We start from the raw sequence: 44,546 nt of genomic DNA on the forward strand, positions 1-44,546 counted from the left end.
CCGACGGCTCAGTCATGACAGCCATACCCGAAACCCCCGGGTCCTCCGATCCTACGAACGACCAGATCAAACCCGTACTCGAAAGGTAGGACAGTGATGAAGGTCTTCCTCACCGGTGGTTCGGGTTACATCGGCCGGGCGACGATCGGCGAACTGGTGCGGGCCGGGCACACCGTCGAGGCGCTCGCCCGCAGCGACCGAGCCGAGGCGACAGTGGCGGCCGCCGGCGCGAGCGCGGTCCGCGGCGGCCTGACCGACCTCGACGTGCTCAACCACGCCGCAGCGCGGGCGGAAGCCGTGATCCACCTCGCGCAGGCCACCAGCGGCGAGGAGGACCTGGCGGCCGCCACCGCGATGCAGGACGGCGTCGGCGGCGGCACCTACGTGCACACCGGCGGCAGCTGGGTCTACGGCGACACTGACGGGGTCCAGGACGAGACCGCGCCGTGGAACCCGCCTGCCATCGTGGCCTGGCGGCGGGCGGTCGAAGACGCGGTGCTGGCTCGGGTCGCCGACGGCGGGCGGCCGGTCGTCGTCCAGCCGGGACTGCTCTACGGCGGCGACAACCGCCTGATCGACATCTTCTTCGTCCAGCCGGGCAAGCGAAGCGGCGCGATCCCGTACCTCGGCGACGGCGGTAACCACTGGGCGCTGATCCACCTCGACGACCTCGCCCGGCTGTACGTGGCGGCGCTGTCGGCTCCGGCGGGTTCGGTGTACCTCGGCGTGGGCGGGGTCAACCCGACGGCCAAGGAGGTCGCCGAGGCGTGCGCCCACGCCGCCGGGCTTGGCGGGAAGACCGTCTCCCTCTCCCCGGACGAGGCCCGCGAGCAGATGGGCCCGATCGCCGACGCGTTCGCCCTCGACCAGCGCCTCACCTCGGCCAAAGCACAACGCGAGCTGAGCTGGACACCCGTGCACACCGACCCGCTGACCGAGCTTGCCGCAGAATGAACGGGAAACCGGGAATGGACCGCGGGGCGGTGCTGTGGTCCAAAGAGGAGCGTGCCCGCGGGGCGCGGCCGCTGCTGGTGATGCTGCACGGCTGGAGTTACGACGAAACACACTTGCACCAGCTGATCACGCCGCACTTGCCGGACGAGGTCGTGGTCGCCTCGGTGCGGGCGCGGATCCCCGAAGCCGGTGGCTATGCGTGGTTTCCCAGCGCGGGCAACCCGATCGGTGATCCGCGGCCGCAGGTGGCGAACGCGGCGGCGCTGGACGTGCTGTCGTGGCTGGAGATCGTCGAGGCGCCGTCGATCGGGCTGCTCGGCTTTTCGCAAGGTGCGGCGATGGCGCACCAGCTCATGCGGTTGGCGCCGCACCGGTTCGCCTACTGCGTGAACCTGGCCGGGTTCGTCGTGCGGGACGAGCAGCCCGGCGACGCGGCGCTGAGCGTCACGCGACCACCCGTCTACTGGGGACGCGGGCGCGAAGACCGGGTCATCCCGGCCGGCGCGCTCATGCGAACCGAACGGTGGCTCGCGCGCCACGCCACCGCCGAGGTTCACGTCTATCCCGGACTGGGTCACGACGTCCGCGGTCGGGAGATCGACGACGTGGCCGATTTTGTCGGCAAGCAGATCCGCCGTCCGGTTCTCGAGGAGGAATGATGCGTCACGACATTGAGTTCGATGCCGAAGGGGCGTTGCTGCGAGGCTGGTTCTACGAGGCCGAGGGGGCCGGCGGACCGGCGCCGTGTGTCGTGATGGCGCACGGCTGGAGTTCGACGAGGCGGATGTACCTCGACCGGTTCGCGGAGGTGTTCGCCGCGGCCGGGCTGGCCGTGCTGGTGTACGACAACCGAGGCTGGGGCGATTCCGAAGTGGCACCGGGACAGCCGCGGCACGAGATCGATCCGTGGGTTCAGGTCGGCGACTACCGGCACGCCATCACCTACGCACAGAACCGGTCCGAGGTGGACCCCGACCGCGTCGGTGTGTGGGGGACGAGTTTCTCGGGTGCGCACGCCTACGTCGTCGCGGCGATGGACCGGCGGGTGAAGGCCGTGGTCACGCAGGCGCCGTTCGTCAGCGGCCGCGCGACCTACGCGAACCTGGCGCGGGTGGACAACCAGGTCGTGGGCCCAGACCCGTTCACTGCCGACCGTCGGGCCCGGGCACGCGGTGAGGCCGCCGCGACCATCCCGGTCGTCGGGACCGACCCCGGCCGGCTGGTCGGCCTGCCGACGCGGGATTCCCACGAGTGGTTCACCCATGTGCAGACTGAGCTCGATCCGAGCTGGCCCAACGAGGTCACCCTGCGCAGCCTGGACAATTACTACTGCTACGAGCCGGCGAAGTACCTGCCGGAGGTCACGCCGACGCCCCTGTTGATGATCGTCGGCAGCGAAGACGGCCTGACCGGTGGCAACCTCGCGGCCGTCGCCTACTCCAGCGCGGCGGAACCGAAGGACATCGTCTTCCTGCCGGGTGGTCATTTCGACGCCTACACGGGTCAGGGCTTCGCCGTGGCCTCGCGGGCGGCGCGTGACTGGTTCGTGCGGCACCTGCTGACTCCGCTATTCGCGGACGATCGCCGCTGACTGGAGGCGGAGTGCGTCCTGTCCCGGTGGGGCGCCGAACATCCGCCGGTACTCCCGACTGAACTGCGACGAACTGTCGTAACCGACCGCGTGGCCGATCGCCGCGACGTCGTGCGGCGCCGCGATGAGCTCCATCCGGGCCTTCTGCAGCCGGAGGTGCTTCTGGTACTGGAGCGGGCTCATCGCGGTAACCGCGCGGAAGTGCCGGTTGAGGGACGAGGTGCTGGTGCCGATGTCGGCAGCGAGGTCGTCGATGTGGATCACGCGGTCGTAGCGCGCTCGCACCCATTCGATGGCGCGCGCGACGAGCGCGAGACGGCTGTCGGCCAGGCCGGCCTGCCTCATCAGCGCGGCGTGCGGACCGTTCAGCAGCCGCCAGTGGATTTCGCGCCGCACGCCGGCACCCAGGACCTTGAGGTCGCGAGGGTCGTCGAACAGCCGTAGGAGCCGGACCAGCGAGTCGAGCAGCTCGTCGTCGGCGTCGCTGATCGCCATCCCCGGCCCGTCGTGCGGGCCTGCCGTCACGGGTCCGCCGTCGAGGAGCAGCTGCGCGATCGTCGCGGGCCGCAGGCGCAGGCCGAGCGTGAGGAACGGCTTGCGCGGGCTTGCGTCGATGATCTGGGAGATCAGCGGCAGGTCGACGGTGAAGACCGCAGCCTGGCCGGGGTGGTGTTCGAAGACGCGATCGCCGAGAGCCGACCGCTTCGCCCCCTGCACGACGAGGACGAGCATCGGTTCGGTCACCGAGCTCATCGGTTCGGTGACGGTCGCGGCGGCGAACACCAGCACGTCGCCGTACCAGGCCGGACGCAAGTCGTCGCCCGCCAGCCGCGTGATGCGGCGCCCGAGCTCCGCGAGGTGGCTCACCGTTCGAGTGAAGCACAGCCGCCGCTCACCGGTCCATCCCCACTATCGGGCAGAACTTGAGCGGATCGTGCATCAAGTCGGGCGCATCGATCTAGGTGATCGACATCGGCGGGGGTTCACTGGCGGTGCAGCGAGATGGCCTCGCCGGTGTCTCACCGTCTTGCAACGCGGAGGTCTGCAGTGTCTCTCGACGACTACATCACGCTCGGCCGATCCGGTCTGCGGGTCAGCCCGTTCACCCTCGGCACGATGACGTTCGGGGAAGATTGGGGCTGGGGCGCGAGTTCCGAAGAGTCGAAGAAGATCCTCGAGGCCTATGTGGACCGTGGCGGCAACTCGATCGACACCGCGAACCTCTACAGCAACGGCCACGCCGAACACATCATCGGAGAATTTCTCGCCGAGCGGCCGGGGCTGCGTGATCGGCTCGTGCTCGCCACCAAATTCTTCGGCAACCTCTACGAGAACGACCCGAACGGCGGCGGACCCAGCCGCAAGGCGATTGTGCAACAGCTCGAAAACTCGTTGCGGCGCCTCCGCACGGACTACGTCGACCTGTACTGGCTGCACAACTTCGACCCCGCCACGCCGGTCGAGGAAACCCTACGCACGCTCGACGACCTCGTCAGCGCGGGCAAGGTCCGTTACGTCGGGTTCTCGGACGTCCCGGCCTGGGCCACCGCCGAAGCGGCCACGATCGCGCGGTTGCGTGGATGGGTTCCGGTGATCGCCTTGCAGCTGGAGTATTCCCTGCTGGAGCGGACCTCGGAGGGTGAGCTGATCCCGATGGCCCAGGCGATGGGCATGGGCGTGCTGCCGTGGTCACCGCTGCGGGGTGGGTTCCTGTCCGGCAAGTACTCGAGCGCCACCAAGGCCGACGTCGACACCACCCGGGGGGCGATGCCCGACGATGCCGAGCTGGTCGTGATCGACGCGCTCAACGCCGTGGCCGCGGAAGCCGGTGCCCCGGCCGCGCAGGTCGCGCTGGCCTGGGCGCTGGGGCGGCCCGGGGTCAGCTCCGTCGTGATCGGTGCGCGCCGGCTAGACCAGTTCGAGACGAACCTCGGCGCCTTGGCAGTCACGCTGAGCGAAACCCACCGCGCGGCGCTGGACGAGGTGTCGGCTCCGAAGCTGAACTTCCCCGCCGAAAACAACGCGGTGCTGGCACCGACCCTGCAGTTCGCCGGAGCCACGGTCGACGGCCGCCCATCGACGGTGTCCCCGTTGCTCCGCGCCGACGAGACCCGTTACTGACCGCCGTTCCCGTGGGGAAAGGGCCGAGATGGCAGCACAATTCGCGGGCAGGACAGCCCTCGTCACCGGTGGCGGTTCGCGCGACCGCGCTCGCACTGGCCGCCGAAGGCACGGTGGTGACCGTCGCCGGTCGTACCCGGGAGACGCGTCCGCCGTCGAGGCGGCGGTCGCGGCCGCGATCGCGGACACCGGCCGGCTGGACATCGCCGTGAACAACGGGAGTACCACCTCACCGCCGACTACCCGACCGACATGCTGGACACGATGATCGCGATCAACATCCGCGGTGTCTTCCTGTCGATGAAGCAGATGGCGGCGCAGGGCTTCGGCTCGGTGGTGAACATGTCCTCCGGAGCGGGCCTGGTCGGCGTAGCCGGCTTCTCCGGCTACACCGCGACGAAGGCCGCGGAGATCAGCATGACCAAAAGCTCGGCGCTCGAAGTCGCGCCGCTGGGCATCCGGGTTCAACGCGCTGTGCCCCGGGCTCGTCGAAACGCCGATGATCGCAACCATGGACCCGGCGGCCGAGCCGATGAAGTCGCTCCTCGCGGCGCACCCGGCCGGCCGGATCGCCCAAGCCACCGAAATCGCCGACGCCGTCGTCTGGCTCTCGTCCGACAAAGAAGTGGTGCGCGGCTGCCTGATGCACAACGCCGCCGTGGAATCGGCTGGGACACTGCCGGAGGCCTCGGCGGCGGTCGAGCGGCACAAGCGGGAGTTCGCCGCGCGGCTGGTCGAAACCGCCGCCGAAGCGGGCGCGCCCGGCCCGAAGTCCTGGGCCGACAGCTCGCCGTGCTGTTCGAGGGCGCCAGGGCGCTGGCCACCTCGCTCAACGACATGGGGCCGTTCGAAGACGCCGAAAAGCTGGCGAAGGCGCTCATCGAGGGCGGGGCCCGGCCCGCCTGACCGAGACGGTGACCTCGACCACAGGCCACAGCGAGAAATAGGCTAATGAGTCATGCTTCTTTCATGACTTGGCTCGCGACCGCCCGCTACGGCCTCTTGCCTGCCCCAGGCGCGCTGGGGTTCGTCCATGACCTGCTCAACACCCGGTCCGTCGGCCGGCCGCGGCAGCCGGACCTGCTCGCCGAGGTGACCTCGGCGCAGGAATGGGCCGACGGCGCGCTCGCGGCCTGGACCGGGGAAACCGGTCAGGACGTCCCCGCCGTCGTTCTCGGCGAAGCCGACCTCGACCCGCTTCGCGACCTTCGCGTCGATCTCCACGCGCGGGTCGCCGGATCCGGTACACGCGCACCGGAACACCAGGCCGGAGTGGTGCTCCGCCTCGGCCCGGACGGCCTGGTCCGGCCGGAACCCCGCGGCTCCGGCTGGCGGGCACTGGCGGCGGTCGCGCTGGTCGCAATCGCCCAGGCGCAGTCCACCGACACGTGGCGCCGCCTCAAGACCTGCCGCAACCCCCGGTGCGAAGCAGCATTCTTCGACCGCTCACGCAACAACAGCGGCACCTGGCACGACGTGCGCGTCTGCGGCAACCCGGCCAACCTGCGCGCCTACCGCGCCCGACAGCGCACCGAAAACAACTGACCGAAGCACACCTATTTCGGAGAACGTCACCATGCGAGCGATCCAGTACGACCAGTTCGGCAGCTACGACGTCCTCCGGGCCGTCGACGTCCCCGTCCCGGCGCCTGCCGAAGGCCAAGCCCTCGTGCGGCTCACCTTCGCCGGCGTGAACCCGCTGGACGACACCATGCGCAGCGGCAAGCTCCCCGCGGCGGCCGTCAAACCGCTGCCGATCCGCCCCGGCGGGTTCGGCGTCGGCGTCCTCACCGAGCCGGGCGCGAGCGGGCTCCCGGCCGGCACCCGGGTCATCCTCAGCGGCGGCCGGTACGGCGTGGGCGCCGACGGCGCGTGGGCCGAGTACATCGCCGTCGACCCGCGGCACGTCGTGGCCGTACCGGACGGTGTCGACGACACCGCCGCGGCCGCGCTCACCGCCGCGACCGGACACCTCACCGCCCACCTGGCGCTCACCGAGCTCGCCGGGTTCCGCCCCGGGCAGTCCGTGCTCGCACCCGGCGTCGGCGGCGGAGTCGGCCAGGGCGGCGTGGACGTCGCCCGGGTCCTCGGCGCGAGCGCAGCGATCACCACCGCCACCAGCACCGCGAAGGCCGAGCGCGGCCGCGCGCTCGGGTTCGAGGTGATCGACCTGTCCACCGAATCCCTGCGCGACGGCGTGCACCGCCTCACCGGCGGCAACGGCGTCGACGTCGTCCTCGACGGCATCGGCGGGGCGGTGACCGGTGCGGCGCTGGGCGCGCTGGCCGTGGACGGCACGCTGGTCAGCATCGGGTACGCGGCGAGCACCCGCGCCGAAATCGACGTCACCGACCTCATCTGGAAGAACGCCCACATCCACGGCTTCCGGTTCGCCCTGTTCACCCCGGAACAGATCAACGCCGCGAACACGCGCCTGCTCGATCTGCTCGCCCGCAAGGAGATCACACCCCTGGTCGACCGCGTGTTCCCGCTCGAGCAAGCCGCGCAGGCACAACGCCACCTCGCGGAGGGCGGCCCATTCGGCCGCGTCCTCCTGGCGATGTAGCCGTCAAGGAGTGCCAGTGGCCGTTCTGCTGCCAGCTCTCATGCCCCCGGCCAAGGCTGGGCCGGCGCTGCTGTGGCGCCCAGTGACGCCGCTAACCCGAGATGCTCGCTAAGCCGAACGGATGATCAGTACGGCTCGAATAACGCACCCTTGAATATGTGCTTCACCCCGGCAGTCGATGCACGACGGCCGCTGTACAACCGCCAACGCGCGCATATCGGACAGCGCCTTGGTGGTGGGCGTTGCGCGCGCAACCGCCCGGTGCGTCCGCCTCGGACAAGCTCGCCGGCGTCGGCAGCCCCCGTCTGGTTCACTGCGCCCCGCGACGTCGTGGCTCGGCCCAGACTCCGTTGTTGCCGGGCGGAGCTGCACTGTCATTCGCACCAGCAAATAGCTCGGTGTCGTTTCAGCGGGTCCGAGCTTAGCTTCGAGCGATGGCGAACGAACTGACCATTCCGCTCCTGCCCTGTCCCTCCATCGACGAGATCGCGTCGTTCTACGAGATGCTCGGCTTCGAGATCACCTATCGGCAGACGCGGCCGAACCCGCACATCGCGGTGCGACGGGAAGACCTCAACCTTCACTTCTTCGGGATGGACGACTACGACCCGGCGCAGTCGTACAGCACGTGCCTGGTCATCGTTGCGGACACCAGCGAGCTGTTCGAGGCGTTCGCGGCGGGGATGCGGTCCGTGCACGGAAAGCTGCTCCTCTCCGGCATCCCGCGCATGACTCGGCCGCGGCTGCGCAACGACCGGTACACCGGGTTCACCGTCGTCGATCCGGGCGGCAACTGGATCCGGATCCACCAGGCCGCCAAGGAACCCGAGGCGCAGACCAAGCTCGCCAAAGCCATGGAGAACGCCACGCGGCAGGCGGATGCCCGCGGCGACGAACGCCAGGGGCTGAAGATCCTGGAAGGCGCGTTGAAGCGGGCGACCGGCGACGAACCGGAGTTTCAGGCGGTGCGGGAGTACCGCGACGAGCTCGTCGAACGGATCAAGGGATCTGAATCGGCTCCAGGCGTGTCAGCGCGACCCTGACCAGTGTGGCGGTCGCCGGCATCCACAACGATCTTGGTGACAGATAGCGCTCACACGTGACAACTCACGCTCACAGGCACGGTGACGACGAGCATGTTGCGATCAGTGCACGTCAGAGGCGCACTCTAGAACACGTGTTCGATGAGAGATGCCTGCCGGCTTCCCCCTGGTGACGAAGTGCGGGGAGCTGTGCATGGCCGCGTTCAACAACCCTGCGGTGCCGTGGCGGGAGATCGAGCGCCTGGCCTCGGGCCGGGCCGCGCCGCCGGTGCACGGTGATGGCGGGGACTCGCCGGCGTGGTCGCGCAAGCGCGACGGCTATCGCCCGCCGTCGGGTCTGCTGCGCCGACCTGCCGGGAAGTTGATGCCGCTCGCGTCCCGTACGCCGAGCTGCACACGCACTCGTACTGCTCCTTCCTCGACGGGGTCTCCTCCCCGGAGGCGCTGGTGGAGGAGGCGGTGCGGCTGGACCTGGACGCCGTCGTGCTGACCGACCACGACGGCATGTCCGGCGCGGTCCGTTTCGCCGAGGCCGGACGGGACCTCGGCATCCGCACCGGGCACGGCGCCGAGCTCTCCCTCGGCCTGCCCGAGCCGCAGGGCGGCACGGCGGATCCGGTCGGCACGCACCTGCTTGCTCTGGCCCGCGGCCGCACCGGCTACCAGCGGCTGTGCAAGGTGATCTCTCACGCGCAGCTGGCCGGTGGGGAGAAGGGCCGCCCGGTTTACGACATTGAGGAGGTGGTGGAGGAGCTGCGCGGGCACGTGCTGGTGCTGACCGGCTGCCGCAAAGGCGCGGCGGTAGCCGCGGTCGAGCTGCGGAAACTGGTCGGCCACTTCGGGCGGGAGCACGTGGCGGTGGAGCTGATCGACCACGGCCAGCCGCTGGATTCGGTGCACAACGACCTGCTGGCCGCGATGGCGGACGAGCTGTCGTTGCCGACGGTGGGTGTCGAACAATGTCCACTTCGCCCGCCCGGAGCAGGAGCGGCACGCCGCGGCGGCGGCGGTGCGGGCGCGCCGCTCGGTGGACGAGCTCGAGGGCTGGCTCCCGGTGGCCGGCACCGCGTTCCTGCGCGGCGGCGCCGAGCAGCACCAGATCTTCGCCCGCTACCCGGGCGCGGTGCAGCGGGCGGCGCTGTTGGGCACGGAGGTGGCGTTCGACCTCGCGCTGGTCGCGCCGAAGCTGCCGCCGTTCCCGGTGCCGGATGGGTTCGCCGACGAGACCGCCTACCTGCGCCACCTCACCTACGAGGGCGCCCGGATGCGCTACGGGACGCGCGCGGAGAACCCGAAGGCATACGCCCAGCTCGACCACGAACTGGCCGTGATCGAGCAGCTCGGGTTCCCCGGTTACTTCCTGTGGTGTGGGACATCGTGCGGTTCTGCCGCGAGGCCAACATCCTGGCTCAAGGCCGCGGGTCGGCGGCGAAATCGGCGGTGTGCTTCGCGTTGTTCATCTGCCACGCCGACCCCGTGCAGGGGGCTGCTGTACGAGCGCTTCCTGGCGCCCGAGCGGGACGGGCCGCCGGACATCGACGTGGACATCGAGTCCGACCGCCGCGAGGAAGTGATCCAGTACGTCTACGCCACCCACGGCCGCTTCCACGCCGCCCAGGTCGCCAACGTGATCAATTACCGGGCCCGCTCGGCCGTGCGCGACGCCGCCAAGGCCCTGGGCTACTCGCCGGGCCAGCAGGATGTGTTCGGCAAGGCGGTCGACCGCTGGTCCAGCGTCGCGTCGGCCGGCACCGCGGGCGAGCAGGGCCACGGGATCCCCGACGACGTCCTCGAGGCCGCCGCGTGGCTGGAAGACACGCCCCGCCACCTCGGCGTGCACTCCGGCGGCATGGTCATCGCCAAAACGCCCGTGTCCGAGATCGTGCCGGTCGAGTGGGCCACCGCCGCCGACCGGTCGGTACTGCAGTGGGACAAGGACGACTGCGCCGCGATCGGCCTGACGAAGTTCGACCTGCTCGACCTCGGGATGCTCTCCGCGCTGCACTACATGATCGACCTCGTCGCGGCCCATCACGACGTCCACATCGGCCTGCATGACCTCGACCTGGCCGATCCGAAGGTCTACGACATGTTGTGCGAGGCGGACGCGGTCGGGGTGTTCCAGGTCGAGTCCCGCGCCCAGCTCGCCACCCTGCCCCGCCTGCGGCCGCGCCGGTTTTACGACCTCGTCGTCGAGGTCGCGCTGATCCGGCCGGGCCCGATCCAGGGCAGCTCGGTCCACCCCTACATCCGCCGCCGCCGCGGCGAAGAACAGTGGGAACACGCGCACCCGCTGCTCGCCCCGGCGCTGGAACGGACGTTGGGGGTGCCGCTGTTTCAGGAGCAGGTCATGCAGATGGCCCGCGACGTCGCCTCGTTTTCACCTCCGCCGAGGCCGACCAGCTGCGCCGCGCCATGGGCGCCAAACGCTCCAGCGCCAAGATGCGCCGCCTGGCCGGCCGTTTTTTCGAGGGTGCCGCCGCGAACGGGGTGCCGCCGGAACTGGCGGCGCGGATCTTCGAACAGATCCGCGCCTTCTCCGGATACGGCTTCCCCGAAGCCCACTCGATGTCCTTCGCGCTGCTGGTCTACGCCAGCGCCTGGTTCAAGCGCTACTACCCCGCGGCGTTCTGCGCCGGGCTGCTGCGCGCGCAGCCGATGGGCTTCTACTCCCCGCAGTCCCAGGTCGCCGACGCCCGCCGACACGGGGTGCACGCCCATACCCCGGACCTCAACCTGTCCCTACCGCACGCCACGCTCGAACCGGACCCGGAGTCCCAGGGGTAAGGTGGCAATCCGGCTCGGGCTCGCCGGGATCCGCCAGGTCGGGCAGGACGTTGCCGAGCAGATCGTCGCCGAACGCGACACCGCCGGCCCCTACACCTCGATCGGGAACCTAACCGAGCGCGTGCAGCTGGACCGGCCCGTCGTCGAAGCCCTGGCCACTGCCGGGGTGTTCACCGGCCTCGGCCCCGACCGCCGGGCCGCGCTGTGGGCCGCGAGCGCGGCCGCGACCACCCGCGCCGAGCACCTGCCCGGCCTCGCCCTCGGCCACGACGCGCCGGCGCTGCCCGGCATGACCGCGTTCAAGCTCTCCTCCGCCGACCTGTGGTCCACCGGCATCACCGCCGACCGCCACCCCGTCCAATTCCTGCGCGGCCACCTCGACCGGCTCGGCGCCATCCCCACCGGACAGCTGCTCGACGTCGCCGACGGGACCCGGATCAAGGTCGGTGGCGCCGTCACCCACAAACAACGCCCCGCCACCTCCGGCGGCATCACCTTCCTCAACCTCGAGGACGAGACGGGCATGTGCAACGTCGTGGTGTCCGTGGGGCTCTGGCGAAAATGCCGGCACACGTGGCTCAACAACTCGGCGCTGCTCGTGCGCGGCATCGCCCAAGTCGGCCAGGGCAGCGTGTCCCTGGTCGCCGATCAGGTCACCCCGCTCGACCTGAAGAGTCTCGCGGGGACGTCGCGGGACTTCCGGTAACGACGCCAACTCGGACGACGTGTCCAAGCGGCGCGTCCCCCGTGGCCGGCGTGAAGCCGGCGGCACGCGATCCGGCTCAACGCTCCGGGGATGCGTGTGACCGCGCTGATGCATTTGGACTACGTCAGGCGTAGGGACTAGCCGGGCATACGGGTCGTATCGAGTGGTTGCTGTCACGAAGCAACATTCGGTGGCGATGGACCCTTCGCCGCGTGGCTGGGGTTCGGGGGTGCTCGTTGGCCTGGGGATGCCGGTGGGTTCGGGGAGCGCGGTTGAGGCTGCACTCACTTCGTTCGAGGGGAAGAATGTTGAGATACAGATCTGCGTTAGCCGTTACCGCTGTGACGTTGGGGGCGCTGGTGGTCGCTGTACCGCAGGTGGCGTCCGCCGAGGCGCGTACGGTGGCGCCGCCGTCGACGGTGTGGACGCCGCCGGTCACGGTGAACCACACGCCCACGGGTGAGCAGCCGCCGACCGCGGCCTGGCGCCCGGGTTACAAGCCCGGCTTCGCCACGGCGGCGGTGTCGTCCTGCGGGACAAACGAAACCGGCCTGCTGCCGCAGTACCCGCTGGAGCGGTTCCCGATCTCGGATCGGATGGAGGCGCTGGTCAACACCCATGACGGGAACCTGACCATCACCCAGCGCCAGCTCACGATCAAGGGCACGGGCGAGAACCTGTCGCTGTCGCAGGTCTACAACAACCAGCGCGCCGGCACCGGCAGCTTCGGCGCCGGCTGGACGCTCAGCCACGGCCAGGACATCGGGCTGACCTTGAACGGCAGCGACGTGGTCCTGCACGGCGACTCCGGATACTGCGCCACCTTCACCCACCAGGCCGACGGCAGCTACACCGAAGCGCCCGGAACCCACGCGTCGCTGTCGAAGGGCTCGGACGGGAAGTACAGCCTGATCTTCAACGGCTCCAACGAGCGCTGGACGTTCAGCCCGGCCGGATGGCTGCTGTCGCAGGCCGACCGCAACGGCAACACCGTCACGCCCCGCTACAACATCGACGGCACCACCGCCTCGATCACCGATTCTCAGGGCCGGGTCACGAGCTTCGCCTACACCAACGGCCTGGTCTCGAAGATCACGGACCCGACCGGCACGACGGCGGCGACCTACACCTACAACACCACCGGTCAGCTGACCGACTTCACCGACCGCTCCGGCACGTCGATGCACCTGACCTGGTGGCCCTCCGGTGACCTGAACACGATCCAGGACCCGAACGGCAAGACCTACACCTTCACCTACGACACCTCCCACCGCGTGAGCAAGGTCAGCGTGCCCCGCCAGGCCGGCGCCGCGGACACGACATTCGGCTACGGCAGCGGACAGACCACCGAAACCGACCCGAATTCGCACTCGGCGACCTACCACTACGACTCCCAGGGCCGCCAGACCAGCGCGGTGGACGCGCTCGGACACGAGCAGAAGGCCACCTGGAACGCCAACGGCGACGTGGAAACCACAGCTGACGGCCTGAACAACTCGACGACCAACAGCTACGACCCGCTCAACAATCTCATCGGCACCCAGCTGCCGACCGGGGCGAAGACGTCTGTCGGTTACACCGACGCCACACATCCGCACCTGCCGACCACGGTCACCGATCCGGCCGGGGACAAGATCTCCCGCACCTACGACGACGCCGGCAACGTCAAGACCATCCACTCCGACGGCCTCAACGCCGGCCTGCAGACCCTGACCTACTTTCAACCCTCGGGTCTGGTCGATACCAGCACCGACGGCAACGGTCACGTCACCAGCTACGACTACGACAACGTCGGCAACCTCACCACCGTCACCCCGCCCACCCCGCTCGGACCCACGACCTACACCTACGACTCGCTCTCCCGGGTCGCCTCCGTCACCGACGGACGCGGGGTCCGGCTGGACTACGGCTACGACAAACTCGACCGCGTGGTCTCGGTGACCAAGCACAGCACCAGTGTCGTGCTGGAGGCCAACACCTACGACAACAACGGCAGCCTCATCCGCCGCGAGACGGCGACCGCTGTGCATACGTTCACCTATGACACCGGCGGCCTGCTGCGCACCGACACCCGCAGCGACGGCACCACCCCGAACGAGGTGTTGTCCTACACCTACGACCCGGCGACCAACCTCAAGACCATGACCGACCCGGGTGGCACCACCACCTACGGCTACGACGCCGCCAACCGGCTCACCTCGCTGGCCGATCCGTTCGGGCAGACCACGACGTTCGGCTACGACAACGCCGACCGCCGCACCAGCACCACCTGGCCCGGCGCCGGCAGCCAGACCAACGGCTACGACAACTCCGGCCGCCAGACCAGCCTCACCGTCAAAAACAGCGCCGGTACGCAGCTGCTGCAAACCACCTACAGCTACACCAAGGCCGGCGGGGTCGACTCCGACCAGATGCAATCCAAAACCGACGCCACCGGCACCACGAACTACGCCTACGACACCCTGCAACGGCTCAAGACCGCCGGCGGAACCAGCTTCGGCTACGACAACGCCGGCAATGTCACCACCTTCGGCGCGACCACGTTGACCTACAACGCCGCCGATGAACTGGTCAACGACGGGCGCACCCGCAGCTACGACACCGCGGGCAACCTGACCGGCGCCACGAACCCGACCGAGACCTACAACTACAACGACACCGGCCAGTACACCTCGTCCACCGATGCCGCGGGCAGCAGCTTCACCGCCACCTACGACACCCTCGACCAGACCCAGCCCCGCACCCTGACGTTCCACACCGCCGGGGCCGGCACGATTACGGATCAGTTCACCACCACCGCCCTCGGGTTGACCCAGGCCGTGCACAACGGGGCCCGCACCAGCATCACCCGCGACCCCAAGGGCACCATCGTCACCGAAAAAGCCCCGGCCAGCCGCTACAACGTGGTCACCGACTACCAAGGCAGCGTCGTCGCCCTCGTCTCCACCACCGGGACGCTGGCGGCCAGCTACCGCTACGACCCCTACGGCGGCAACACCAGCACCGGCACCTCCGCCGGGGACAACCCGTTCCACTACCTCGGCCAATACCAATACGGCAGCGAAATGCTGCTCGGCTACCGCTGGTACTTCCCCGGCTGGGGCCGCTTCCTCACCCCCGACCCCACCGGCCAAGAAACCAACCACTACGCCTACGCCAACAACGACCCCATTAACAACGCCGACCCCACCGGTGGAAGCACTACATCAAGCGTGGGCGCATTTGTTGGCGGCGTAATCGGGACCGCCATCGGCGCCGCGGCCGTGCTTGGCTGTCCTGCAACCGCGGGCCTGTCGTGCGCGGTCGCCGCCGGCGTGGTCGGGGCGTTGACCTCCAGTGCCGGTGCCGGACTGGGGTCGAAGCTGGGAGGCGGCTCGCCTTCAGAAGTGCGAGACGATGGTCTACTTGGCCTCGCAGGTGGAGCACTCAAGGGTGTGAGCAAGGTCGGCGGCCTGCTCGGAGAGCTGTTCTAATGTCAGTAAGGAGCTGAATGCGACGATATTTGCTAATACTCTTTCCCATTGCAATTGTGGGAATCGTGCTTGGGTTCATATTTATCGCCGATGCTGCTTGGCTTCTAATCATATCAGGATGCCTTTTTGGCGGACTTGTCGTAGATGCGATTGTGGAATGGAATCGCGCACGTCGGATCAATAAGTAAATCAGAGCGCAGCACCTATTTCGATTTGCAGCCAGCGTGCTGCGTCCGCAAGTTGCCAGACACTGCGGACGCAGCACACCCAAGTCAACGAAGTATCGAAAGATGGTTGACCGATTCAACGTGGCCACGGCAGTGATCAGGAGTGCGCTGATAGGTAAGAGGATGGCTCACGGCAGCGCCAAACTTGCCCCTCGGGGCGCCAGTTTGGCGCTGCTCGTGGGTGCCATCATTGGTGTCGTAACGTGGCGCGGGCGGCGTTGGCCCTGGCAGGATGCAGCGTCACGGCCCGTTCCTTTCGATTCCCGGCCGGCGGAAAATCGGCCGACCGCCAACAATTTTTTTCCGACGATAGCGAGTCACATAATAAAATTGGCCGGGGAGTTCAATGGGTAGACGACAGGTACTCCTCTTTGTGGTGACCCTCGTCTCCATCCTTTTGGTATTTGCTGGCGTTTTCCTTCTGCTTCGGGCTAGCCCGGGTAGCTCGACATGGATCGACGTCACTGGAGACATCGTCATCGTCGCCGGAGTCTTGGCCATGCTGGCGGCTGCACTCATCTTCATGCGCACCCGTCGGTAGCTCGAGCCTCTAGGGGCGGTGGTGGAATGGGTGGCAGCGCTGTCAACCGACCCGACTGCCTCCGTGGCGATCGACCTTGACCGGACGCTCTAGTCCGCGACCATCATCCGCCCGGGGGCACCCAGCTCTGCCCTGCAACACTGAGGTGATCTCGACGAGGGGAGGTGTGATGGCGTTCGGTGTCACCCCATTAGGTCCGCTCGGAGGCGCCATTATCGGCGGGTGCGCAACTGGCCTCGTTACCGCAGCACTGGATCATTCCAATCTGGCTCTGGGATGCGGCATCGGGGCCGCAACGGGTGCGGTTGGTCGAGGATTCTCAGTGCTAACCAAGAAAGTGGAATCACCGTTCAACTCGTAAATCTTCGGTAGGACCGATGTCGGGCAGGCACGGAAGTGGCGCCCGACCCAGGGGATGAAAACGCAGACCAGGAGATAGCCAATCGTGACAAAGAGAGTAAAACCCGTTTGGTGGCCCGTGGCAGTGCTCCTTGCGGCGGCCATCGTTTGCTTCATAATTGCATTTTCGGTGAAGGGCGCCGAATTCATGCAATATGTCGCCGGCGGTCTCTTTGTTGCCGCGGTCGCCGCGTCGGCGGAATTCATCCGTAAAAAGAATTGACTGTAGACGAGGCCGTGCCTCGCTCTCTTACCGGGGAGCGAGGCACGGTGTTGGTTGGATTTCCGAGCGTGTCATCGTCATTGGTCACCGACTATCAAGGCAGCATCGTCGTCCTGCTCTCCACCACCGGAAGCCTGGCTGCGAGCTACCGCTACGACCCCTAAGGCAGATCATGTTGTTGCGGGCCTGCTCGGCCGAGACGGCCTTCGCCCTGTTGCGTGAGCTGTCGCAGCACACGAACGTCAAGGTGCACGATGTGGCCGCGGTGGTGGTGGCGGGCAGCCGGAGACCGAGCCGGCCGACGTTGATGCCAAGGTCAAGCGCGTGGTGATGCGCCAGCTGCGGCTACGTGTCCTCGGTGACGCGTTCGGCTGACACGCCCGCGCCTCCCCGCGGATCAGGTTCGGGCGCGACGTCGCCGGGGCTGAGGTCCAGGCGCAGGCGGTGCACGTGCGGGCGTTGCCGGTTGGTGAACGCAAGGACCGAGGTCTCGGCGCGGACCTCGACGACCAGCGTGGGGTGCACGCGACGGGCCGAAGCCCTGGCCACCGTCGGCGCGCTCGCCCCGGTCAGCACCGACCGCCGCGCCGCGCTCTGGCACGCCGGCGCGGCCGCGACCACCCGCGCCGAGCACCTGCCCGGCCTCGCCATCGGGCACGACGCGCCGGCGCTGCCCGGCATGACCGCGTTCGAGCTCTCCTCCGCCGACCTGTGGGCCACCGGCGTCACCGCCGACCGCCACCCCGTCGACTTCCTCCGCGGCCATCTTGACCAGCTCGGCGCCATCCCCACCGGACAGCTGCTCGACGTGCCCGACGGCACCCGGATCAAGGTCGGCGGCGCCGTCACCCACAAACAACGCCCCGCCACCTCCGGCGGCATCACCTTCCTGAATCTGGAGGACGAGACCGGCATGTGCAACGTGGTCGTGTCCGTCGGGCTGTTTGACCGGAGTAGGCAAATTCTGATGAGCCACGCTGCCGTCGTCGTACGCGGCATCGCCAAGTCGGACAGGGGACGGTCTCGATCGTGGCCGACCAGTTCGCCCCGCTGGACCTCAAAAGCTTGGCGTCGAAGTCCCGAGACTTCCGGTAGGTGCCAGCTGCTCGATCAACGCGCTGACGCGGATGCGGATCTCGTGGCGGATCGGGCGGATCTCGGCGGCGGTTTGCCGGCGGTTCGTCGAGGTGCCAGTCGAGGTAGGTCTTGCCGGGGAAGACGGGGCAGGTGTCGCCGCAGCCCATGGTGATGACGACGTCGGGGGCCTGGAAGGCGTCGGTGGTGAGGACCAGCCTGACCAGCGTGGACACCCCCGGCAGCAGCACCCGATGCAGGTCGCCTCCGTGGTCAGCTCCCGCAGGCCCCGCCGGTCAGTTCCCCAGCCAGGCAGCTCACGAGACGGGGGCCGGGACCGGAACGCCAAACGAGACTGGCACAGCTACCTCGCAGCCCGTCCGTCGGCTGAGGCGATCGCCCAATGGCCTGCCGAGACCGCCCCGGGGCTGCCGATGATGAGACAGCACGGACGGACCGACTTTCTTCGACAATCCCGAGTGTGAGTCGGTTGTCACGCGGTAGCAGCTATTTGTTGAGGGTGCCGCTCACATAGAGCAGGTCGCTCATGCGCAGGTCGTCGTTCTCGAGGGGCGGCAGTCCGTGGGTGGCGAGGAGGTCACGGGTGGTGCTGGTGGTCAGCGCCCAGCCGAGATTGCTCAGGTAGGGGGCGGCTTCGTTGCGCTCCCCGAAATAGCGCACCTTCGCCAGGTCGGCGTCGAATCCGTGTGCGCGCCAGCGTTCGGCAATGCCGCCCAGCCGGTCCTTCGTCTTGTCCTCGTCGCCTGGCCGCGGGTTGGGCCTGCTTTCGGTCGCCAGCCGGCTGCCCGGCGCACTGAGCTCGGTGACCGTGTCCAGGAGACTGTCCTGCGCCTCGGGTGGCAGGTAGCCCAACAGCCCCTCGGCGCTCCACGCGGTCGGCCGTGCCGGGTCGAACCCGACGGTAGGCAGCGCGGCGGGCCAGTCCTCACGCAGGTCGACCGCGGCCACTCGCCGCTCGGCCGTAGGCGCGGCACCCAGCTCCGCCAACGCGCGGGACTTGAACCTGACGACCTGCGGCTGGTCGAGCTCGTATACGACGGTCCCGGCCGGCCAAGGCAGCCGATATGCGCGGGAATCCAGCCCCGAGGCCAGGATCACCGCCTGCGTGATGCCCGCGTTCGCCGCGTCGAGGAAAAACTCGTCGTAGACCTTGGTCCACACCTTGGCGCCGTCGATCGCTTCCTGTCCGACCAAGCTGTCGGGAGGCAGTTCGCCAGTCGCCAGCCGGGTGAGCAGATCGATGCCGACAGCGCGGACGAGCGGTTCGGCGAACGGGTCGTCGATCAGCGCGGGATCCGTGCGCGTCACGATCGCCCGGGCGGCGGCCGCCGCGGTCGCAGTCGCACCGACGCTGGAGGCGAGGTCCCAGGTGTCGCCGTCGCGCCTCGTGAAAGTCATGGTTTTGGTCAATCTTCTTCGGACTTGGGTCCTGTGCTCAGCGGACCGTAGCGGATACTCACGTCCGTCTGACTAAATTGAGAGCGGTGACCGCTCGTTTGACTCACAGCCGACGTTCCGACGCCCGTGACAACCGCGACCGCATCCTCGATGTGGCTTTCACGGTGTTCGTCACCGACGGACTGGACGTGCCGATCCGGGAGATCGCCCGAGGCGCCGAGGTCGGGCCCGCGACCGTCTACCGCCATTTCCCGACCAAGGAGAACCTGGCCGCCGAGGTGTTCACCAACCGGATGCGCGCATGGCGATCCAGCTTGGACGAAGGCCTCGCCGACCCTGACCCTTGGCACGGCTTTCGCCTCGCGGTCGAGAAGCTCTGTGAGCTGCAAGCACGCGACCATGGCTTCACCGCGGCGTTCAAGTCCGCCTTCCCGCGCGCGATGGACTTCGCCGCGAACCGCACTTCCTCGCTGACCTCCGCAGCCAGACTGATCCGCCGCGCCCAGGACACCGGCCAGCTGCGCCCCGACGTCGTCTTGGACGACCTCATCCTCATGATCATGGCAAACGACGGCATCCACGCGAGCACACCGGCGGTACGAATCGCGGCCTCCCGACGCTTCGCCGCACTCATAATCCAAGCTTTCCAAGCCCCACCAGCGACTTCGCCGCTGCCGCAGGCGACACACTGACGCCGGCCACGGGCATCCAGCACCCACCTCGCCCGGCGGCGAGCACCTCAGACACGATCGCGAGTGCCTCTTACAGCGACAGCATCTTCGGCCTGCTGTCCCCCGCCGAGCCAGACTACGCCCCACAGCTGGCCGACCTTCGCTCTACGACGGAGCGCCGATCTGAGCCGCTGCCCCGATCGCCGGGCTGAAGGCGAGTCGAGTGGACATCGTCAGCTCAGCGAAACGGTGCCGTCTTCGAAGACGCGCCAGTTGGGGTTGCGAGCGATCTCCCAAATGATGCCGTTCGGGTCGCGGACGTGAGCATGGAAGATGCCACCGAACTCGCCGGGTTGTGGCTTCTTCAACACGGTTCCACCGGCGGCGGCCATGGTGTCCACAATAGACCGGACCTCTTCGGGGCTGTCGACGTTGTGGGAGATGATCACACCGGAGACCGAGGCACGGTCAGTGCCGTCGGCGAGGTCACGGTTAAAACTCGCCGCGTCGAATAGGCCCAGCACCACACCGCGCGCCACCTGGAAGAAGATGATCTCGCCCGCCACGTCGGCCAGCGGCATCCAGCCCAGAGCGTCCGCATAGAAGCGACGCGCGGCGTCTAGATCGGCGGTCGCGAAGGTCATGAAGTGTATGTTCTGCCGCACTGTGTCCCCTTTCGTCGGCGATCAGCGTAGAGCCTGCTTTATGCCAAAGGGTGCGAGCGCCCACCAGCTTGAGCCGAGCGGGAACGGGGGCTGGCCACGCTCGACACCGTGGTCGAGGGACTGGCCAACCTCGGCCGACGCATCACCGTCCAGACGATAGACGTTCCCTTCGACCGCACCGACGACCCCTGAGTCGTCGAACCGACCGGCGGTGCAATGCCGAAACCACCATCACGACCATTGTGTCGCTCCGCGGGCTGCGAAACCGGCTCTGGAGGCGGGACTGGTGCCTGCACCCCTGCCGCGGTGCAAGCAGTACCGGGGCCGAGCCGTCCTGGCTCATGCTGCAGTTCGGCGTCGCGTCCCCCGGTGAGCAGAGGTGAGCGCGCCGCGGGCGGAGAGCCTCCAGGATCAGCTGGGTGGGCGTCCCAGAACCGGCATGCCGACCATCACCGGCCCGGTGTGGTGGTCCCGGCGGGTGATGCGGTCGAGGTCGGCCAGTTTTGTTGTCGCGGCGTTCAAGCTGGCGGTCAGGCCTGCGACTTCGCCGAGCCAGCCGTCATGCGGGCTTCGCTGATCCGGTCGCACAGGTTCGCCACGATCTCGACCAGCCGGACGCGCTGGCGGGGATCGACGTGCAACACGGGGCACCGGACGCAGGCTTCTCTGAACTCGATTGTGGGTGCTGAAGTTCGGCCTGGTAGGGGTCAGGGCAGCAGTTGGCGGGTCTCGATCCAGGGAAGAAGCCGATCGCGCGTCGGACCTGGCTGCAGATGGCCGATAAGTCGCTCCAGGTGGGCTGTCACGCTCTTGTGCCGCCGCAGCTCGCGGACCTGTTCAGCGGAAAGCTCACGCCAGTTGCTGGCGAGAGTCGCTGCTTCTGATGGCGACATCACCAGGGCGGCGAGCGTGTCGGCGCCCAATGCCTCGGGAGGCCAGTTGGCATTCCCGTCCTGGGGACCGAGGTATTCGATCACCCACATTCGCAGCATGAAGTCCTGCTGGAGTTCGCGCGCCGATCCCTGTGCGCCGCTGCCGCGCATGCACCTGTTCGCCATCAGCGACAGCTCGGCCCAGTGCCGACGTACTTCGCGGGGCTGGTCGGAATCGTAGGCATGCTGCTGGGCGAGAAGTCGAACCGATTCGAGTTGCCACCAATCGTGGGTGTTTGCAGTGAACGTCCGGAGGCGTTCGATCGGCCAGGCACTCATTCCTGGCTCCGGCCCCGATTGATCTGAACCACCACTCACTGGCCTTCGCTCCTGATCATGGGCATGCCGATACCGATGACGGCTCGTTGTCCGGAACGCCGGACGACCTGGGCGAGCTTATCCTCGGCGCCGGCGAGGCTGACCTTGAGTCCTTCGACCTCGCCGAGCCAGCCTCGCGGATCGCGCGACATGCGGATCGCCGCGGTGTGGCGCAGGTCGTGCAACGTCCAATTCGTGCCCAAGACCGCATTCAGGCGGCGGAACACCGCGCGCAGCGATTCATAGCTCAACGGCTGGCGCGCAAGCCCACCGCCACGATCTCGTCGCCGCAGCGACTGCCACAGCGGATCACCGGCACCAACCTCGCCAACCTCGCCAACCTCGACCAGGTAGAGCCGTAGCCACACCAACGACTCCGCGCTGACCGGCAGCCACTGAACCGCACGCGTGCCCTTGCGCTCCACCCGGATCTGCTGCTCACCCCAATCCTCGTCCGCACCCGCCATGCCCAGCAACTCACTCGGCCGGGCCGCCGAGCTCACCCCCATCGCGACAATCGCGCGGTCCCGGTTCGACCGCAGTCGACCGAACAGCGTGTCAACGGCGGCTGAAGCTGGACCCTGTGGCGACGGATGAAAAAGGACCCCCTGTGGCTTGTTGTTAGTCGTTGGCTTTGGTGGCCGGGGGTCTGCCCAGACTTCGGTTGACACTGGAGTTGACTGTTTCTCAGGCCGCTGCTGCGGTGGTGTAGATGGTCTCAAACTCGACTGGGGTGAGCTTGCCCAGGGCGCGTTGGCGGCGTTTGCGGTGGTACTTCGTCTCGATCCAGGACACGATCGCTAATCGGAGCTCCTCCCGGGTGCGCCACCGTCGGGTGTCGAGAACGTTCTTTTGCAGCAGCGAGAAGAACGATTCCATCGCGGCGTTGTCACCGCAGGCGCCGACCCGCCCCATCGACCCGGTCAGCCCATGCGCCTGCAGCAGGCGCCGGTAGGGCGCCGATTGGAATTGGGCTCCGCGGTCGGAGTGGACCACGACACCGTGCGGGTCGCGCAGGGCGATGGAGTATCCGACGATCTTGTTGGAGTAGCAGTCCTTGACCGCGCACAAGTACAGCTTGCCCTCGCTGGTGGCATGCTCGGTGATATCGGTCAGCCACTTCACGTTCGGGGCGCCGGCGGTGAAATCGCGGCGCACGAGGTCGTCGTGCACCGGCGGGCCGGCTGTGCGGGTGCGGTCTTTCTTCTTGGCGTGCAGTGAGAAGATCTGCTGCATCGAGCAGATCCGCCACACCCGGTTCTCCGAGGCGGTGAACCCGCGCCGGGCGAGTTCGTCCGCGATGAACCGGTAGCCGTCGGCCGGGTCGTCGGCGTGGATCTCGAGCGCGGTGTCGATCAGATGCGCGTCGTCCCAGTCCCGCTGCGAGACCGGGGACGAACACCACTGGTAGTAGGCTTGCCGGGAGATCCCCAGCACCCTGCACGTCACCGCGACCGGCACCCGCATAGGGGCGCCGGCCGCGGCCAGGTCACGGACGAGCGGGAAGACTATTTTCCCGGCAGATTGCCCTGCGCCAGATAGGCCGCCGCCTTTCGCAGGACCTCGTTCTCCTGCTCCAGCAACCGGTTGCGTTTACGCAGTTCCCGCAGCTCGGCGGACTCATCCCGGGTCACGCCGGGCCGGGTGCCGTCCTCAACGTCGGCCGCGCGCAGCCAGTTCGCCAGACACGACTCGGAGATCCCGAAATCCTTGGCGACCTGCTTCAACGAGACCTCGCCGCGGCGGGCCACAGCGATCACGTCGTCACGAAACTCACGGGGATAGGGCTTGGGCACGACGACATCCTTCCAGGCGAGGCCGAAGCCTCACAGATGAGGTGTCAACCAGACCCTGGGCAGACCCCGGTGGGACTCGGCCGAGGTCTCGGTCCTTGAGGCGGTAGCTGTCTCCTTTCATCGAGATCACTTCAGCGTGGTGGACGAGGCGGTCGATCATGGCCGCGGCGACGACGTCGTCGCCGAAGACCTCGCCCCAGCGCCCGAACGGCTTGTTCGACGTGACGATCAATCTGGCGCGCTCATAACGCGACGACACCAGCTGGAAGAACAGGTTGGCCGCCTCGGCCTCGAACGGGATGTAGCCGACCTCGTCGACGATGATCAGCGGAATCCGCCCGAGTTTGACCAGCTCGGCCTGCAGGTTCCCGGCGTGGTGGGCATCCGCGAGGCGAGCAACCCACTCGGCGGCGGTGGCGAACGCGACCCGGTGCCCGGCCTGCCAGGCCCGCATCCCCAGCACGATCGACAGATGCGTCTTCCCCGTCCCCGGCGGGCCGAGGAACACGACGTTCTCCTTGGCGGTGATGAAGTCCAGGGTGCCGAGGTGGGTGATGGTGTCGCGTTTGAGCGAGCGCTGGTGGTCGAAGTCGAACTCCTCCAACGATTTTCGCGCCGGGAACCGAGCGGAGCGGATGCGGCCCTCGCCCCCGTGGGACTCCCGCGCGGCGACCTCGCGTTGCAGGCAGGCAGCGAGGAACTCCTCGTGCGTCCAGTTCTCCGCGCGGGCCCGTTCGGCCAGCCGCTCGACGGCCTGGCCCAAGGACGGGGCCTTCAACGCGCGAGTGAGGTAGGCGATCTCGCCGTCGATGTTGCGGCCGCTGGTGTTGGCGGCGGGTTTCGTGGTGGCCATCAGGCGATCCCCTCTGCGCTGCTCTCGAGACCGAACAGGCGGTCGTAGTCGGTCAGGGCCCGGTGCTCGACGCTGGTGTCGGCCTTCGGAACCGCGACCAGCCGGCGGGCCTGGCGCAGTTGGGCGGCCGCGTGGACGGGGTCGGTGATGCTCTGGTGATCGGCCCAGCAACGGGCATGCCGGGCGACCTCGACGTCCTCGCAGGTGACCACGACCTCGTCGAGATCGGCGGCGAGATGGACGAGGCGTCCGACGACACTCGGGTGGACCGAATAGTCGTTGGAATCGAGGCGCAGGTTGTGATCTCTCGGCAGGCGTATGGTCGATCGCCAGCCGGTCACCGGCGCGACCGGGGGCAGCTCGATCATCGCGGTCCGATCGGCCGCCCAGCGATCGACCGGGCGGCAACCCAACCGCCGATGCCGGCGCTGGTCGGCCAGCTGCAGCCAGCCCGTGAGCTGGGTGTTGAAGTCAGCCGGGCTGGCGAAAGCCCGTCCGGGCAGGAACGAGGTCTCCAGATAGCCGTTGACCCGCTCGACCAGGCCCTTGGCCTCCGGATCGCCGGGCCGGCACTGGATCACTTTGATGCCGAGCGTTCCGCGGAAGGCGTTCATCGCTTCGGTCAGCTGCGGTTTCCCGCTCCGCCACTGCCCGACGGCGGACTCGTTGTCCCAGACCAGGGCCTTGGGAACCCGTCCCCAGCCTGACGGAAGGCGCCAGTGCCCGGCCAGCAGATCCGGAGACTGCCTCGACGGCAACATCACCGCCGTGATCATCCGCGAATAGCCGCTGACCAGCACAACCCCGGCGGCCGACCGGTCTGGCCGAACCCCAGCGGCACGTCCACCGGCGGGAACCACAGATCACACTGCGCGAGCTCACCAGGCTCGTAATCGGTCCGGCTGGCCGGATCCGGCGGCGCGAACAACGGCCGCAGCTCCCGCACTCGCTCCTTGCAGCACGGTCAGCGACCTCGTCCACCCGACCCGTTCCGCGATCACCGTCGCCGGCATTGCCGGCCACTCCGCCAGCAACGGCCGGATCTGCGGCTCCACAGCGTGCACAATCGACCCGCGCGGCGGCCGCTGATACCGCGGTGGCCCCTCGGCCACCAACGCCCGCCGGACTGCGTTCCGGCCGATCCCGAGCCGCCGGCCGATCGCCTTGATCGGCACGCCTTCCGCTCGGTGAAGACGACGGATCTCCGCCCAGCCCTGCACACTGATCACTCCCTACCCTGAACGGGGTCCGTTCTTACCCGTCGGTAGGGGGTCAGCTTTCACGCCTCGTCGACAGTCAGGGCAGTTTGTCAGGCACTTCGGAGCGGACGGTCGTGTAGGGCGCGCTTCGATGCACGGATTTTGAATCCGGTCGGGAAACCCTTGATTGCCTGCACGGATCGCCCGATCGACCGAAGTTTGAGGGCACGGGGCGTGGCGGGTCGAACAGGCACGCGTTGGCTGGGCCGAACGGGTGGTAAGAGCGAGCCGGGTCACCTATGCGGTCCGTACTGTCGGTGCCTGGGTGTATCGCTTCTGTGAGCAAAACCCACAGGAGGAGGAGTCGTGCCACCACGCAACTACACCCGTGGCGATCGCGCCGCACTGATTCTGTTCGGCCAAGGAAAGTGTTACTGGGGACCGGGCTGCACGGAGCCCCTGCTCAAGAAGGTCGAAGATCGATACCGCCTCAACTTGCAGATCGCGCACATCCGATCGGACGAGAAGGCGGCCCAGCGCTACGTGCCTGCGCTGCCCGTGACGCTGGTCGATGCCTTCGACAACCTGCTGTTCCTTTGCAAGCCCCACCACGACACGGTCGACGAACCGGGGGCTGATCAGCGATTCACGATCGAACTACTCGAAGGCTGGAAGCGCGAGCGCGAGGAAGGACGCTACGACCAGCTGCGGGGTCTGCGTGACATCACAGAGGACGGCCTAGTCGAACGGATCAGTTCGGCGATCGAGACGCAGAATCAGGATATCCGCGCCACGTTGGCTCGCCTTGAGCAGACAGACGGAGAAGCAGCAGCCCTCATCCGGGAACTTCGTGACGAGATCAAAGCTCTACGCAGGTCAGGATCGATCCTCGACCCGGACGTTGTGTCGATGCTCAGCTCGGCGGCACGCGACCTTAGGCACCTTGAAGACAACGCCGCGATGCTGAAGTACTCGGCGCGTGACCTCGGGCACCTTGAAGGCAGCGCACGCAACCTGGCCAACGCCGTCCGCGGCGCGGCCGGACTGGACGATATGGCATCACGCCTCGAGCAAGTAGTGCGCCGCGCGGCCGGCTTCATGTAGGCGAGACCAGGCTTGCATCGAGAAGACCCTCGACCTCACGCGCCGCGAGGACTGCCGAGTCCTGATCGCCTCGGAAAGCATTGGGACGAGCTGTCTGTGCCTACCTGGAATCAACCGGAGAGCGAGCGAATCGCCTCAGCTGGTATTCGCGCTGGCAGGAGGCGGTTCTCCTGCTCTCCATGGATACTCAGGAAGTGAGCCCAGCAGAATTCGAACCTGAGACTTTGCCTCCGGAGAGCGAGACGCCGTCATGTCTTGGCTAGCCCTCTGACCTGCGCATATTCCTCCTCTACTGCCGAACTGCGGGGCCATTGCGAAGACATTAAGAATCAGCGGAGTGATGTAAGCTTCAAAATACCCTTCATGATTATCTGGAAATTCTAAGCGATTGCCGTCGCGCTTCCGCAGCATCGCTTGAACTTAGGCCAACGGGAGTGTGAGCAGATGGCCATGCCCGTACTCGCGTACTTCGAGCAGGTCGTTGACCTGTGACAACACGCTAAGCGCTGTCTCGTAACTGATCTTGTGGTTGGTGGGATTGATGTTGTGGTTCAGTTGGTTAGGAGGATGTTGTGCAGATGCGCGATGCCGGAGACGGTGTCGTTCAGGGTGCTGGCGGCGCGACGGTAGTCGCGCAGGATCTTCCAGCACTTCATCCGCGACAGCGCGTGCTCGACCCGAGCACGGATCTTGCGGTGGACGGCGTTGAGGTCTTCCTGCCAGTCCGGCAGATCGCTGCCGTCACGAGGTTTGCGGTAAGGCATGATCACCCTGGAGTTGCCTTGGTAGCCCCCGTCGGCCATCACCGGGCGCCCGGCCAGTTCCCGCTCCATGCCGCAGTCGCGGTAGACGGTGCAGTCGTTGCGGTTGCCCGGATGCGCGTCCCCGGCGGCGCTCACCAACCGGGTGTCCGCGTCGATCGCGACTTGCACGTTCGCCGAGAACCGGTAGTTCTTCGAGGGTGTCGCCAGCCGGTGGTCCCGCGTCGGCACCAAGGTGCCGTCCACGATCGCGACCGAGTCGATCCGGCGCTTGCGGACCGGGCCAGCGCCAGCAGCGGGCCGATGGTGTCGATCACCCGGTGCGCCGCGGAATGCGACACCCCGAACAGCGGCCCGATCTGGCGCATCGTCAGGTTCGTCCGCCAGTACGTCGCGACCAGCAGCACACGATCGGCCAGGTCAAGCCGCCACTGACGACCCGTCCGACCATCAGCGATCTCGTCACCACCACGGTCCGCCACGACCCGCACCAGCTTGCGGAACTGCCCCGGTTCCAAGCCCGTGAAAGGGGCAATCCACTCCGACCGCGACGCTGAGATCACCTGCACCACACCATGATCAACCAACAGCACCAGTCGACGTACACCGGGTTACGAGACATCCCTTAGTTGATCAACGTTACAAGGACCTCACGCTGTACGCCCTGCCAGGCTCAGCACTCGCCGATGCCGGACGGGCGCACGGCCTGAAAGTGGTCGACGAGTACTTCGCGGATCGCCCCTACAAGGCGCGAACGTCATCATGTTCGGCTGAAACCTCAATGACCTCGGCTCGCCTGCCGACGCCGCCGACCGGGTCACGAAGATGCTTACGGATGACCGTTTCGATTCCGTCGAAACCATCTGCGCACACAGCGATACCCCAGGCGCACCGCAGCTCTTGGCCGAGGTCCGTCGCCGGCTGATCGCCGGCGGCTACGGGCTCGGCCCGACAGCGGCGCGCTGAACCCTTGACGCCTCGTGCGATCCCCACCGCGCGAGGCCAGGACGGCACGGCTGCCACCACCCAACCCGCGGCGGTGGTCGTGCCGTCCTTAATTCCACTGGCAGGAGCACGTCTCATCGACCTTCTGGTCGGCCTCGACCTCGGGCGGCTGGCCACGCAACCCTCGCCTTGCACAGTCGGCGGGCGTTTCACCACTGGTACAAGTAGACACTGGCCGGGCGTCGACAGCGCAACCCCGGCCCCGCACCAGTACAGCCAAGGTGCGTTCAGAAATCGAGCGTGAACAGCATGCAGGAACTCGCCGCGTGGGCGAGCAGCCGGTCGGCCGAGTCCCACAGCTCGGACTGGGCCAAGGCGGTTCGACGTCTGCTGTTGAGGACCGTGCCAATCTCCCTGATCGGCCCTGCGTCAACCATGATCGGCCGCAGGTAGGGCACCGTCAATCAACGCTGCTGTTGGTCTTCCCCCGGGGAAGTTGACCCCGCTCAAGGACCTGCCGGATCCCGGCAAGCCAGGCGGGAAAGCGCGCCGTGGCCGCGTCGCCGCGCTCCCGGCGCGGTCGAAGGAGAAGCGCAGCTGCAGGCCCGAGGAGCCGGCGAACTCGGCGTTGCGCTCGCGTGGGAGCGCCGGCGCACCATCACTCCGGCGAGTTCATCACCCCTGCATCGCTTTCCATGGCGGACGACAAGTCCGCGCCGTCGAGCGGGAGCTTCGCCTGCAGGCTCGTCCCCGATCCGCGCGGGCTCTGGAGAAGGATCCGGCCGCCGATCGCCTCGACGCGGTCTTTGAGGCCGAGTAAACCGGTGCCCCCGGTGAGCTCGGCGCCGCCGACGCCGTCATCGCGTACCGAGATGCGCAATACGCCGTTCGCCGCGTCGGAACGGATGGTCACGGCGACCGAGGATGCCCGTGAGTGCTTGGCCGCGTTGGTGAGTGCCTCCGCGACGATGAAGTAGGCGCTGACCTCGACATGCTTGGGTAGTTTCGGCAGCGGGGGCAGGTCGAGGTCGACCGGGATCGGTGAGCGGCGGCCGAGCGTGCGTATCGCGGGCTGGAGCCCTCCCGTGTCCAGGATTCCCGGGTGAATGCCGCGCGCGATCTCCCGCAGCTCGTCGATCACGCTGACGGCTTCGGCGGCGAGCTCGCCAAGATCGCTGGCGAGTTCACCGGATTCCACCGCCTCGGCCGCGCGTAGCCGCAGGGCGAGCGCGACGAGCCGCTGCTGGGCGCCGTCGTGCAAGTCCCGCTCGATGCGGTGGCGCGCATGGTCGGCCGCCGTCACGAGGCGGGCTCGTGAGGCGGTGAGCTGGGTGTACAGCTGCACATTGTCGAGCGAAACGGCGAGCTGGCCCGCGATGAGCTTGACGGCATCAAGCCGTTCCGCGGTGAAGGCGCCGCGGATCAGGCGGTTTTCCAGTAGCAGAGCGGCTCGCAGGACGCCGCGGCTCAGGATCGGCACCGCGAGCAGTGAGCAGCACGTGAGGTCGGCGAACCACGGGTCGCGGGCAAAACGTTCGTCGCGGGTGGCGTCGGTGACGACCAGCGGCTCGCCCGTGCGCTGGACGTAGCGCACCACCGACAGCGGGGCCGCATGTTCGTCGAGGTTGTCCACCACGTCGCTACTGGGGGTGGGCAGCAGCCAGTCATTGAGATCGTCGCTCCAGTGAAGCAGCTGCACGGCGGTGGCGCCGGTCAGCGCGGAGAGCACCTCGACGACGCGGGCGCGCAGGCGACCGATGCTGGTCTCTGAGCTCAGCGCCTGGGAGGCGGACAGGATACCGAGCAAGTCGAGGGCGCCGGTGGTGATGACGGAGCTCTGAGGGAGGCCCTCGGCGAGCTCGCCGCCGAGCCCTGGCGTGGTATCGGTTCCGGATCGCAAGGTGGGGTAGGCCCAGTCGAGCTGGGCAACCTTGGCGGTCGCTCCCCAGGCGGCGTAGCACCTTCGGGCCTGGACGAGCAGTTCTTGGCCGGTGTGGTCAAGGCCGTGGGCTAGGTGAAAGCGGGCGGTGCGCTCGGTGATCAGGGCTCGGTGCCACGGGCGTTGGTGCCGGACAGCCTCGCGGCGGGCGGTGTCGAAGGCCAGGGCGCCGGCGCGGAAGTCGCCGACCGTCCAGGCCCGTTCGGCCTCGAGCAGCCGCAGCAGGTGCAGGAAGTTGTCCGGGGCGTCGGCGGCGCGGGCGGCCAGCCAGCTCGTCACCTCGTCCAGGTCGGTCAGCAGCGCCGCACGTTCGTCGCCGTCGGTAGCGCGGGCCTGGCCGGCCAGGGCCAGCCCCCGCAGCAGGCGGGCCAGGGCGGACGGGTAGAAGCCCGAGGTCGCCTGGAGCATCGGCATCGCGGCAGCGGTGTGCCTCGCCAGGCCGGCCGGATCGCCGAAGACCGCGGCGGCGACCGCTCGGGCCAGGTGGGCAAACAGGAGCGCCGACGGGTTGTCGGCATACCTGGCGATGGGGATGGCGTCACCGGCTTGAACTGGGCTTTCGCCGCGCAGGACAGCCGCCAGCCACCGATAGCTCTCGAGCCACTGGGCGGTTTGTTCGCTACCGGTGCGGCGCACGAAGGCCAGGCCGGCATCCACCTCGGCGACGTAGTCGTCCAGCGAGGGGGCACACTCCAGCAGTCCCGCCACACCAGGTGCGTAGGCGTATCCGGCCCAGGCCGGCTCGCCCGCTGCGATCAGTGCTTCCCGGGCACACTCGGCCGTTCGGACGGCGTTCTCGATCGGCTCGAACCAGCAGCAGACACTGGCGAACGCCGAGCGCACTGGAGCGGTGTCGGGTTCGTAGCCGCGGGCATCGCCCAGCTCCAGGAGCCGGCGCATCGCGCGGTACGCGGAAGCGTAGTCGTCGCGCAGCACCATCGCGGCGATGGCAGCGTGGCTCGCCGGCCCGAGAAGGGTGCGGCCGGGCCCGTGTCCGAGCCAGATCCGCAACGCCTCCAGGCTCAGCCACCCGTACAGGGCGACATCGGGGACGAAGTAGGCCGGCGGCAGAACCACGTTGATCAGACGGGACGCGGCGAGCAAGGTGGGCTCGGCCAGATCCGGCCGGCTCAGGTCGTCGGAGGGGCCGGTGTGGTCCAGCCACTGGTACAGGTGGTCGAACTGACCGTCGAGTTCAAGGGGGAGCCGCTCGGTCGTGGGAACGACGATGCCGCAGTCAGCCAAGGACTCCCGGCCGAGCTCGATCGCCTCCCTGAACCGTTTCCGGTGGGTCAGACTGCGCACCTCCAAGCAGGTGGCGTCGGCACGCTGCATGGCGCTGGGACACAGTCGGGCGATCCTGCGGTACTCGTCGGCCGCCTCGTCCAGGCGCCCCAAACTGTACAAAGCGGCCTGGCGGCCGCTGTGCAGCTCGACCCGAGTGCCGATCGCCTCCTGGTCGACCAACTGCAAAGCGGCGGTCAGCAGCGCGTGCACCAGCGTGTGGTCCCCGATCAACCGTGCCTGGCAGGCAGCGCGGCGCAGCAGCGTCACCGCTTGTGTTCGCTCGGCGGCGTCGCCGACGGCGTCGGCGACAGGTAGGTACTGCTCGGCGGCGGCGGCGAACAGCTCCGGCACCCCGGCCAGCCGCCGGGCCATGGCCAGATGGAGCGCGCCTCGCCGGTGGGGGCCGAGCCGGCGAACCACGGCCTCGCGGATGCGGTCGTGCGGAAACCGGACCTCCCCGCCGTCGACTTCCAGAAAGCCTTCGTCGAGGACGGGCGCCAGGTGCTGGTGGAGTGCGGCTTCCGGTTCGTCGGTGGCGGTGCCCAGCAGGCTCAGCTCGGCGCGCCCGCCTAGACAGGCCATCGCCTCCACCAACGCTCGGGACGGCGCCGGCAGGGCCTCGACCCGCGCCGCCACCAGGGAGCCGACCTCAGACCGGCCCAGATGCGCCCGCACCGCCGCCGAGTCCCACTGCCAGCCGGTACCGCTGGCAGTGAGCATCCCCTCTCTTCCCAGTGCGTTGAGCAGCTGCACGGTTTCGAACGGGTTGCCGGACGTGCGCGGCGCGAGCACCTCGGCCAGGCCTGTTGCCGCGTCTGCGTCGGCGTGCAGCATGTCGGCGACCATGGCGGCCAACCCCTGGAGCGGCAGCTCGCCCAGCCGCAGGGACCGCACGCCGGGCCGGGCACGGGAAAGCAGTGCCGCGAGCGGCCGTGCGGAGTCCACGTCCTCGTCTCGGTGCACCCCCACCAACAGCAGGCCGGCGATCGGCTCCTCGTCGAGCAGAAGGTCGACGAACCCGAGCGGGCCAAGCCCCGCCCATTGCAGATCGTCGAGGAACAGCACCACCGGTCGCTCCGGTGAGGCGACCGCCCGCAGGACCTGAACGCTGTTGTGCTGTGCCCTCGATTGCGCAGTGAGCGGGTTGCCGGGATCGGGCGCCACGTCGAGCAGTGCGGCGAACTCCGGCACCACCGCGGTCATCAGACCGGCGTTGGAGCCCGCCGCGGCAGCGATCCGTCGTCGGACCACATCCAGCTCGCTCTCCGGCTCGGCCAGCAGCAGCCGGCCGAGGCAGCGGAACGCCTGGTACAGCCCGTCGAACTCCAGATCTCGCCGGTACTGGTCGAACTTGCCCGCGAGGAACCAGCCGCCCCGGCTCGCCACCGTCGGCCGCAACTCATCGACCAGTGTCGTTTTTCCCGCCCCGGCCGCGCCGCTGACCAGCATCCCCCGGCACCGGCCCCCGAGCGCGTCCTCGAACGCCGCCTGCAACACGGCCACCTCGGCGTCGCGTCCCACCAGCCGGGGCGGCGCGGCCAGCGCGGGCGGGAAGTCGTGCTCACCGACGCGGAGTGAACCCGTCGCCGGCCCGGCCCGGGTGCTCCGTACCCGTTCCAGGTCGTAGACCAGGCCCTCCGCGGTCTGGTACCGATCGTCCGGCTCCTTCTCCAGCAGATGCAGGATGATCTCGGAGACTGGCGGCGGCAGCGCCGCGTTGACCTCATTCGGCGGCGTCGGGACTCGCGCAAGGTGGTCGTGAGTGAGCCGCAGCGGGTCGCCTGAGCCGAACGGCGGCGCGCCCGTCGCCAGTTCGTACAGCGTCGCGCCCAGCGAGTACAGGTCGGTTCGCCGATCCAGCGGACGGCCGGTGCGGCCGGTCTGCTCGGGCGCCAGGTACGGCAGCGTCCCGACGATCTCGCCGCGATCGGCGGACCGCTCACCGCCATCGGCGACAGACGTGGCCAACGCGAAATCCACCAGACACGGCAAACCGTCGGAAGAGATCACCACGTTCGCCGGCGTGATGTCGCGGTGGAGCACCCCGCGACAGTGCACAGCCGCGACGGCCCTGGCCAACCCCAGACCGACGTCGACCAAGACTCCGACTTGCAGCGGCTTCGAGAGTTCCGCCAGATTCCGAGCGCCCGCGTCCGCCAGCACGATCGAGCCCGGAAGCCGCCCCGCCGCCTCCACCAATTGTGCGACACCCGCGACACCGCGAAGCCGCTCCAGCACCGCCCGTTCGTGCCGCAGCCGCCGCTGCGCGTCCGGCCCGAGCGGCTGCTTGCCGACGACGGTCCGCCCGGGGAGGAACAGCCGTACAACGCGGGTCCGTTCGTTCTCACCGAGAATCTCGACCCGCGCGGACGGGTCGTGGAGCGGAAGTTCACCCTCGCCCATCCGGCACCTCCACCGTCGGACTCGAGACCTCCTGCTTACACCCATTTCAGCTCGATGGCGATCCCAGCACAGCAGCGCGATGTCACGTTGGCGGCGAGGTTCCGGTGCGGTGGAGCCTGCGTCGACGAGGACGCGCACGCGGTGTCGCCGGTGCGCAACCAGAGATCACCGGCCACCGCGACCGATCTCGGCCATGCCGGGCTGCGCGGGCCGGCGTGGGTCTCGCGATGAAAGACGCTGATAGACAACGCGAAAGCTGGCCAGGCCGTGAAGCCGGCGGCGGCGAGCTGCGATCGGGAGGGCGACATCGTCAAGCCGCGCAGGGTCAAGGACTTGGGAACCGGCCGATGGGTCGAACACGAACAGGCAGCTCACCGACCCGGCTGCCGCGATGTAGAACGGCCCCGTCATCGGCGGCCAACCCGCAGACGTCTGCGGCAAGCGTGGCAGCTCGGTGCCGTGCACCTCCGGGAGCCTCACGAGCGCGAACAACCGAACAGCGCAACAGGCCGGCGCTCATCGCACCTCCTCCCCTTCTGGCTCGGCGCCGGGAGGATGCCCACCTGCACGGCGAGGGGCACGTTCCGCACGACCGAGTCGACCCGGATCACCACGACCTGCTGCGCGGGTTCATCGCTGGGGCCGGGTGCCGAGACGGTGCCTTCGACCTCGTCACTTACGTGCGCCGCGCGGCCGAGACCACGCGGCACCAGCCCGCAGATGGTCTGCGTACTCGTCGTGCTCGGGCAGTGCAATCCCGGTTGCGTCGCCGATTTCGTCGATCCGCAGCCGTCCGCGGACCGCCCACAGCCGCCACAGACAACGACAGCCGCCAAGCCTCCGCGAGGCTGGTGAAGCCGAGGACGTCCGCAGACCCGAGCCGAGCAGGGGCTCGGGTCTCGCGGACCAGCAGGGCGGTCACGGCGCGGTGATAGTGGCTGTCCAGAACGGAGGGTGAGGGGCGGCTGAGCACACCGGTGCGCACGGTTACTCTCGGCGCGAGAGCGTCGGTGGTCCAGGTGTTGCCCGCGGAACCGGACACTGCGGCGTCGGCCACGGGCGTGAGGACCGCGGCCGAATCGGCGGCTGCCGCGAGCATGCGCCGAGCGCGTGACGAGGTGAACACTGTGGGTTTCTCCCTGGTTCCAAAGCGGATCCGGGTGAGTTCACCCGTCGCGATCGACCCGCACCCGTCCGGTACCGGGAGGGACGGTGAACCTCTGCCGACCGGATAGGTACGTAGTTTCTCCGAAGGACTCCCGATGTGCGGGCCGCGCGCGGACGCGACTCTTGAAGAGCACGAAGCACAACCCGACACGGAGGTCCCCCGATGGCGATCGACTCGCTTCGCCAACCGTGCCCGGCCTGCTTCCGGTCCACCGTCCTCATCAGTCACTGGTGGGGCCGCCAGTGGACGCACGTGGGTACCGGGCTCCCCGGCTGTGAGAAGGCCGGGCGCGACCGGGAGGCGTTGCCCTCCCCTGCACCGGACCCCAGACCGCCGGCACCGGATCTGGCTGCCTGAAGGAAGATGCGTCGTTTCCCCGGCAAGTCACACCGAAGGGAGTTGCTCACTCTCCTTCCGACCAAGTGAGCCGACCCGCCGAACCCCGCACCACTGAGCACAGGACCTGGTACGGGGTTCGCTGGTCGCCAGATAAACGGAACAACCTGACATCGGCCACCGCGAGACGTACTCTCACACCAACTCGTGGAGGTGGTCTCGATGGGGACGCTGCCCGCGGAGCTGACCAGCTTCATCGGCCGGCGGCGGGAACTGGTCGAGATCCGCAGGCTGCTCTCGGCGGGACGCCTCGTCACGCTCACCGGGGCCGGCGGCGTCGGCAAGACCCGGCTCGCCGCGCGCGTCGCCGACCAGGTGGCGCACACCTTCCCCGACGGCGTCCGGCTGCTCGAGCTGGGCGACCTCCACGATTCCGCACTGCTTGCCCAGACCGTTGGCGCCGCTTTCGGGATCCGCGACGCCGACGAGGACCCACCGGGACGACTCGTCGAGTACTTGCGCGACAAGACTTCGCTGTTGGTGTTCGACAACTGCGAACACCTCGCCGAAGCATGTGCACGGCTCGCGCGCGACCTCCTCGCCCGCGCGCCCGACCTCCGGATCCTGGCCACCAGCAGGCACGTGCTGGGCATCGAAGGCGAACGGGTGTACTCCGTGACGCCGCTGGCGGTGCCGGAAACCCACGACCTCGCCGACGCCCACGGGCTCGACGCGGTGACACTGTTCACCGAACGCGCCACCGCGGTTTCCCCCGGATTCTCCCTCGACAGCGGCAACTGGCCCGCTGTCGTCGAGGTGTGCCGTCGGCTCGACGGGCTGCCGCTGGCGATCGAGCTGGCCGCCGTATGGCTGCGCACTCTGGCGATCGACGAGCTGCTCGATCGGCTCGACGACACCTTCCAGCTGCTGAGCCCCAACCCGGTCGCGCCGGCACGCCACAAATCGCTGATGGGCACGATCGACTGGAGCTACCTGCTGTGCACGCCGCGTGAGCGGACGTTGTGGTCCCGCATCGCGGTGTTCGCCGGCGGGTTTCACCTCGCGGCGGCCGAGGAGGTGTGCTCCGGCGAGGGCATCGAAACCGGCGACGTGCTCGGTCTCGTGGCGGCGCTCGTCGACAAATCCATCGTGCAGACCGCGGCCGACCGGGCGCCGACGCGCTTTCGCCTGTTGCAGACGATCCGCGAGTACGGCCGGCAGAAGCTGGCCGAGTCGGGAGGCGAAGCCGCGCTGCGCGACCGACACAGCGAGTACTTCCACCGCTTGGCCGAGCGCGCGCAGCACGACTGGGACACGGGCGCGGACCAGGTCGAGGTCCACGCGTCGATGCTGCGCGACCACGCGAACCTGCGTACCGCGCTCGACCACGACCTGAGCACCCCCGGCCGGTACGCCGCGGGCCTCGAGCTTGTGGTGACGCTGCACTTCTTCTGGCTGCAATGCGGGCGCCTCACCGAAGGACGGCTGTGGCTCGCGCGGGCGCTGGGGGTGAACACCGAGCCGAGCCGCGACCGTGCGCGGGCGTTGTGGATCAGCGCGTATGCCGCGTGCCTGATGGGCGAACCCCGCGCCGCGCTGCCCCTCATCCGCGAGGCCGAGGAGTGGGGCCGCCGCACCGGCGACCAGGTCGTGCTCGGCTACACGGACATGCTTACGGCCGCGCGCCATTTCCTGGAGGGCGATTTCGCCAACGCCACGGCGCTGTTCCATGAAGCGAACGCACGATTCGCTACCATCCCCGGTTACACCAGCATCAAAGTCCTCAGCCTGGGCACGGTGGCGCAGTCCGAGGCATGGGGCGGTGACCCGACGACGGCCGTGACCGTCGCGAACGAGGGTTTGGCCGCGTGCGACTCGACCGGAGAGCTCCGTGCGCTCACCCACCTGCTCTACTCGCGCTCGCTCGCGCAGTGGATGCTCGGCGACCACGACGCGGCGGAAACGGGGCTCCTGCGAGGAATCCGCACGGCGCGCCTGTTCAACGACGTCCTCAACGCCGCGCTGTGCGTGGAGCTGTTGTCGTGGGTCGCCGCCGCGACCGGCCGGACCGAGCTCGCCGCCGAACGCCTCGGCGTGGCGAACCAAGTGTGGCCGCTCGTCGGCGGCAAAGCGATGCTGGGACTGCGCCGCACCCTCGACCAGCACGCCGCCTGCGAACGCGCGGTCCGCGAGACTCTCGGCGATGCCCGTTACCGCACGGCGTTCAAACGCGGCGCCGAAGCGTCGACCGACTTCGAGGCCGCGATCGCCCACCTTCTCGGCGAGAACGTCGCTCCGCCCACTCCGGTCGCATCCCCTCGGGACACTTCCGAGCCGGAGCTGACAAGCCGCGAGCTCGAAGTGGCCGAGCTCGTCGCCGAGGGCCTCACGAACAAGGAGATCGCCCAGCGGCTGGTGATCAGCCGCCGGACAGTGGAGTCCCATGTGGACCACATCCTCGGCAAGCTCGGGTTCAGTTCCCGCAGCCGGATCCCGGCGTGGCTCGTCCAGCGGCGCAGCGGCTGAGCCTCTGGACGTCGGTGGCGCCGGGGCGAGGTCGTCCCTACCCTGATAAAGGCGAACCCGGAACTACACGGAGCGGTCTTCGACCTGCCCCATATCGTGCCCGCTGCCGCTGGTGCTGCCCGAGCCGACAGGCTGGAGGACCGTTTCACCACAGTTGGCGGGAATTCCTCGCACAGGCTCCGGTCGCCGACCTGTACATTCTGTACCCACATCTTACACGATTGGGATGACGAATCCTGCGTGCGCGTTCTCGCAAATCCTCGCTCCTCCCTCGCGGGTCAAAGCGATGTCTCGTAACTCGGTGTCGGTCGGTTGGGGGTGTTGGTTGATCATAGTGTGGTGCAGGTGATCTCGGCGTCGCGGTCGGAGTGGATTGCCCCGATCACGGGGTTGGAGCCGGGCCCGTTCCGCACGCTGGTGCGGATCACGGCGAACCGCGGCGGTGACGAGATCGCCGACGGCCGGCCCGGCCGTCGGCGGCGCCTGGACCTGGCCGATCGTGTACTGCTGGTCGCGACCTATCGGCGGACGAACCTGACGACGCGCCAGATCGGACCGCTGTTCGGGGTATCGCATTCCGCGCCGCACCGGGGGAAGCGACACGATCGGCCCGCTGCTGGCGCTGGCCCCGGTCCGCACACGGCGGATCGACGCCGTCGCGATCGTGGACGGCACGCTGGTGCCGACGTGGATCACCGACTGGCGGCACCGCCGAAGAACTACCGGTACTCGGCGAACGTGCAGATCGCGATCGACGCCGACACCCGGCTGGTGATCGCCACCGGCGACGCCCCGTCCAGGCAACGCAGGCGACTGCACCGTCTACCGCGACTCCGGCATCGAGCAGAAGTTGGCGGGGCGTCCGGTGATGGCCCACGGCAGCTACCAAGGCAACCCGGCTGTGATCATGCCCTACCGCAAACCCCGCGACGGCAGCCATCTCCCCGACTGGCAGGAACACCTCAACACCGGCCATCGCAAGATCCGTGCCCGCGTCGAACACACACTGGCGCAGATGAAATGCCGGAAGATCCTGCGCGACTACCGCCGCGCCGCCAGCACACTCAACGACACCGTCTCCGGCATCGCCCATCTGCACTTGGCGCGGCACCGAACCTCGTCAGGGCGAACAGATCAGGGGGTCTCGTTCGCTCCGCGAGCCATCGGGGAGCGAGGCCCCCGGGCCCAGCTGATCGGCCCAGCTCCCTTCGTCTCCTCCGTCAGCCCCGCGTGCTGTCGGTGAGGATTGGCGGTCGCCGGTCGTGCCAGGGGGCGGCGACCTCGAAGGCGGCCGAGGCCCTGAGCACCAGAGGGTCATCCATGCGCCGACCCACGATCTGGAGACCGACCGGGAGCCCTTCGCTGGTGAAGCCGGCCGGTACAGTCGCAGCGGGCTGTCCGGTGAAGTTGAACGGGAAGGTGAACGAGAGCCAGTAGAACGCGTCGACATCGCGACCGTCGATCGTGGCAAACCGTGCTCGAACGCCGGCACGGGAAGCGTCGGAGTCAGCAGCAGATCATATTCACGGAGGAAGCGCCAGGACGCATTGTAAATGGCTTTTCGGCGCATCACTGCACTGGTGAGCTGTTCGGCGGTCCAGTCGATGCGGAGCGCTTCAGCCAGATGCGGTGACATGCGGTCGCCAAGCTCATCGGCCATTCGCCGTAGACCGGTCAGATCACTCTCGCACAAAATCATGGGCAGCAGTGCCTCGTAAGGGTCGTCCCACCCGGGGTCAGCGCGCTCGACGGTGCAGCCCAAATCGCGCTCGAACACCGCGGCGGCTTGATCCACGACCGCGCGCACGGCGGGATCCACCGGCGCGTACCCGAAATCCGGGCTGTAGGCGACCCGCAAGCCACGTAGATCGCCGTCAGCCGCACGGAGCCAATCGACGTCGTCGGAACGGATGCTCAGGCGGTCACGTTCGTCGTAACCGGCGATCACCGACAGCACAAGTGCCGCGTCGGCCACCGTCCGGGTCAGCGGCCCGATGTGCTCGAGCGACTCCCAGCTGGACACTCCGGGATAGCGTTCGTCCTTGGTGCCCGGGTACAGCGGCACGCGCCCCATAGTCGGTTTGAAGCCGTAGACACCGCAGAAGCTCGCGGGGATCCGGATCGAGCCGCCACCGTCACTGCCCAGCGAGAACGGGCCGACGCCGGCGGCTACCGCCGCTGCACTGCCACCGGAGGTCCGCTCCAGGTCCCAAGGGTTTCTCGTCGGGGCGGCGAGCGGCGTCTGCCCAGTGCCGGAGAAGCCGAACTCGGGCACCTGGGTCTTGCCGATCACCACGGCACCCGCAGCGTTGATCCGCTCGACCACCACATCGTCCTCGTCGGGCACGAAATCGGCGTAGGCGTACGAGCCGGACGTGGTGCGGATGCCACGGGTGCAAATCAGGTCCTTGACACCAGTGGGCACGCCTGCGAGCGGTCCCACTTCGCGGCCGGCGGCGATGTCGGCCTCGATCTGTTTCGCCTGCTCCGCAGCCTGATCGACTGCCACGGTGGCGAACATGTTCAGCTTCGGTTCGAGCCGGTCAAGGCGCGCCAGCACCGCGTCGAGCGCCTCCACCGGGGAGATTTCCTTGGCGGCGATCCGCCGTGCCAGCGTCCCCGTGTCCCATTCGCAGATCTCATCGCTCACGGTCATCGACTCCGTCTCCTCGCTTGTCGGAAAATTATCGCAATCGGACGCCGAGCGGCCACCGCAGTCGGTCCGAGTTGAAACGGGACGTTCCCATCCGCGGGCCCACCTGTCGTCGCACTTCCGGTTAGATTGAGCCCTGGACTTTCAGGCTGGCGCGTTCAGCCTGACAACCGTCAGTCCCGGAGTTGCTGTGCCCTCAGCGAAGCGGTGCCGGTGACCTGGTGTGCTGAGTCATTGATTCGCTTGCAGTAGGCGGCGAGGGTGTCGAGGATGTCGTCGGCGGGCGTCGTCCATACGAAGGGTTTCGGGTTGGCGTGCCATTCGCTGGTCCACTGTCGTACGTCTTTTCCAGTGCGGTGACGCTGCGGTGGGCGGAGCGGCGGAGTTTCGGTTGGTCAGCTCGGCGAACCAGCGCTCGACCAGGTTCAGCCATGAACTGCTGGTCGGGGTGACGTGCCGGTGGAACCGGGGACGGCGCAGCAGCCAGTTCTTGACCTGCGGGGTTTGTGGCTGGCGTAGTTGTTCAGCATGAGGTGCAGGTCGAGTTCCTCCGGAACGGCCGCGTCGATCAGCTTCAGGCAACGCAGGAACTCCTGGCGACGGTGCCGCCGGTAGTGCTGGGCGATTACCGACCCGCTGGAGACGTCGAACGCCGCGAACAAACTGGTGGTGCCGTGACGAACGTAGTCATGAGTCAGCCGCGCCGGCGTGGTCGGCATAAGCGGCAAGATCGGGGCGGTCCGGTCGATCGCCTGCATCTGGCTTTTCTCGTCCACCACGAGGACCAACGCCTTCTCCGGTGGCGCCATGTACAGGCCGACGACATCACGGACTTTGTCCACGAACTGCGGATCAGTCGACAGTTTCCAGGTCTCGATCGCATGCGGCTTCAACCCGAACGCCCGCCAGATCGGCGAGACCGCCGACTGAGACAGGCCGGTCGCCGGCGCCATCGACCGCGTCGACCAGTGCGTGTCCTTACCCCAGGCTTCTTCCAGGGTCTTGGTGGTCATCCGCTCGCCCCGGTCATCAGTGATCGACCGCGGCCGCCCCGGACGCGGTTCATCCGACAAGCCGTCCAGCCGGCCAACCAGGAACCGCGACCGCCACTTGGAAACCACGTCCCGGGAAACGCCCAGATCGACGGCTACCTGGCCGATCGTGCCGGCTTCGGCGCACCGCGACACAATTCGAGCTCGCGCCGCCAACGCCTGCGCCGTCTTCCGACGCCGAATCCACGACAGCAAAACTCGCCGCTCCTCCTCGGACGACACCACCGGCTCAGCCTTCGGGTTCGGCATACCCACCCTACCTACCACCGAACTAACGACTCGCGACACTAGCCACTCACCTCGAGCGCCACCCTGGTCGGGACTTCACAGTGTCCGCGAGGAACAGGCCGAGGAGGCACCCGCGCCAACTGCCTTCAGTTGCCCGGGGCCCGAACCCGAGCCGCACGCGTACTCTAGGCCGAGGACACGGACGCGCTCTCCGGTGCCGGACGGTGAGCGGCCCTCACGCGTGACCGCACAGCGAGGATGGCGCCGGCGCCAAGTACGCCGACGACGGCGAACGTGTAGAAGCCCCACGGGTACGCCAGACCGGCGTCGAGCAGGACACCGCCGATGATGGGCCCGGTGATCGCACCGAGTCGCCCGACGCCCGCCGCCCAGCCGAGGCCTGTGGCCCGCAGGAAATCGCCGTAGGTGGCCGCGACGTAGGCAAAGACCAGAACCTGCGCGCTGAAAACGAAGAACCCGGTCACGAACACCGCGACGTAAAGACCAGCTCCCGGCAACTTCACGCTGAGCAACGCCAGCAGCACCGCCGCCGCACCGAACCAGCCGACGGTGGGCCTCTGACCCCTACCCGATCCGCGACGAAGCCCGCGACGATCATCCCGATCATGCCGCCGAGGTTCAAGGTCAGCAACAGGCTCAATGCGGTGCCCAACGGGTAGCCGGCGACCCGCATGATCTGCGGGAGCCATGTGTTGAGCCCGTAGACGAGAAGCAGACCCATGAACGACGCCACCCAGAAAGTGAGCGTCGACACCGCCCGACCGTGCCGGAACAGGCTGAAAACCACGTCCCAGCTGCGCTCTACCACCGGCTGCGAGTCAGGCTGCGAGTCAGGCAGATACCTCAGGACCAGTGGCACCAGTACCAGACCCGGCACTGCGCCGACGACGAACATCGCCTGCCAGCCGAGTCGTGGTATGACGACTATCCCGATGAGTGCGGTCAGCATGGCACCGACTTGGTAGCCCGTCATGGTCGTGGTGGCCGCGCTACTCCCCTTCCCGCTTCGGGAGTGCTCGCTGACCAACGCGAGTGCGGTCGGGACGCAGCCACCGAGCCCGATGCCGGCGAAGAACCGCAGCAAGCCGAACAGGAACGCCGAAGGCGCCGCGATGGATAGGATGGTGAAAAATGACATCCACGCCACCGAGATGGCCAGTGCCTTTCGCCGGCCGATCCGGTGGGTGAACGACCCGATGATCATTCCGCCGACGGTCATCCCGACCAGTCCGGCGGTGGAGATCGCCGCGATCCCGCCGGGAGTGAGATTCCAGACCCGTTCGCTCAGCATCTTGGGTGCCACTGCTCCCAGCATCACCAGGTCGAATCCATCGAGCATCACGGCCAACCAGGCCAGTGTGTTCACCCAGCGCCGGCTGGTCGTCTTGGCTCCGGGCATCGGAGTCTCCTTCGTAGGATCGGCTTACTCAACTCTTCATTCCGCGCCTTCCAGTCCTCGGCGTGCTGCCGGGAGCAAGACCCACCGGGCGCGAGCAGTCTGGAGAAGATCGGTTCTTCTGTGGATTGACTTTCCGTCACGCGTCGAGGCGCGCGTTGAGCCAGGAATTGATCCGCGCCTGGGCGTGCTTGCCCACCGGCGGGACCTTGCCGAAGAACTTGTGCGGTGCCTCAGGCCAGATGTCGAGCTCGGCGTCGTTGCCGGCTGCCTTCCACCGCTCACTCATGAATAGCGAGTCGTCGAGCAGCGGGTCAAGATTGCCCACCGTGAACAAGGCGGGGGGCAGACCCGCGAGATCGGCGTACAGGGGTGAGAACCGCGGGCTGTGCCACGATTCCAGGCCGATCGGGAACACCACCTCGGCGGTGCCCTGGAGGTACTGTGCCGTGAGCACAGGAGTGTCCGGCGTGGCCAAGCGTGCGGCGATGCTCAGGCTCACGTCGTAGACGCCGAACACCAGACTCGCGGCCAGGACCCGGTCGATCGCGTGCAGTTCGTCGCGCAGGTGGAGCAAGGTCATCGCGGCGAGGTGACCGCCGGCGGAACTTCCGGCGATCACCAGCCGGTCGGTGCCGAATTCGGCCTCGGCATGCTCGAGCAGCCACCCGACGGCTGCGAGGCAGTCCTCGAGCTGGGCGGGATAGGGGTGCTCCGGCGCAAGCCGGTAGTCCACGCTGACCGTCGCGACGCCACACGTGTTCACTGTCAGTTCGTTGATGAGGTCGTCCTGCTCAGGCAGCCCGATGACCCACCCGCCGCCGTGGATATTGACCATCACCGCACGCACGTCGCCCGGCGGGCGCAGGACATGCAGACGCAGGTCGCCTCCAGGACCAGGAATGATCACGTCGTGCGGGGTGAGCGATTCCGGCGGCCTGCTGCCGTCGATCGCATCGGTCCGCATCTCGATCCGACCCGCCGACGTGGTCACGTCGGGAACTCTTTCCTCGCGGAGCCGCTTATTGATCGCCCTGGCCTCCTCGAGGTCAGGGGCGGGGATGCTCTTCTCCTCTAGCTGTTGCGGGGCATGACGTTGGTGTCGGCTGACGGGGCCTGAGATAAGGGACGGGTCTTTCGGCGGCAGGATGAGAAGTGCGACCAACACA

Annotated in this window: 30 protein-coding genes and 9 pseudogenes; 20 read left to right on the plus strand and 19 right to left on the minus strand. The window is 68.0% G+C overall.

Going from position 1 to position 44,546, the window contains the following annotated elements; all coding sequences use genetic code 11:
• Positions 1–96: 96 nt before the first annotated feature.
• From ACWEOE_RS39245 to ACWEOE_RS39255, 3 genes are read left to right on the plus strand one after another with little or no spacing between them, the layout of a single operon-like run.
• Positions 97–954: an NAD-dependent epimerase/dehydratase family protein gene (locus ACWEOE_RS39245; RefSeq protein ID WP_452018440.1), complete on the plus strand. Its 858-nt coding sequence runs from the start codon at positions 97–99 to the stop codon at positions 952–954.
• Entirely contained in the window at positions 951–1,613 is a 663-nt protein-coding gene (locus tag ACWEOE_RS39250; protein ID WP_452018442.1) for an alpha/beta hydrolase, read from the plus strand. Before ACWEOE_RS39245 ends, ACWEOE_RS39250 begins: the two co-directional genes overlap by 4 nt.
• A complete protein-coding gene (locus tag ACWEOE_RS39255) occupies positions 1,613–2,545 on the plus strand; it encodes an alpha/beta hydrolase (protein ID WP_452018444.1) in 933 nt (310 codons plus the stop codon). Before ACWEOE_RS39250 ends, ACWEOE_RS39255 begins: the two co-directional genes overlap by 1 nt.
• Here ACWEOE_RS39255 and ACWEOE_RS39260 read toward each other — a convergent pair.
• Positions 2,522–3,412, minus strand: a complete 891-nt coding sequence (locus tag ACWEOE_RS39260) for an AraC family transcriptional regulator (RefSeq protein WP_452018446.1) — start codon at positions 3,410–3,412, stop codon at positions 2,522–2,524. The genes ACWEOE_RS39255 and ACWEOE_RS39260 overlap by 24 nt on opposite strands.
• A gap of 180 nt (positions 3,413–3,592) precedes the next feature.
• Here ACWEOE_RS39260 and ACWEOE_RS39265 point away from each other — a divergent pair, with 180 nt between their 5' ends.
• The 10 genes and pseudogenes from ACWEOE_RS39265 to ACWEOE_RS39310 all read left to right on the plus strand — a co-directional run bounded on the left by ACWEOE_RS39265 (position 3,593) and on the right by ACWEOE_RS39310 (position 16,962).
• Positions 3,593–4,666: an aldo/keto reductase gene (locus tag ACWEOE_RS39265; RefSeq protein WP_452018448.1), complete on the plus strand. Its 1,074-nt coding sequence runs from the start codon at positions 3,593–3,595 to the stop codon at positions 4,664–4,666.
• Between the two features lie 243 nt (positions 4,667–4,909).
• Positions 4,910–5,134, plus strand: a pseudogene (locus ACWEOE_RS39270) (SDR family NAD(P)-dependent oxidoreductase); the annotation flags it as partial.
• A gap of 43 nt (positions 5,135–5,177) precedes the next feature.
• On the plus strand, positions 5,178–5,618 hold the full coding sequence (locus ACWEOE_RS39275) for a hypothetical protein (RefSeq protein WP_452018450.1): 441 nt from the start codon (positions 5,178–5,180) through the stop codon (positions 5,616–5,618).
• Positions 5,619–5,635: 17 nt separating this feature from the next.
• On the plus strand, positions 5,636–6,211 hold the full coding sequence (locus tag ACWEOE_RS39280) for a CGNR zinc finger domain-containing protein (protein ID WP_452018452.1): 576 nt from the start codon (positions 5,636–5,638) through the stop codon (positions 6,209–6,211).
• 31 nt (positions 6,212–6,242) lie between these two features.
• On the plus strand, positions 6,243–7,232 hold the full coding sequence (locus ACWEOE_RS39285) for a quinone oxidoreductase family protein (protein WP_452018454.1): 990 nt from the start codon (positions 6,243–6,245) through the stop codon (positions 7,230–7,232).
• Between the two features lie 434 nt (positions 7,233–7,666).
• Positions 7,667–8,275, plus strand: coding sequence for a hypothetical protein (locus ACWEOE_RS39290; RefSeq protein ID WP_452018456.1), 609 nt, complete (start codon positions 7,667–7,669; stop codon positions 8,273–8,275).
• A gap of 193 nt (positions 8,276–8,468) precedes the next feature.
• Positions 8,469–11,768 (plus strand): annotated as a pseudogene (locus ACWEOE_RS39295) (error-prone DNA polymerase).
• Positions 11,769–12,127: 359 nt separating this feature from the next.
• A complete protein-coding gene (locus ACWEOE_RS39300; RefSeq protein ID WP_452018458.1) occupies positions 12,128–15,241 on the plus strand; it encodes an RHS repeat-associated core domain-containing protein in 3,114 nt (1,037 codons plus the stop codon).
• A gap of 1,246 nt (positions 15,242–16,487) precedes the next feature.
• Entirely contained in the window at positions 16,488–16,631 is a 144-nt protein-coding gene (locus tag ACWEOE_RS39305; protein ID WP_452018460.1) for a hypothetical protein, read from the plus strand.
• Between the two features lie 172 nt (positions 16,632–16,803).
• Positions 16,804–16,962, plus strand: a complete 159-nt coding sequence (locus ACWEOE_RS39310) for an ANTAR domain-containing protein (protein WP_452018462.1) — start codon at positions 16,804–16,806, stop codon at positions 16,960–16,962.
• A gap of 14 nt (positions 16,963–16,976) precedes the next feature.
• Here ACWEOE_RS39310 and ACWEOE_RS39315 read toward each other — a convergent pair whose 3' ends face one another.
• On the minus strand, positions 16,977–17,156 hold the full coding sequence (locus tag ACWEOE_RS39315; protein ID WP_452018464.1) for a hypothetical protein: 180 nt from the start codon (positions 17,154–17,156) through the stop codon (positions 16,977–16,979).
• 154 nt (positions 17,157–17,310) lie between these two features.
• Between ACWEOE_RS39315 and ACWEOE_RS39320 the strand changes: the two are divergent.
• Positions 17,311–17,592: pseudogene (locus tag ACWEOE_RS39320) on the plus strand (hypothetical protein); the annotation flags it as partial.
• A 96-nt stretch (positions 17,593–17,688) separates the two neighbouring features.
• On the opposite strand, the pseudogene ACWEOE_RS39325 reads toward ACWEOE_RS39320, so the two are convergent.
• Positions 17,689–17,917: pseudogene (locus ACWEOE_RS39325) on the minus strand (arsenate reductase ArsC); the annotation flags it as partial.
• A gap of 295 nt (positions 17,918–18,212) precedes the next feature.
• A complete protein-coding gene (locus tag ACWEOE_RS39330; protein ID WP_452018466.1) occupies positions 18,213–19,124 on the minus strand; it encodes an SAM-dependent methyltransferase in 912 nt (303 codons plus the stop codon).
• A gap of 86 nt (positions 19,125–19,210) precedes the next feature.
• Between ACWEOE_RS39330 and ACWEOE_RS39335 the strand changes: the two genes are divergently transcribed.
• The gene (locus tag ACWEOE_RS39335) at positions 19,211–19,816 is read left to right on the plus strand and encodes a TetR/AcrR family transcriptional regulator (protein ID WP_452018468.1); all 606 of its coding nucleotides are present in this window, start codon (positions 19,211–19,213) and stop codon (positions 19,814–19,816) included.
• 212 nt (positions 19,817–20,028) lie between these two features.
• Here the strand turns inward: ACWEOE_RS39335 and ACWEOE_RS39340 are convergent, their stop codons facing one another.
• From ACWEOE_RS39340 to istA, 6 genes and pseudogenes are all read right to left on the minus strand, one after another.
• Positions 20,029–20,439 carry a VOC family protein gene (locus tag ACWEOE_RS39340; protein ID WP_452018470.1) on the minus strand — a complete coding sequence of 137 codons (411 nt, stop codon included), beginning with the start codon at positions 20,437–20,439 and terminating at the stop codon, positions 20,029–20,031.
• Between the two features lie 728 nt (positions 20,440–21,167).
• Positions 21,168–21,671, minus strand: coding sequence for a hypothetical protein (locus ACWEOE_RS39345; protein WP_452018472.1), 504 nt, complete (start codon positions 21,669–21,671; stop codon positions 21,168–21,170).
• Positions 21,672–21,706: 35 nt separating this feature from the next.
• Entirely contained in the window at positions 21,707–22,381 is a 675-nt protein-coding gene (locus ACWEOE_RS39350) for a site-specific integrase (protein WP_452018474.1), read from the minus strand.
• A gap of 16 nt (positions 22,382–22,397) precedes the next feature.
• A protein-coding gene (locus tag ACWEOE_RS39355; RefSeq protein ID WP_452018476.1) for an IS3 family transposase occupies positions 22,398–23,506 on the minus strand; the annotation gives its coding sequence in 2 pieces (ribosomal slippage) (positions 22,398–23,225 and positions 23,228–23,506; 1,107 coding nt in all).
• Positions 23,484–24,359 carry an IS21-like element helper ATPase IstB gene (gene istB, locus ACWEOE_RS39360; RefSeq protein ID WP_452018478.1) on the minus strand — a complete coding sequence of 292 codons (876 nt, stop codon included), beginning with the start codon at positions 24,357–24,359 and terminating at the stop codon, positions 23,484–23,486. Before istB ends, ACWEOE_RS39355 begins: the two co-directional genes overlap by 23 nt.
• Positions 24,359–25,588 (minus strand): annotated as a pseudogene (gene istA, locus ACWEOE_RS39365) (IS21 family transposase). The gene istB and the pseudogene istA overlap by 1 nt, the downstream one beginning before the upstream one ends.
• Before the next feature lie 336 nt (positions 25,589–25,924).
• Between istA and ACWEOE_RS39370 the strand changes: the two are divergent.
• Positions 25,925–26,662: a hypothetical protein gene (locus ACWEOE_RS39370; RefSeq protein ID WP_452018480.1), complete on the plus strand. Its 738-nt coding sequence runs from the start codon at positions 25,925–25,927 to the stop codon at positions 26,660–26,662.
• Positions 26,663–27,213: 551 nt separating this feature from the next.
• Here the strand turns inward: ACWEOE_RS39370 and ACWEOE_RS39375 are convergent.
• Positions 27,214–27,992, minus strand: a pseudogene (locus ACWEOE_RS39375) (transposase family protein).
• On the opposite strand from ACWEOE_RS39375, the gene ACWEOE_RS39380 reads away from it, so the two are divergent.
• Positions 27,977–28,348 carry a LamB/YcsF family protein gene (locus ACWEOE_RS39380; RefSeq protein ID WP_452018498.1) on the plus strand — a complete coding sequence of 124 codons (372 nt, stop codon included), beginning with the start codon at positions 27,977–27,979 and terminating at the stop codon, positions 28,346–28,348. The pseudogene ACWEOE_RS39375 and the gene ACWEOE_RS39380 overlap by 16 nt on opposite strands.
• 307 nt (positions 28,349–28,655) lie before the next feature.
• Here ACWEOE_RS39380 and ACWEOE_RS39385 read toward each other — a convergent pair whose 3' ends face one another.
• The 3 genes from ACWEOE_RS39385 to ACWEOE_RS39395 form a co-directional block, all read right to left on the minus strand.
• Entirely contained in the window at positions 28,656–28,832 is a 177-nt protein-coding gene (locus ACWEOE_RS39385; protein ID WP_452018482.1) for a hypothetical protein, read from the minus strand.
• A gap of 194 nt (positions 28,833–29,026) precedes the next feature.
• The gene (locus ACWEOE_RS39390; protein ID WP_452018484.1) at positions 29,027–33,997 is read right to left on the minus strand and encodes an AAA family ATPase; all 4,971 of its coding nucleotides are present in this window, start codon (positions 33,995–33,997) and stop codon (positions 29,027–29,029) included.
• A 35-nt stretch (positions 33,998–34,032) separates the two neighbouring features.
• Positions 34,033–34,311, minus strand: coding sequence for a hypothetical protein (locus ACWEOE_RS39395; protein ID WP_452018486.1), 279 nt, complete (start codon positions 34,309–34,311; stop codon positions 34,033–34,035).
• A gap of 1,412 nt (positions 34,312–35,723) precedes the next feature.
• Between ACWEOE_RS39395 and ACWEOE_RS39400 the strand changes: the two genes are divergently transcribed.
• The 3 genes and pseudogenes from ACWEOE_RS39400 to ACWEOE_RS39410 all read left to right on the plus strand — a co-directional run.
• Positions 35,724–38,027, plus strand: coding sequence for a LuxR C-terminal-related transcriptional regulator (locus ACWEOE_RS39400; protein ID WP_452018488.1), 2,304 nt, complete (start codon positions 35,724–35,726; stop codon positions 38,025–38,027).
• Positions 38,028–38,063: 36 nt separating this feature from the next.
• Positions 38,064–38,324, plus strand: a pseudogene (locus ACWEOE_RS39405) (methyltransferase); the annotation flags it as partial.
• Positions 38,325–38,366: 42 nt separating this feature from the next.
• Positions 38,367–39,126, plus strand: a pseudogene (locus ACWEOE_RS39410) (transposase family protein); the annotation flags it as partial.
• 21 nt (positions 39,127–39,147) lie between these two features.
• On the opposite strand, the gene ACWEOE_RS39415 reads toward ACWEOE_RS39410, so the two are convergent.
• From ACWEOE_RS39415 to ACWEOE_RS39435, 5 genes and pseudogenes are all read right to left on the minus strand, one after another.
• Positions 39,148–40,683 (minus strand): amidase, encoded by a 1,536-nt coding sequence (locus ACWEOE_RS39415; RefSeq protein WP_452018490.1) that lies wholly within the window; start codon positions 40,681–40,683, stop codon positions 39,148–39,150.
• Between the two features lie 170 nt (positions 40,684–40,853).
• Positions 40,854–41,981 (minus strand): annotated as a pseudogene (locus tag ACWEOE_RS39420) (IS630 family transposase).
• 164 nt (positions 41,982–42,145) lie between these two features.
• Entirely contained in the window at positions 42,146–42,484 is a 339-nt protein-coding gene (locus ACWEOE_RS39425; RefSeq protein WP_452018492.1) for a hypothetical protein, read from the minus strand.
• Complete coding sequence (locus ACWEOE_RS39430; protein WP_452018494.1) at positions 42,481–43,380, minus strand: MFS transporter; 900 nt, start codon at positions 43,378–43,380, stop codon at positions 42,481–42,483. The genes ACWEOE_RS39425 and ACWEOE_RS39430 overlap by 4 nt, the downstream gene beginning before the upstream one ends.
• Before the next feature lie 136 nt (positions 43,381–43,516).
• Positions 43,517–44,546: alpha/beta hydrolase (locus ACWEOE_RS39435; RefSeq protein ID WP_452018496.1), on the minus strand; the 1,030-nt coding region annotated here is incomplete at its 5' end.

Source organism: Amycolatopsis sp. NPDC004368, from assembly GCF_053602515.1.

Coding starts and splice junctions, on each gene's coding strand:
- ACWEOE_RS39275 (WP_452018450.1), top strand. CDS start 5,178: ATGGACCCGGCGGCCGAGCCGATGAAGTCGCTCCTCGCGGCGCACCCG.
- ACWEOE_RS39400 (WP_452018488.1), top strand. CDS start 35,724: ATGGGGACGCTGCCCGCGGAGCTGACCAGCTTCATCGGCCGGCGGCGG.
- istB (WP_452018478.1), bottom strand. CDS start 24,359: ATGGCCACCACGAAACCCGCCGCCAACACCAGCGGCCGCAACATCGAC.
- ACWEOE_RS39250 (WP_452018442.1), top strand. CDS start 951: ATGAACGGGAAACCGGGAATGGACCGCGGGGCGGTGCTGTGGTCCAAA.
- ACWEOE_RS39330 (WP_452018466.1), bottom strand. CDS start 19,124: ATGACTTTCACGAGGCGCGACGGCGACACCTGGGACCTCGCCTCCAGC.
- ACWEOE_RS39415 (WP_452018490.1), bottom strand. CDS start 40,683: ATGACCGTGAGCGATGAGATCTGCGAATGGGACACGGGGACGCTGGCA.
- ACWEOE_RS39345 (WP_452018472.1), bottom strand. CDS start 21,671: ATGAGTGCCTGGCCGATCGAACGCCTCCGGACGTTCACTGCAAACACC.
- ACWEOE_RS39285 (WP_452018454.1), top strand. CDS start 6,243: ATGCGAGCGATCCAGTACGACCAGTTCGGCAGCTACGACGTCCTCCGG.
- ACWEOE_RS39310 (WP_452018462.1), top strand. CDS start 16,804: ATGTTGTTGCGGGCCTGCTCGGCCGAGACGGCCTTCGCCCTGTTGCGT.
- ACWEOE_RS39245 (WP_452018440.1), top strand. CDS start 97: ATGAAGGTCTTCCTCACCGGTGGTTCGGGTTACATCGGCCGGGCGACG.
- ACWEOE_RS39280 (WP_452018452.1), top strand. CDS start 5,636: ATGACTTGGCTCGCGACCGCCCGCTACGGCCTCTTGCCTGCCCCAGGC.
- ACWEOE_RS39255 (WP_452018444.1), top strand. CDS start 1,613: ATGCGTCACGACATTGAGTTCGATGCCGAAGGGGCGTTGCTGCGAGGC.
- ACWEOE_RS39390 (WP_452018484.1), bottom strand. CDS start 33,997: ATGGGCGAGGGTGAACTTCCGCTCCACGACCCGTCCGCGCGGGTCGAG.
- ACWEOE_RS39290 (WP_452018456.1), top strand. CDS start 7,667: ATGGCGAACGAACTGACCATTCCGCTCCTGCCCTGTCCCTCCATCGAC.
- ACWEOE_RS39340 (WP_452018470.1), bottom strand. CDS start 20,439: ATGACCTTCGCGACCGCCGATCTAGACGCCGCGCGTCGCTTCTATGCG.
- ACWEOE_RS39430 (WP_452018494.1), bottom strand. CDS start 43,380: ATGCCCGGAGCCAAGACGACCAGCCGGCGCTGGGTGAACACACTGGCC.